Origin of the sequence: Paenibacillus sp. FSL H7-0357, assembly GCF_000758525.1 — a bacterium.
Lineage (GTDB): Bacteria > Bacillota > Bacilli > Paenibacillales > Paenibacillaceae > Paenibacillus_AQ.
The window spans coordinates 5,996,627-6,054,297 of the sequence record NZ_CP009241.1; the positions used below are offsets into that span (position 1 = coordinate 5,996,627).

A 57,671-nucleotide genomic window follows, 5' to 3' on the forward strand; every position below is an offset into this window, starting at 1 on the left:
TTTTCTATTCTCATTTAAGGTAACTGTAAGGTTATCTTCAGCCGGAAGCAAGAAGACCTCTCTATATTAATTACTGAAGAACAATTATAGAAATGGAGTTGAGAGGCTTGATAAATTCGTCCCCTATCGTGCAGACGCATAATCTTTCCAAAACTTATGACGGTGTACACCGGGTACATCAAATTAGTCTGATTGTTGAGAAAGGTGAGATATATGGGTTTCTAGGTCCTAACGGAGCGGGGAAAACCACTACTTTAAAAATGCTGCTGGGTCTTATTAAACCTACGGAAGGAACGATCAAGATTTTCGGTAATGACTTGGAGAACAGCCGGGCATCTATCCTTAACCAAACGGGTTCACTGATTGAATCCCCGTCCTACTATGGACATCTCACCGGGTTAGAGAACATGCGGGTGATGCAGCGTCTGAGGAACGTGCCCAACAAAAATATAGATGAAGTTCTGAAGATCGTACGTCTTGAAAATCAAAAACACAAACAAGCCAGCCAATATTCGCTGGGTATGAAGCAGCGTCTTGGGATTGCCATGGCTCTGCTTGCCTTTCCGAGTCTGCTGATCCTCGATGAACCTACAAATGGACTGGATCCTGCGGGGATCGGTGAAATCCGGGAACTGATTAAATCCCTGCCCGGGCAATATGGAATAACCATTCTACTCTCAAGCCACCTGCTGTCGGAGATCGAGCAGATTGCGAGTTCCGTTGGAATTATCAGTGAAGGCAAGCTTTTGTTCCAGGGAACGATGGAAGATCTTCGAAAGAATAACCAGGCAACGATACACATCCAGACAAATGATAACGCCAAAGCCGCAAAAATACTGCTTGCGCATGAATATATGCCTAGATTTCAGGAAAAGCACCTCATGTTCGAATACTTGGATGACGGAGAGGTGTCCCGGATCAATCGAATTCTGGTCGAAAACAACCTTTCTGTTTCAAGAATTCAGGAACATCAAAAAAGTCTGGAGGATATATTTCTTGATCTTACCGGAAAGGAGCGGAGTCTGTGATAAAGGCCTTAGCTTTGGAGTATTTTAAAATCCGCCGTAAAAAAGTATGGGTGATGCTGACCTTGTTTCTGGCTGCGGAATTGGTGTGGGCTTCGCTGTCTATGAGCATCTCGATCTCCCGCAGTCCGAACAACGCCTCTTGGGAAGCACTGATTTTCACCCTATCTTCTATGAATGGACTTTTTCTGCCCATTATATCAGCAATTATCGTTTCCAGGATTTGTGATATGGAACATAAGGGAAGCACCTGGAAAATGCTTATGACAACCTCTATAGGCCGCAATCATGTCTATGCAGCCAAGTACATGTGTGCCAGCAGCTTGGCTTTGTACGGCATCGTCATCCAGGCGGGATTTATCATCGGCTTCGGATCCCTCAACAACTTCGCGGGGCCGCTGCCGGTGTCTCTGCTTTTGCAATTTATTGCCGGAACGCTGCTCACCAATTTGGCAATCACCTCCATGCAGCAATGGTTGTCACTGGCCGTAAAGAATCAAGCCTTTGCCTTGAGTCTGGGTATGTTGGGCGGTTTTCTCGGTACAACCCTAACCCTGTTTCCTTCTTCCATTCGCCATTTCTTCATCTGGTCCTACTATATGGATTTGAGCCCGGTGATGTATGTTTATAACGCCTCTTCCGGAACGTATTTGAGCGGAACGATGCACCTTGGCTTGCTGCTTGCAGTATTATTCATGGCTCTTATCTTTTATTTAGGCGGCAATTTTCACATTTCAAGGCAAGACATCTAAGGAGGTAACAAGATGCTCAGAAGCGTTACAACTGAATGGTTCAAGCTCCGTCATTCCCGCATCAGCCTTGTGCTGGCCATCCTGCCCGTCATGAGTCTGGTGATCGGATGTTTTAACTTTTATTTTAATCAAGCAGCCTTGCAAAATGGATGGTACAGCTTGTGGACACAGGTCAGTTTATTTTACGGAGAATTTTTCCTGCCGATACTCATTGCGATCTGTTGTGCATTCGTATGCAGGCTAGAACATAACAACCGGAACTGGAATCTGATTCTAACCTCCCCCGTATCTGTTTCTAGCGTATTTATGGCCAAGCTTATTATCGTAAGCTTACTTATCTTCATAGTGCAGACGTTATTCATGGTGATGTACTGGTCAGCTGGTCAGCTGTTTTCCATTTCTGGAGCTTTTCCAACTGAAACAATAGTCTGGGGCTTTCGCGGATGGCTTTCCTCGGTGGCTATTGCCGCCTTGCAATTAGGTTTTTCCATACGCATACGCAGCTTCGCTGCCCCGATCGGAATCAGTCTCTGTGCAGTCTTCCTTGGTCTGGTCATGTATGTAGCGAAAATCGGTATGTTGTTCCCCTACTCCCTGTTGACCATCGGTATGAGTGTGCTGAGCCAGCGGGATTTGACACCTGCAGAGAACCTTTCCTTTTTCTTCATGAATGTTACGTTTATTGCGTTGTTTGCGGCGTGGTCAATTCATCGGCTGAAGCATAAAGATATGGCTTTATCCTGATACAGCAGATACAATTATGAACTTACCGGATACACAGCTCAGGGGAATACCAAGAAATTAAGCTTCACTGCCAGCAAACAGCTTCAGAAGAATGCGAGTTTGAAGCTGTTTGCAGCCTTTCTGCGCGTTGTAACACATTGGGAAGAAATATCGCCAGAAGAGCTTCCTGAGCAAGTAAAGCAGGCTTGCCCTACCCAATAAGCTATTGACGGTGCACCGCTAGCCCTCCTAATATAGTTTTTCCTGTACTCGGTCAATCCCCTTTGTATGTAATTGTAATTTTTGAACATCCATAAGCCCTATTTACCACCTCAATACCAAACCTCATGGAAATCGCCCTTCAACTAGCCTACCGAGCCAATTTAAGGGCGATTGCTATTAATGATACGACTAGTGTTGAATCAGCCTAACTTACCGGTCAAAAATTGTGCCTCCCCTAGTCCAAAACTCCAATCATCATCATTATTTTCAACAATAGATACCATTAAATCGGTTGGTGCGATGCCGCATTCAGCTTCTAACCTGTCAGCCAGTAAGGAATAGAGCTTTTGTTTCTTCTCTTTTGGCCGGGCTTTACTTATTATGGAGAGAACAACCAGATTATTGGTACGGTTAATGCCTAGCCCTGTATCTTCAATAATCATATAATCCGCCGGGTGTTCGTGAACGATTTGGTAACGATCTCGCTCAGGAACGTCGAAAGCTTCAACAACAACTTGATGGGCAACATCCAAAAGTTTTTTCAGGCTTGCTTTATCTCGCCCTTCAATAAGGTCAAAACGAAGTAATGGCATTAACTTCCTCCCTTTAAACAATAGTAATAGTTTTTCCTCATATGTTGTCAACTATTCCAAGAATAGAAAGTCTTTGGACAAGAACACTGGCTTGATCAATGGTTTGTTTTACAATTGAAGCGGCAGGTTGGTCGCCTGCTAACCGAAGACCCTGGCCCGCCCAAAGTGACATATACTCGGGGTTGTTCGAATTTGCAGCGGCCTGACGAATGTCCCGGGTCATCGCGTTTTGAATAGGGTAAGCTGGGATTGTTCCTGGGTACTGATGCATGTTAATCATAAATTTTGTTTGAATGCCTCTTGAAGCTTTTCCGGAATATGCACGTGTAATTTCAGTGGAATCCTCATTTGTCGAGAGGATTTTCTGTTTGTACGTTTCGTGGGCGCCGCTCTCTGGGCATGCTAGAAATGCAGTGCCCATTTGTACTGCAGCGGCTCCTAATGCAAGGCTGGCTGCAAGTCCCCGCTCATCCATGATTCCCGCTGTTGCGATGACCGGGATCGACACATGGTAAACGATCTGCGGAACAATAGTCATAGTGCCTATCAAAGCGTGGAAAGGGTCCTTCATGAAGGTCCCCCTATGCCCGCCTGCTTCGCTCCCCTGAGCCACAATAGCATTTGCACCAGCTGCTTCCAATTGTTTGGCTTCATCAACAGTTGTTGCAGTTCCAATGATGAATATCCCATGCTGTTTCATGGTTTGGATCACGGCTTGTGATGGTATGCCAAAAGTGAAACTAAATACGGGTACACGCTCCTCCAACAGTACCTGTACTTGCTCCTCAAATGATTCTGAAGACTTCAAAATCGATGGATTTTGAGCAGTGTCAAGTTTGATGCGGTATTTATTGAGATAATCTGTCATCCGGTAGATCGCTTCTTCCGACTCCTCTGATTGTTCAGGCACAAACAAGTTTACTCCGAAAGGCTGGTCTGTTCGTTGCTTGATCTTGATCTTGATCTTTAGGATCGTCGCTATGGAGTTGTTCAGGCGTTAGGTATCCGCCTCCCAGGTTGCCTCCCACCGGCGTTTGAAACAGCCGCTACTAATTCGGGCGTCGAAACGCCACCTGCCATCGGCGCTTGATAAATCGGGTATCGAATTTTAAGAGTACGCGTCAAATCAGTCATAATCTCAGACTTTTAATTACATTTCGTTAATAGCATCCAATCTTTTGAACAATTTATCGAACTCTTTTAATTTAGCCTTATCCTCGACTTTGACCCCTGAACAATAGAAAGAAATATTACCGTTGCCTTCATTTAAAAAATTCATTTCTTCCAGTACTTTTTTTAGATTTTTTGCAGTACCATTATTTCCATCAATTATATTAACATCCGATGAAAATAATTTTCTAAATATATCCTTATAGTAAGAAAAGTGAGTACATCCTAAAACAATAGTTTCATACTTACTTAAATCATATATAGACAATTGTTCTTGAAGATAAGGTAGCACTATTTGCTCGTTAAACTCAAAACTTTCTGCAAACTGAACTAATTTCGGAAGAGGTAATAAATCAACAACATGTTCGTTATCTAATTTAGTAATAAGATTTTGAAGTCTTTCTTCCCTTAGAGTAAAAGCAGTAGCAGTTACCAAAATTCGTTTATCTATATTTCTTTTTGTTTTAACAGCTGGTTTTACAGCAGGCTCCATACCAATGATTGGAATACTGTATTTTGCCCTTATTTCTTCGATTGCTGCGCTTGTGGCAGTATTACAAGCCATTACTATCGCTTTTACTTTTTGCTGGCTAATAAATTCTATAGCATTTAAAACATACTTTTTAACGTCATCTTTCGTTTTGTGCCCATATGGAACATTTAATGTATCTGCGTAATACAAATAATCTTCATTAGGTAAAACTTTTAATGTATCATGCAATACAGTAATGCCTCCAATACCAGAATCAAAAAAACCTATTTGCATCTCTATTCCTCCAATAGGAATCAATTTACCAATTCCATTTGTATCTTGGTTCCAATACAAATTGTACAGGATCTAACTAAGCTCTTGATTAGGATGAATACGAGCATAGTTCAAATTTCCTATCGTTTCTTTTTGACTTGAAATGACTGCACCGGATAGCAATATTATAGCAGCAGCACCAAGCACCAAAGCGGCCAGAAGTAATGATAGGCTGTAGCTATGCGCCACTTCTAAAACAATTCCGGCTCCAATTGGACCGAGTATTTGACCTATTCCAAAAAATCCTGTCATCAAAGCAATTGCTTTATTACCACTGAATGGTCTTGACATACGTGCTGCGGCGAGAGCGAGCATGGAAATACCCACAAACGTGCCTCCAAAAAGGATAGACCCTAACGTCACGCCGAATATATTGGGAAGCCATACTGGCAGAATGACCCCAACTGCTTGCAGGATAAGCGCAATAACCAATGGTTTGATGTAACCGACTTTACTCGCCCACCAGGACCAAATCACTGTTGATGGTACCGCTGCTATCCCAACGATAATCCAGCTAAAGTCAGCAAAAGTCGACATATGAGGCATCTGCTTAACCATTGCTACAAGAAACGTCGCGCTTACTATATAACCTAACCCCTCGAGTCCATAAGCAACAAGAAGCCATCCGAAGATAGATGGATTTTCCGCTGATGAACTCAGGGAGTCAACTTTTTGAGTTATAGGTTTCGGCTCTTTATCATGGATAAACGACCAAATAGGTACGATAAGGATGATACCAATGATCATAAGTCCGATCCAAGTTCCCCTCCAAGTGAAAAAGCTAAGAACAGGCGTAAGTAACCCAGCCAAAACAATGCCTACACCAACCCCGCCGTAAAATATACCTACCCATTTTTCACGTTTGTCTGAAAACAGTGCATCCAACACTAAACTTGATGATAGAACGAAAATAAGGCCGCTGCTCATTCCAGCAAAAAAGCGCAAAATCATCCACCATAAAAATGATGAAGTGATTCCCATAAGTCCCGTCAAAATGATGCAGAGTACCAATTGCATCCGAAGATGATAGGCTCTTCGGTGCCCCCAGGTTATGAACCCTGCACCAAAGGCAGCGATAAGGTAACCCAAGTTATTACTCCCTGCCAAATATCCGGATTCCGTAGCGGATAGATTAGCTTGTGATTGCATCAATGGAAGTATGGAAGTATATGAAAAACGTCCGATCCCCATTGCAATGATAAGCATAACTAATCCACCGACCATAGTCTTTGTGGAATTAGACAATTTCGCATTTTTAGCTTCTGAATTCTCCATGCTACTGACCTGTCACCCTTCTAAATTCAAATTATCCCTTTTCAAATTCCATTATTTTTTAAAAAAATTAGCATTAGTTCTCCAATTTCATATGCATGTGTTTCCAATGCAAAGTGCCCAGTATCTAATAAATGAATCTCGGCTTTAGGTAAATCCTTTTTAAAAGCCTCAGCACCAGCCGGAATAAAGGAAACATCATTTTCACCCCACACTGCCAATAAGGGTGGCTGATATTCACGGAGATACTGTTGAAACTCCGGGTACATTTTTACATTATTTTGGTAATCAAAAATTAAATCCAATTGTTTCTCATCATTTCCTGGCCGGGACATATAAGCAATATCAAGAGTATAACCATCTGGGGAAACTTGGTTCTCCGTTGTTCCATCAACATATTGGCTCTTGATCGTGTTGGGCGCAAACGCTGTCCGGTAACTTTCTCTTTTTTCTTGCGTAGGATTTTGCCAATATTCTTCTCGCACCGTCCATTTCTCACCTAATCCTTCACGATAAATGTTGCCATTTTGGCTTATTATTGCTGTCACACGTTCAGGATGGTGCATGGCTATACGAAAGCCAATGGGGGCTCCATAGTCAAAGACGTATAACGCATATCTGGTAAGTTTTAGCTTATCAATGAAAGCTTCAATAATTTCAGTGATATGGTCAAATGTATACGGGAAATCCTCTCTGTCAGGCGATGAGGTATTCCCGAACCCCGGATAATCAGGAGCAATTAAATAGTAGTCTTTTTCTAAAATAGGTATTAGTTCTCTGAACATATGACTTGCGGACGGAAAGCCATGAAGCAATAAAATGACTGGTTTATTCGGATTACCAGCCTCACGATAAAATATGTTTAACCCTTCTATCTCTAATGAATGATAAGTTGTCATTTTGTAACCTCCTGTTTTCTTCATAAGACCCGCCTCTTTCTAAACTAATTGTAACTTTTTAAAGATATCGTGTAAAATGAATCTAAACGATAAGTAATATTAAAAATATCAATAATTAGATGGAGGAATGACGGTGGACATCCGGGACATGCAGATTTTTCTGGCAGTTGCAAACGAAGGAAGCATTACCAAAGCAGCCGAAAAAATGGAATATGTTCAGTCGAGTATAAGTATCCGTATCCAGCAGCTTGAAAAAGAACTGAAAACATCGCTATTTCGTCGTGGGCGGCAAGGAGTCCGGCTCACAACATCTGGAGAGACACTCAAGTCCTATGCTGAGAAAATTGTCTTTCTTACTCAAGAGGCAGAACGGGTCGTGGCAGATAACTCGATCCCAAGAGGGCCACTTCGGATCGGATCGCCCGAAACCACAGCAGCGGTTCGGATACCATCTATTCTTACCGATTACCTTAAAGCTTATCCAGAGGTGGATTTGGCTTTAAAAACTGGAACGACGGAAGAACTTATTCATTTAGTGTTGAAATACGAGTTGGATGGAGCTTTCGTAGCTGCGCCAGTTGATCATGCTGAGCTCGTTATTACTGAGGTGGGGGTTGAGGAGCTTGCGTTCATATCGGGAGGGCAATTCCCCTCAATAGACCAGCCGGAACAATTGCGAAATCTGACTTTACTAGTATTTCGTGTTGGGTGTTCATACCGACGAAAACTTGAGGATTGGTTACATTTACAAGGAATTATTCCTGCTAAAATCATGGAGTTCGGAACATTGGAAGGAATCCTTGGATGTATTCATGCTGGTCTCGGGGTATCCCTTTTACCTCGCTCGGTGATTGAAAGAGCCATGGTTCAATATAACTTGCGATCTCAACAAATCTCGGACGAGTTCTATAAAACCCCGACTCTATTCATACGTCGTAGAGATACTTATGAAACTGCAGCTATGTCCGAATTTATCCGGATTTCAAGACAGAGGTTCAATCTTACTTAACCTGCCAAAAGTAAAAGCAGCCAGCAGAAAGCTGACTGCTTCTTCCGTTTTTAATTCAAAGTGAATATCTCTTCAGTTTAACTTTTTGCTTTAATCAAATTCAATACTCCTATCCCCTTTCCAATTCTGCGAGTTTCTTCGAAATCATCACCTTTTCGGGTAAACCGTGTGCTAACGTCTCCGCATTCTCCATTCACGATTATGGCCGGGGCTTGAGTTAAACGAGCATATTCTTCTCTCAATTCACCTATTTAATCACTTGAAATGAAAAGAATATCTTTTGCCAAAACCGTTGGATGACAAGCTATATTGATTAAGCTCACCAAGAGATAATTTGAAGTATCTCTAAATTGCAAGACATGTCCTTTATTATTGAAAGGAAATGATCTGTCATTTCTATTACAGTAATATCCATTAATCTCACATGTTCCGTAATAAGCTCTTGTTTCCATTTTATTTTTTAAACAAAATTCCGTATTTTTAACTACCGCATCCAGCAATGATTGGAGATAATCCTCAGATGGCGGAATCTCCGGAAAAAACAATATAATTTCATGTATATGCCTTTTCCGTCAATGGTTCCGCATCCTCTCTTGTAACACCGCAGCGGCGGTCAGCTCATTATTAAGACTCAGTAAGTAAACCGGGTTGGGACGGTTGTACAACCGCTCCAACGCGGCGGAAGAACTACATCTCTCAGCACTTTCCTTTGTCTTAAAAAATACAGTATGCGTCATCCGGTGACCAAGGTATGGTCTATTTCAACATGCTGGGGACGATGTAAAAGTCTGAACCCGTAGATTTCGCGTATCAGGCATAAAGTAAAAAAAGCATAAGAAAGCTAAAAAAAAAGCAAGGAAATCGAGTTTCTATTCACGACTCTTCTCCTGCAAATATAATCCCTCAAAATATCGCAAAACATGATGCCGAAAAACAGTTCCGCTTTTATTTTATAATGAATGCGTAGCGCTACAGGAAAAATATGCAAGCGGTTACAATCGGTGATCCGTATCATTATGGGGGGGTGTAAAGTGAACATACCGTTTTTAAAACCTGGCACCATGATCGCATGAAAGCTATCCTTCGTTCTTATTAAAAATTAATTAGAGAAGGAGATTACTATGAAGAAAAAAAGTTTGATTATGTTATCCTTTGCGATAATACTTTCATTATTGCTGTCAGGCATCTCTAATGCAGATGTAACTTCTAATTATGTAAACCCGCTTATGGGCGGTGCTGATCCTACAATTGCCAGGGCTGCAGACGGTTATTACTATTCAGCTTTTTCTGGCGATAATAATATCACATTAAAAAGACATGAAACCATTCTGGGCGTATCCACTGCAAAAAGCAAAATCGTTTGGAAGAAACCGGGTAATTTCGGGTTTGTGTGGGGCCCATATATATATAGACTGGAAGGAAAATGGTATATTTATTTCTCTTCAGGTCCAGAGAAAAGCTTTGGATATGGACATCCAAGTTCCTACGTCCTGGAGAACTCCTCTCCCGATCCTTTTGAAGGAACCTGGGAGCTCAAGGGAGAATCCGCTAATGCAGACAGCGATGGTCAGATTACCACTAAGAAGGGACTTCTGAATACGCAAGGCTATGGTTTGGCATGCGGCGTTGTATCCATTAAAGGGGAAAGCTACTTCACCTATACAAAATACTACTATTTCCCTGACCCTAATGATCCTGCAAAAACCAAATTTGACGAGAGTCCAACGATTGTCAAAATGAAGAACCCGTGGACATTGGAAGGCGAAGAAGGTACAGTGGCAATGCCGCAATATGACTGGGAAAAACATCACGACAGTATAAATGAGGGCGCTGCAGTAGTTGAACGAAACGGCAAAATCTATTTCGCCTATTCCGCAAGCAGCTTTATGAATGATAACTATTCTGTCGGGGTATCCGTAGCTGATGCAACATCTGATGTTATGAAAGCCGAATCCTGGAAGAAACATCCTGAGCCTATCATGAAACGATCGGATGAAAACAGTTCTTATGGACCTGGATCGCCTTTGTTCCTTAAGTCCGAGGACGGTACAGAGGATTGGATCATGTACCATGGCATACCGACCCATGGACAAGGTGGCGGAAACAGAGGAATAAGAGCTCAACGTATAAATTGGAATGATAATGATTTCATAAATCCCGGAATTCCTTCAAATCCCGGCACCATTCTGGGCAGACCCTCAGGAGAGGAAAAAAGCGAAATTTATGAAGCTGAGGATGCAAGGTTGTCAGGAGTTTCAAAAGTAGTTGGGAAAAGTGCTTTTGCTTCGAGCAGCGTATATGAAAAATTCAATAACAGCAGCGACAATGACTATGTAGAGTTTACTGTAAACACGAACGCTACAGGAACCTACTCACTGGATTTCAGATACAATAATAATACGGCGGATACTGTTAACATGAAATTGGGCGTCAACCAAGAGGCTTCCCGAACAATTTCATTTGCATCCAATGCAGGCTTTGATGCAAACTTCGATATTAAATCAGCTTATAACATTAAGCTTAACGCCGGAAGCAACAAGATCCGTCTTTTCGGCAAGAGCACGTTGGCTCTAGATGCCATGATTATAAAAAGAAGCACATTGTACGAAGCAGAAAGTGCCGAATTGTCCGGAAATGCAAAGGTAGATAAAAACCATCCGGGATATAGCGGAACCGGTTTTGTCGGCGGATTATGGATTTCAAATTCTGCGGTCACCTTTAAGGTAAATGCCGCTAATGCAGGCAACTATTCGGTTAAGCTGGGCTACAGCTTAGGATTTAATGATGACAGAACCATGAGTATGTATGTAAATGGCCAAAAAATCAAACAGGTAGATTTCTTTAGTCTAAAAAGCTGGAACAACTGGGCCGATCGTTATGACAACATTTTCCTTAATGAAGGGGAAAATACCATCATGTATAAATATGACCAGGGCGACACCGGTAATGTAAATCTTGATTATATAACCGTTACCGAAGCAACTACCTGGCATTATGGAGCAGAAAATGCAAAAACTACGGGATCAACAGATGCTAAAGTAGTTTACGCAAAAGATGGCAATATGGGAATCGGTTATGTAACCGGGCTATCAAAAGCTAACTCATCGGTGGAGTATTCTATAAATGTTGAGAATGCAGCGTCCTATGATGTAAAGCTGAGATATGCAAAAGAAACTGCAGGTAAAACCTTAGGTCTGTATTTGAATGGCACATATGTTAAAAATATAACCCTCCCGGCTACTGGAGGACTTACTGTCTGGAGAGAAAAGCTTGAGACCTTAAGCCTGAAAGAGGGAAAAAACACCATCACTTATAAATCTGAAACGGATAACTCAGGCATTATAAATATGGACAGTATCCATCTTAACAAACGTACTCCCTGGAGATATCAGGCAGAGGAAGCAACCAGAGAAGGGAGCTTAAAGATTGCTAAGGATCATTTATGGTATGAAGGCAACGGATTTGTAGCTGGCTTTGAGCAAGAAGGAGATTCAATCAAGTTCGAAGTAAACGTACCAAATACAGCTTCATATACTTCAACCTTGAGATATTCTGGCGCGCAGAAGTCAAATATAACAATGACCATGTATGTTAACGAAGAGAAAATAAAACAAGTTTCATTACCTCCGACAGCGAACTGGGATACCTGGACGGATGCAACAGAGTCAGTAAACTTGAAAGCCGGAAAAAATGTAATTAAATTCATACGTAAAGCAGGTGATACCGGAAAATTTAATATCGACAGTCTCACAATTGATAAATTCAGCGGCGGATATATGAGTTCGAATGCTAAGAAAATAATTCCTGAAAAGATGGTTAAAATCCAACCCAAGCACAGCGGAAAAGCATTGGATGTTGACAAAGTTTCAAGTGATCCGAAAGCGGTGATTAACCAATGGGCAAATGGTGATGGCAATAATCAATTGTGGAGATTCTTGGATCTCGGCACAGGATATTACCAAATACAGTCTGTTCAAAGCGGTCATGTAATCGACATTCTTCCGGGTTCAGCCATACAGCAAATCTGTCAAAATATAAAAGCTTCCGGAGACTCCATACCTGATACTCAACAGTGGAAATTGGAGAAAGACGGTGACTACTATAAAATAATTAACAAAAGTAATAGAAAAGTAATCACTGTAGAAGGAGCATCCAATAATGACGGTGCAACTGTAAGGTTAGCTGATGACCAGGCTAAAGATAATCAACGTATGAGAATTGAAATTCGTAACCTCAGCTACAGTGAATTCAGCGCAGTGACCGAGGTTAGCAAGGTTCCGGCAGATGATGCGGAAATCAATCCCGAAAGTGTAAACTACGATCTCCATGCCCCCGGTGATGCAAGCACTATTATCACATGGAATAAAGCAAGCTCTGTAACGGAAGTGGTATACAACGGAAATCCGGTAATACCGGATGGCTACGTCGTCACAGGAAACACCTTGACCATCAAGAGCGGATATCTGGCTGCACTTGGACTTGCAAACAGTAATAAGGCGAAATTCACAATCTCCTTTGATACAGGGAGTCCGGTCAAGTTCACCGTCAACATTGTTGATAGCTCTCCACCGGTCAGTCATAGCATCACAGTCGAAACCGAAGGTCGCGGCACAGCAAGCGCCAATGTAATTTCTGCGGCAAAGAATACAGAGGTTACGCTAACAGCCACACCTGAGGCGGGCTATATCTTCAAGGAATGGAAGGTTATCCGTCCAATAGGGTTAAACATTGCCGGAAATACCTTTACCATGCCCGATGAGGCGGTGACTGTTAAGGCCATATTTGAGGAAAGCCCTGGGGCAAATTAAAGAAAACACCTTGCAGGGGTTAAGCAACCAGTCACCGGAAGACCACCGGTGACTGGTTATTTTTTCGCTTAAATCCGAACGTGAAAACACCTCCAAGGTTATCCCCTATCTTACGACAGGGTTCCATCCTCTTGAAGGTGTTTTTGTTTTGTCTCACTTCGCAGCACTGCGGATCACGTGTCGCCCCCAAGATGATCCAGCCGGTACACTGTCCACGATTGCAGGGAACGAATCACATAGGCTGCGGCATCATCCGGTTCATCATCCCTTGACCGCTCCCGCGGCAAGTCCGGATACAACTTGCTTCTGCAACACGATATAAACTAGGATACTTGGTATGATAACGACCATCGTAGCAGCAAACATGACTCCATAATCACTGGCAAATTGGCTTTTGAAATAATAGAGCGCAAGCGGCAGTGTACGGCTTTGATTGCCCGTCGTCAGAATTATAGCGAATTGAAATTCATTCCAGCAGAGTAGAAACTGCATCACACCCGCCGTGCCGAAGCCCGGCTTCGATATGGGCAAAATAATTTTGAAGAACGTCTTGATGAAGCTGGCACCGTCCAGATAAGCCGATTCCTCCATTTCCTTGGGAATAGTCAGGAAATAGCTTGATAGAATATAGAGCGAGACCGGCAAACCAAAGCCGGCATAAACGATAATAAGTCCAATCAGCTTGTCGTAAAGCCCCAACGTGTTAACCGTCAAATATAGCGGCTGCAGCATGGCAGCACCCGGAATCAGCAGAGAAAGGGAGAATGCTCCCATCAGCAGCTTCTTGCAGCGGAATTGAAAGCGTGCCAGGACATAGGCTGCCATTCCGAGAAGAAGCAAATTTAATAATGTCCCGAAGATACCAACGATCACACTGTTGATGTAAAACCGGGAAATCGGCGCAATTTTGAAGGCCATGGAGTAATTGGAAAAGCGGAAGCTGCTTGGCCAGCCGAGCGAATTGGTCAAAATCTCGGCATTTGTCTTAAATGAAGCCATCAGCACCCACAGAAACGGACCAAGCGACAACAGTACGAGCAGGAGCACAAAACCATACTTGAGCACAACCAAACCTTTTTTCAACATTCTCACCCCAGTCGCTCCATTCAGTTATGGGAGCTGCCTATTCTGAACAGATTTCGGCAAAGCAGGACAAAAAGCAAGCCAAAGCCGATTAGGAAGACGCCCACCGAATTGGAATAACCAAAGTTATTGTCCATGAGTGCGGTCTTGTAAATATAAATGGGCAGATTCATTGTTTCATTGCCGGGTCCGCCACCTGTCGTCATCATAATAATATCCATCTTCTGCAGCATACTTGTTCCGGCTAAAATCACGCAGGTGCCAATAATATTACGCAGCATAGGAATGATGATATACAGATTGATTTTCAACTCGCTGGCCCCGTCGATACGCGCCGATTCAAACAGGCTTTCCGGAATTGCTGCAATCTCGGCCAGAATCAGAATGGTAACGACAGCCGCATAGGGCAACCAGGTCATTGTGACAGAGAAGAAGGCGGTTGCGTAATCCATGAACCAGTTCTGAGCGTAATCCGCATTACCAAACAAGCGGACAATGCTGTTCACTGCACCGAAATCAGGATTGAGCATGCATAAGAACAGCATACCAACGGCTGCGCCTGAGATGATGTTGGGAAACATGTAAACCGTTCGCGCAAACTTCCAATAGAATTCTTTCATACTGAGAATAATCGCGAATACTGTACCGATGGCAACGTGGATCGTGGACTGAAGCAAAACCCAGACAACCGTATTCAGAAAGCTCTTACGAAAATCAGAATCGTCAGTAAACAGTTGGATATAATTGACGAGACCGATAAAAACCGGTTTTCGTCCGGCCGACCATTCTGTAAAGGATGTACCGAACAGAATGACAAGCGATACGGCATAGACAATAATAAACAGTGCAACAGCCGGCAACAAGAAAAGTGTGATGTACCCTCTATTTTTCCTAACCATCCATATGGTCCTCCCCAATCGGACAATTCGTACTCTCAATTGTCAGCTTGCTGTTTATTTACTTTTGGCTGCAAGATCCGTCAGATCCTTGGTAATCTCCTCTGCCGTCGATCGGCCGAATACCAGCTTCGGATAGAGGTTCTTCCAGGCGTCGGTTATGTTGGGGTAGACTATGGAGTCAAACGATGCATAATGAACCTGCGTCTTTTGGGCTACAGCTATGGCTTCAACAAAAATCGGATATTTCTGCTTCAGCGCATCCGAAGGCTGAATCTCATTGGATACCGGCATCACATTGCCATATTCAAGCGCGATGCTCTGTCCCTCCAACCCCGTCTTGAAACGGATGAATTTCTCGGCGGCGTCGCGGGTTTCCGGTGTTTTGGCTCCGATCATATAGCCAACCTCATATGTCGAGATCATGCTGTTGTTCGGAAATGCTGCGACACCCACCTTTTTGTCGAACCCTTCACTGGATTTGGCCGGGTCGCTAAAGTCACCGATCATCCAGGGACCATTGGCAATTATAGCCGCCTTGTTCTGGCAGAAGGTGTTCGCTGCATTGGCGTATCCGGCACCAAGCGCATCCTTGGTCGTATGCTTCTCCAGTATCGTCTTCATCAAGTTGAGCGCTTGAATCATTTCTGGGGTATTAAAGTTGGTGGGGTGCAGTGTGTTCATGAACGAATTGCCATTATCCCCGTTTGTGCCGACGATGGCAGCGAGAATGAGGTTGGTCGTCCAGGCATTCTCCCCGGTCATCAACGCGAGCGGAACAAAGCCTGCTGCCTTGAGCTTTTCATTGTTGCTCATAAATTCATCCCACGTCTGCGCCGGCTTGATCCCTGCCTGCTCAAACATTTCCTTGTTGTAGAAATAACCGATGTTCTGCTTCTGATCGCTGATCGACCAGACCTTTCCATCCCGGGTATTGGCAGCAAGCGCCGCTTCACCGACCGCTGCCTTCCATTCCGGGTCCTTATCCAAATAGTCATTGAAAGGGGTTGCAAGATTACCCTTGATCAAAATGTCATTAATTCCGTTCTTGCCCATGACGACATCCGGAACATCCCCGGAGGCTGCCAGAATCTTCAGTTTGTCCTCATACGCGGAATCACTTGGGATTTCCTCAACCACAACTTCCACTTCATCACCATACTTGGCGTTAAACTGCTTGATCTGTTCCTCCTCCAGCCTGGCTGATGCATGAGTGCCTACCCGGAAGGTAAGATAAGAAATTTTCACCGGCGTCTTGACAGTAGGAGCAGTGCTTGCCTGACCCGAGGCGGATGGTGCAGCAGTTGCGGGCTCCCCGCTGTTTTCTGATGAATTCTGTGATCCGCATGCCGAAATGGACATGGCCAGAATCAGAGTGCTTACTAAGGTACAGCTCGCTTTGTACAATGGCTTTCTCAAATCAAATCCCCCTTTAATAATGATGGCTTGATGCAGGGTCGTAACGCTGCGGCCAATTGCGGTTTGTTACAGCTCTCATTGTAGAACAAAGAAAAATGCGAAAGAATTGGTTTTTCGGTATTATCTTTTATAATATCTTGAGCAAATATGGCAAAGCAGCGGGACAACTGAAAGGGCTTTCAGATTTCTTTAACTCTTTGTTGTTTTCTTTACCACATGGCCGGAAATGGCTGTATTTCGTTCTATTCGGGTATTCGCCACAAAAAAAAGATTATATAATAGCTTTACTATAGTATCATCCATCAAGGAGAGGATAGCATGTCCAATGAACAGATCATGCGACGTCTCAGCCTTCGCCCAATTTATGGAGTTATCTCCCGCATTCCGGTAAGGAATAAAATTGTGATTATAATCTTTCTTCTTATTCTTCTGCCGATGACGTTCGCCGGCTGCTATTTCTATTGGAACATTTCCGGGATTCTGACGAGGAATGCCAATGATAATCTGTCCCTTCTGATCCGCCAGACCAACGACAATATCGAGAAATCTTTTCAGATTATTGATAATACCTCTCTGCATTTCCTCGCCAATAAAACGGTACGAACCTGGTCAATCGAGGATGTGTCTCCGGGAGACGACTACTACAAAATATTTATCAATAAAAGTGAAATGGAAGAAGACCTGAGATACAGCCTTATGTTCAACAACGCTTGGAATATCAGCCTGCTATCAACGGCTTATGTTTTTTTTGATGCGGACAATTATATATCCGTTCTAAAGTCACAGCCCAACCTTGAACAAATTAATAAGAACAATCTCGCTGTCTATCATTCGGTTAATGGCATCGTTCGGGGCAAGGAAATTATCACTCCAAACCTCGAGGACCGTACCATCTATTTCACACGAATTGTATCCAATATCAACCTTCCCCAGCAGCGCCTTGTGCTGATTTTCGGCACGAATGAGGCGGATTTAGCAGAAAAATATTCCGGGCTGCTCGCCTTCCCGGGTGCTATGGCATACATCATTGATAACCGGGGAGCCATCTATTCCAGTGCCGATAAGCAAGAGTTGGGTTCTATCGTTTCTCCCGCTGTCTATGCGTTGAAAGACAATTCCGAAGTAAGTGAAGTCAAGATCAACCAGGAAAGCTACCTGGCCGTTTCCCGCAGTATCGGCACAACCGGGCTTACCTTCATTGCAGGCATCCCTAAGAAGCAAGTACTCTCCAAGTTGTCCGAAAGCATGCGTAATTACATTTGGATTATCGCTCTGATTGCTTTCATATCCCTCGCAGCAGGCGTCCTGTTATCTCTTCGCTTTACCCGAGTCATCCGTGATCTGCTGCGGAGTATCCGTAAGGTAAAGAAAGGTGATTACAACACAAGGATGCCGGCCTACAAAGATATGGAGCTCAATCAGTTGAGTACCACCTTCAACAGAATGACGGAAGAAATCAATTATCTCATCAAGGAAGTTTATGAGAATCACCTGCTGATCAAAGAGTCGGAGATCAAATTTTTGCAAGCCCAGATGAATCCCCATTTCCTGTTCAATACGTTGATTACCATTGGCTACAAAGCAAAATTGTCTAAAGATGAGACCGTTTACAAAATGGTGACGTCGCTTACGGAGCTGCTGCAGGCAGGTATTTATTCCAATAGTCTGGCCAAGGTCCCGATTCGTCAGGAACTGGATTATATCAAATTTTATCTTTATCTGCAGAAAGAAAGGTTTGAGGATAAAATTGAGTATACGATCCATATTGAGGACGAGGCCATACTGGATCTGTTGCTTCCCAAGCTCAGTGTCGAACCCTTGGTGGAAAATGCCGTTGTTCACGGTGTGGAAAAAAAGCTGGACAAAGGAATCATCCACATCCACATTTACCGCAGAAACGATTCGATCTATTTTGAGATTACGGACAATGGCAATGGATTTGAGTATGTCCCCCGGAATTGGAGTAATTTCGAAAGCATGACCATGCGCAAACAAGGCCACAACAATATTGGCCTGATCAATACGCATAAACGGGTCAAGCTGGTCTACGGCGAGCCTTATGGAGTTGATGTCGAGAGCGAATTTGGGGCGGGAGCCAAAGTTACCCTTCACATACCAGTAGATCAGGGGGAACTATCGCATGTATAACGTAATGATCGTTGATGATGAGCCTGTTATCAAAAAAGGGCTGCAGTGTTTTATTGATTGGGAGGCTCTCCAATGTGAGGTAATATGTGAAGCTTCCAATGGGATAGAAGCTGTGGAGCTGCTCAGCCATTATGATATCGATATTATTGTAACCGATATCCGCATGCCGGGGATGGACGGTCTTGCTTTATCGGACCATGTACACCGGAACTTTCCGCAGATCAAGGTCATCCTCCTTACAGCCTTCGCTGACTTCTCCTATGCCCAAACTGCCATTCAGTATGAAGTAGTAGATTTTGTGGTCAAGTCCAATCCCACAGAGAAGATTCCCGGGGCGATTGAAAAAGCAACGCGGCTGCTAGAAAAGGAGAAAGAACAGAAGCAGAAATTGAGACAGCTGGAGAGCAAGATCAACGACAATCTTTCTGAAATCAGTGAGAAATTTCTGAAGGAGGCCGTTGAAGGCTTGATCAGCGATGAAGCGAGTTTGTTCAGCCGCTCAAGAGAGCTTGGTTTACAATTGGAGAACTATTTAGGGGTCCATCTGGAGGTTAAGGATACGCTCAGCTCCCCCCCAACGAATGAATATCACCGGTTCTTGGCTTCCATTCGCCAATTCCTTGTGCTAGCCTTCGAGAAACGGCCCTCTTATATAATGCCAATGAAAAAAAACTCCTTGCTGGCTATTGTCTCCATGGGCGGCGGCAACGCAGCAGTCTCCACACAAGCCTTGCTCACGATTTGCAATGAAGTTCTCGCCATGGCAGAGAACTTTAGACGATTCCATCTCAATATCGGCATCAGTTTGATACACCGGGATGTGCTGACGCTGTCAAAGGCTTACCGTGAGGCAAGAGAAGCGCTGCAAGGCAGCTTTTACAGCGATAATTATGTGGCTGTTTATATGCCTCATACTAACCAGACACTCACTCCCGGAGCTCCTCCCCATCATGCCGCAGAGCAAATTGTTGAATATCTGCAACAAGGACAAAGTGATCTGGCAATTAAACAACTGGATCAGTTACTTGAGAGCTACAGGAGTATCAAAGAGCCGATTGAGAATGTAAAGGTGGCTTGTCTGCTTATCGGTTCATACTGTTTCCGCTTGCTAAGCGCCAGCCACCCCTTCGCACCGGAGTTGGAAGAAAGCCAATCCATGGTTTATAAGCAAATCCAGGAGAGCAAGAGCATTCAGTTGTTGGCAGACACCTTAAAGCGCTTGATTCGAAGCTGCTCGAGGGCAGTGGCATTTAATGACAAGCAGCCCAATTACATTGTTATAGAATGCCAGAAATTTATAAGAGAGCATTACAACCAGAACCTGAATCTGCAGATTATTGCGGACCATATCCATATCAACAGCAGCTACCTCAGCCGCCTTTACAAGAAAGTAACCGGCGAGTCCATCATCGACGCGATCAACAAGTACCGGATTGAAATGGCCAAGAAATTACTCAGGAATCCGGCGAGTAAAGTATTTGAAGTCGCGGAAGCAGTCGGTATTGAGACACCTGCTTATTTCACTCATGTGTTCTCCAAATACACAGGGATGAGTCCCAAGGAATACAAGCTGAATTATTCACAGACAGAATTGGGATAAAAGCCGCCGCTGCTCATTATCATCTTCCTGCTTTCCAGTCAATCACTGGTGCACCCACAGGACTGCGGATGCGCCGGTGATTATTCCGGGTGCCCTGCCCAGCGCATTTGTGAAAGGTAGCTTAATGGAAAGTTAATCACGATTGCGATGGGTCGATCAAAGAATAAGGCAAGCCGGCGGGCGCTGCCACTGGTAGACGCTTTCTACGAACTGCTACTGCGTCTTAAACAACAATAGGATAAGATGACACTTCTGCAAGGATTCTTACTGTAAGGACTACCTGGACTATCTCAATATGATGCAATGGGGTCTGCATTAAGGATGTTCAGGAATGGCTCGGTCATAGTGATTATTTAACAATTGCAAACCTTAAGCCCATCTCAAATTGAGACCAAAAGTTTCTTTTTGCAAAAACGATAAGTCAGACAATCAAAATATATAAAAAAGGCTTATGAAATTGTGTAAACCACAATTTCATAAGCCTTTTAGCTAATACCGGCGAGAGGACTCGAACCTCCACGGTTTCCCACTCGATTTTGAGTCGAGCGCGTCTGCCATTCCGCCACGCCGGCGTATATTTAATTATTAGATTAAAAATGGCGCGCCCTGAGAGATTCGAACTCCCGGCCTTTTGATTCGTAGTCAAACGCTCTATCCAGCTGAGCTAAGGGCGCATATTATGGAGCGGACGACGGGAATCGAACCCGCGACCCTCGCCTTGGCAAGGCGATGCTCTACCGCTGAGCCACGTCCGCACACAGTATGTATGATATTGCTGAGATTCTAACCCGGTGCCATAAATGGCGGAACCGACGGGATTCGAACCCGCGATCTCCTGCGTGACAGGCAGGCATGTTAGGCCAACTACACCACGGTTCCAAATAATTGCGGGGGCAGGATTTGAACCTGCGGCCTTCGGGTTATGAGCCCGACGAGCTACCGGGCTGCTCCACCCCGCGTCAGTAAAAAGTGTTTATTTCTTTGATCTTCCCAGAAGCACAACATTCCGCTATTTAAGGAATCCTCTGGTGGAGGCTGAGGGGATCGAACCCCCGACCCTCTGCTTGTAAGGCAGATGCTCTCCCAGCTGAGCTAAGCCTCCAATGAAAGAAGCAACTTAATGATCTTAACACATTCTTCTGATAAAAGCAATCTTTATCAGCGAAATTCGATAAAAAGTTGATGACCCGTATGGGATTCGAACCCATGTTACCTCCGTGAAAGGGAGGTGTCTTAACCCCTTGACCAACGGGCCACAATAAAGTTATCTTTTGTGACAACAAAAAGTATTATATCAATTATAAGACTATATAGCAATAGTTTATAAGGATTTTATAATTTATTTCTTTCAGTAAGATCTTCAAGCTAGCTAATCTGCAATAATTAGAGCTGAAATTATGCGGGTAACAGGGTGATACCCAGTTGCAACGCTATAGCCTCTACTACCTCTTCAACTGTCAACTGGTCATTATTCAGGTGGCATTGAAATATCTCCTGGCCAAGGCCCTTGAGACATCGCTCAATCTGTTGGGCGGGCCAAGAGTTATTAGAGTCCCCCCGGCTATTCAATCTTCTAAGCAGCGTCTCCTGGGAAGCACATAAGGTGAAATGATGAACCTCCACGCCTTCTTGCCTTAGTCTGCCAACAATCTCCATAAAGTAGCCGGAATCCGTAATGGTCATAGGTACAATAATAGTTCCACTGTACTGAGAGTCTATGTATTTTAGCATGGAATAGTTTATTTCGCGCCAAAGAGGATGATCCTGAAAATCATCTTGGGAAATCTCGTGCGGAATGCTCTCTCGGATGTAATATCCTGCATTCTCCGGATCGAACACAAAAGACTGTGGTATTCTGCGGTTTAGTGCATAAGCCGTTTCCGTCTTTCCCGATCCAAACGCCCCATTAATCCATATGATCATTAATGGTCTCCCCTTGAGTTCTTTCCATTCCTAGTATTGGCAAAGCGTAGCATAAACAAAAGACCACTGCTGATTAAATCAACAGTGGTCTCTGTGCTTGGCGGCGTCCTACTCTCCCAGGACCCTTCGGTCCAAGTACCATCGGCGCTGGAGGGCTTAACGGTCGTGTTCGGGATGGGTACGCGTGGAACCCCTCCGCTATCGCCACCAAACGGGCATTTACAGCGTAAATGCTTCAGGAACCTTAATTCCTGAAAACTGAATCCGAAACAAATCTGCGTCTTACTGTTGGATAAGCCCTCGACCGATTAGTATTGGTCAGCTCCATGCATTGCTGCACTTCCACCTCCAACCTATCTACCTCGTCGTCTTCAAGGGGTCTTACTAATTGGGAAATCTCATCTTGAGGGGGGCTTCACGCTTAGATGCTTTCAGCGCTTATCCCGTCCGTACGTAGCTACTCAGCCATGCTCCTGGCGGAACAACTGATGCACCAGCGGTACGTCCATCCCGGTCCTCTCGTACTAAGGACAGCTCCTCTCAAATTTCCTGCGCCCACGACAGATAGGGACCGAACTGTCTCACGACGTTCTGAACCCAGCTCGCGTACCGCTTTAATGGGCGAACAGCCCAACCCTTGGGACCTACTTCAGCCCCAGGATGCGATGAGCCGACATCGAGGTGCCAAACCTCCCCGTCGATGTGGACTCTTGGGGGAGATAAGCCTGTTATCCCCAGGGTAGCTTTTATCCGTTGAGCGATGGCCCTTCCATGCGGTACCACCGGATCACTAAGTCCGACTTTCGTCCCTGCTCGACTTGTTGGTCTCGCAGTCAAGCTCCCTTATGCCTTTGCACTCTTCGAATGATTTCCAACCATTCTGAGGGAACCTTTGAACGCCTCCGTTACTCTTTAGGAGGCGACCGCCCCAGTCAAACTGCCCGCCTGACACGGTCCCCGTACCCGATTAGGGTACCAGGTTAGAACCTAGATACGATCAGGGTGGTATCCCAACGGCGCCTCCGCAGAAGCTTGCGCTCCTGCCTCTACGGCTCCCACCTATCCTGTACAGATCGTACCCAAATTCAATATCAAGCTGCAGTAAAGCTCCATGGGGTCTTTCCGTCTTGTCGCGGGTAACCTGCATCTTCACAGGTATTAAAATTTCACCGGATCTCTCGTTGAGACAGCGCCCAAGTCGTTACGCCATTCGTGCGGGTCAGAATTTACCTGACAAGGAATTTCGCTACCTTAGGACCGTTATAGTTACGGCCGCCGTTTACTGGGGCTTCGGTTCACAGCTTCGGATTACTCCTAACCGCTCCCCTTAACCTTCCAGCACCGGGCAGGCGTCAGCCCGTATACTTCGCCTTGCGGCTTCGCACAGACCTGTGTTTTTGCTAAACAGTCGCTTGGGCCTTTTCACTGCGGCCCCCTCGGGCTATTCACCCTACCGAGGCACCCCTTCTCCCGAAGTTACGGGGTCATTTTGCCGAGTTCCTTAACGAGAGTTCTTCCGCGCGCCTTAGAATTCTCTTCTCGCCTACCTGTGTCGGTTTGCGGTACGGGCACCTTCTCCTGGCTAGAGGCTTTTCTTGGCAGTGTGAGATCATGACCTTCGCTACTATAATTTTCGCTCCCCATCACAGCCCAGCCTTAACGGTGTGCGGATTTGCCTACACACCAGCCTCACTGCTTAGACGGACATCCATCAGTCCGCGTCACTACCCTCCTGCGTCACCCCATCGCTCATAGCGGATTACGGTGGTACAGTAATTTCAAACTGTTGTCCTTCGACTACGCCTTTCGGCCTCGCCTTAGGTCCCGACTTACCCTGAGCGGACGAGCCTTCCTCAGGAAACCTTGGGCTTTCGGCGGATCAGATTCTCACTGATCTTTTCGTTACTCATACCGGCATTCTCACTTGTATGCTGTCCAGCGCTCCTTACGGTACACCTTCAACCTGCATACAACGCTCCCCTACCCCAGATGCAAAGCATCTAGCCATAGCTTCGGTGGTGTGTTTAGCCCCGTTACATTTTCGGCGCAGAGTCACTCGACCAGTGAGCTATTACGCACTCTTTCAATGGTGGCTGCTTCTAAGCCAACATCCTGGTTGTCTGTGCAACTCCACATCCTTTCCCACTTAACACACACTTGGGGACCTTAGCTGATGGTCTGGGCTGTTTCCCTTTTGACAATGGATCTTAGCACTCACTGTCTGACTCCCGGCAAGAAGTTAATGGCATTCGGAGTTTGACTGAGCTTGGTAACCCTTGCGGGCCCCGCACCCAATCAGTGCTCTACCTCCACCACTCCATTCACCGAGGCTAGCCCTAAAGCTATTTCGGGGAGAACCAGCTATCTCCGAGTTCGATTGGAATTTCTCCGCTACCCCCACCTCATCCCCGCATTTTTCAACATACGTGGGTTCGGGCCTCCAGTGCGTGTTACCGCACCTTCACCCTGGACAGGGGTAGATCACACGGTTTCGGGTCTACGTCCACATACTAAATCGCCCTATTCAGACTCGCTTTCGCTGCGGCTCCGGCTTCTCACCTTAACCTTGCATGTTAAACGTAACTCGCCGGTTCATTCTACAAAAGGCACGCCATCACCCATTAATAGGGCTCTGACTTTTTGTAAGCACACGGTTTCAGGTTCTATTTCACTCCCCTTCCGGGGTGCTTTTCACCTTTCCCTCACGGTACTGTTTCACTATCGGTCGCCAGGTAGTATTTAGCCTTAGCAGATGGTCCTGCTGGATTCATACGGGGTTTCACGTGCCCCGCACTACTCGGGATCCGTCTCGGAGAGAACACAGTTTAGGCTACAGGGCTTTTACCTCTATCGCGGGCCTTTCCAGACCTCTTCGCCTACCATATTCCTTTGTAACTCCATGTGAGACGTCCCACAACCCCAAGGGGCAAGCCCCTTGGTTTAGGCTGTTCCGCGTTCGCTCGCCGCTACTGACGGAATCACTATTGTTTTCTCTTCCTCAGGGTACTTAGATGTTTCAGTTCCCCTGGTCTGCCTCTATCTCCCCTATGTATTCAGAGAGAAGTAACTGCGAATTACCACAGCTGGGTTTCCCCATTCGGACACCCCCGGATCAAAGCTTGCTTACAGCTCCCCGAGGCAGTTTCGTTGTTCGCCACGTCCTTCGTCGGCTCCTGGCGCCTAGGCATCCTCCGTGTGCTCTTATTAGCTTAACCAATGCGTTTTTCCAGAAGGAAAATCGCTAGCATCGCTATAATTAAAACTTGTTCACACAAGTTTCAGCTAAAAGATGTTCTAAAACGCAAATTCGTTTCGGTATCCAGTTTTCAAGGATCAAGGTGTTACTTGAGAGCTTAAACTCTCAAAACTGACCAACGAGTGAGTAACAGGCCTAAACCTGAGTTTTGGAAGCTAAGCTTCCGATTTGAATGTCACCGTTGCAGGTGACGATTCTCCATAGAAAGGAGGTGATCCAGCCGCACCTTCCGATACGGCTACCTTGTTACGACTTCACCCCAATCATCTACCCCACCTTCGGCGGCTGGCTCCCTTGCGGGTTACCCCACCGACTTCGGGTGTTGTAAACTCTCGTGGTGTGACGGGCGGTGTGTACAAGACCCGGGAACGTATTCACCGCGGCATGCTGATCCGCGATTACTAGCAATTCCGACTTCATGCAGGCGAGTTGCAGCCTGCAATCCGAACTGAGACCGGCTTTGCTGGGATTGGCTCCACCTCGCGGCTTCGCTTCCCGTTGTACCGGCCATTGTAGTACGTGTGTAGCCCAGGTCATAAGGGGCATGATGATTTGACGTCATCCCCACCTTCCTCCGGTTTGTCACCGGCAGTCACTCTAGAGTGCCCAGCTCAACCTGCTGGCAACTAAAGTCAAGGGTTGCGCTCGTTGCGGGACTTAACCCAACATCTCACGACACGAGCTGACGACAACCATGCACCACCTGTCTCCTCTGTCCCGAAGGCCGCCACTATCTCTAGTGGATTCAGAGGGATGTCAAGACCTGGTAAGGTTCTTCGCGTTGCTTCGAATTAAACCACATACTCCACTGCTTGTGCGGGTCCCCGTCAATTCCTTTGAGTTTCAGTCTTGCGACCGTACTCCCCAGGCGGAGTGCTTACTGTGTTAACTTCGGCACCAAGGGTATCGAAACCCCTAACACCTAGCACTCATCGTTTACGGCGTGGACTACCAGGGTATCTAATCCTGTTTGCTCCCCACGCTTTCGCGCCTCAGCGTCAGTTACAGCCCAGAAAGTCGCCTTCGCCACTGGTGTTCCTCCACATATCTACGCATTTCACCGCTACACGTGGAATTCCACTTTCCTCTTCTGTACTCAAGCCACCCAGTTTCCAGTGCGACCTCAGGTTGAGCCCAAGGTTTAAACACCAGACTTAAATAGCCGCCTGCGCGCGCTTTACGCCCAATAATTCCGGACAACGCTTGCCCCCTACGTATTACCGCGGCTGCTGGCACGTAGTTAGCCGGGGCTTTCTTCTCAGGTACCGTCACTCCGGTAGCAGTTACTCTACCGGACGTTCTTCCCTGGCAACAGAGCTTTACGATCCGAAAACCTTCATCACTCACGCGGCGTTGCTCCGTCAGGCTTTCGCCCATTGCGGAAGATTCCCTACTGCTGCCTCCCGTAGGAGTCTGGGCCGTGTCTCAGTCCCAGTGTGGCCGTTCACCCTCTCAGGTCGGCTACGCATCGTCGCCTTGGTGGGCCGTTACCCCACCAACTAGCTAATGCGCCGCAGGCCCATCTCCTTGTAGCAGATTGCTCCGCCTTTCATCCTTCGTCCATGTGAACAAAGGAATTATCCGGTATTAGCTACCGTTTCCGGTAGTTATCCCAGTCAAAGAGGTAGGTTGCCTACGTGTTACTCACCCGTCCGCCGCTAAGTTAATCCGGAGCAAGCTCCTTCATAACTCCGCTCGACTTGCATGTATTAGGCACGCCGCCAGCGTTCGTCCTGAGCCAGGATCAAACTCTCCAAATTGGTATTTAGAAAGAGCGATTGCTCAATTTGAAACATCTGACGAGAATTTACATTCTCACGATGAAATTTCTAAAGCGTATAAATACGCTGTGAAACTCATCAGTTTTGGATCTCACTTGCGTGATTTCCATACTCACTCGTTGTTCAGTTTTCAAAGATCAAGCTCGTTGTCAGTGTCGATTATCTCGTCACCAGCAACTCTTATAATATATCATGTTTTCCGATTCAATGCAACACTTATTTTTCATCATGTTAGCAATATCAATCGTTCAACACGTTCCAATCATTCAAGCGTTCCTTCTGCTTGCGACTGGATTTATAATATAACATGTAACCTCTAACAAAAACAACCCACAGGATTTACCATTTTCACTTTAGTACTATTAGTATCGTTAGCTATACTATGCATGACACTCTTCCTAATGATAAATAAGCAAACACCAGAGGGCCTGCATCTTATGATGCAGGCCCTCTGGTGCAATACGCAAATCTCAATCCAAAGCTAATTTAATTTGATATCCATGGATTTTTACTTTTCTTCGAAGTTCCCGTGCGGCCTGATTGCTTCGAACGTTGTTTAGGTGCAGTTTTATTTGATTTGTCACCAGCTAGACCTGAGGTTTTAACTTTAGGAGTACCCGCTTTTCCCGTGCTGGCTTTGTTCTTAACTGCGGTTCCTGCACTGACGGCTTCCGCTGCTTGAGGAACATTCTGCGCAATAATCTCCGGCTCAAGAATTTCTGGCACACGGTTGTGATGAGCATAATTCTCCATCCCCGGATACATCGGATATCCAGGAATCCCATGTATTCCTAACGGTGCAACAGCGGCCTCATTCGGCATTGAGAAGGGTCCAGCTCCGTAAGGAGAAACCGCACCGGGCTGTGGCATATAGGGCGACATGTTATTATATGCAGGCTGTTCATAAGTATAGGGCTGATTCGGCATTCCTCCACCACAGCCGCAGGTCGGCCAAGGAAGGTTCATGGACTGACCGCCGTACTGCGGAACTGCGTACGCAGAATAATCAACAGGAGGATTATTCTCAGCCATAGCCGCATTTACATACTCAGGAGCTGCATTTGGATACCAAGTATTGGAATAGTCAGTTGCGGGATACATGTTACCCGGATAATCATACGGAGAAGCACAGTCCGGCATATAAGCAGTCGGCTGGATAAAACCTGGGGCCGCATTCATACCCATCATTGGCATTGGCTGCTCATAGTACGGATATGCCGGCGGGCAATCGAAATAATATGGATTTTCGTTTAATCCAGGATAACCTGCTGTTTTTTCGCATGGTCCGTCCTTAAGGTCAGGCCAGGTTGCCGGCTGCACCTCAGATTTCTCCTTTTCTTTGGGCATCTCATAGGTTATGGCTTCTTGCGCAGGCACAGAAATTTGTACAAACAGACTTTGTGTTTCATGCACTACTTCCTGAATGGGAGCTACTTCAGGTGCTTTATTCGGAAGAGGTGCGGCAACCTGGATAGGAGCCGGTGCGGGATTCGGAGCCGGGGTTGAGACAGGGGAAACTATCTGAACGGGCTCTTCCTTCGGTCCGGTATAGGTTTTTCCGCCAACCTTTGTTTTATCTACCACCTCAGGCGATACAGCAAGCGGTTGAACCGGAGTAGCATTTGCATTGGCATTTGCATTTGCATTGGCATTTGCATTGGCATTGGATTGCATAGGTTGCATGGATTGAGCCTGGATTGGAGTCGGCTCATTCGCCTTTTTGGGAATATTGACAACTTCACCGGTCATGAGCGCATTAGGATTCTTGAGATGCGGATTGGCGTCAATGATCTCTTTCAAGGTAATTCCCCATGCTTTGGATAATTTCCACAACGTATCGCCTTGTTTAACGGTGTGCTTGTAGTAAAGCTCATTGTTTTCCGGAACAAGCATCGGAGCCGCAGGGATTTTAACTTTATCCCCAATAACAAGCACTTCAGGATTACTGATCTGCGGGTTAGCCTCAATAATCTTTTGGAGCGTTACTCCATACTTTTGTGATAATGCATACAGCGTATCGCCTTTTTTAACAATGTGTATTTTCACGCAGCATTTACCTCCTACAAATTTTGTGAGCCTATGCATCCAGATCAGCACGACACAGTCCTGACCTAGACGGCATATGCCAAAGAGTTGTGAAGCGATGCATTCTTTACAGCTATGCTGCAACCCCCGCTCTAGGCAATTCCGATTTCCCGGCTCTGCTCTCAAGCATCGTAAAATGCGGTACAGCCGCCTCCTTCGTTACTACATCTTATGCAGCCCATGGGCGATTGACATCATGTGAACAAAAAAAATCCTTTCATGACTGGCATGAAAGGATTTGCTTATGTTAAATCAAGAATTTAGTTGAATCACTATTCCCAGACTTTGTAGCCGTCTTTATCCACCGCATTACGGAATTCTTCAAGTAATTGCAGTGTAATCGGTCCGGCATGCCCTGCTCCGATAATCCGTCCATCGATTTCACGGGCTGCAATAACCTCGGCTGCCGTTCCGGTGAAAAAGACTTCGTCGGCAATATAGACATCATGCATGGTAAACGGCTCTTCCTTCAGCGGAAGTCCCAGTTTCTCACAGAGTTCGATAATGGCCAGACGGGTAATTCCTTCGAGTGCACCAAGGTAGCAAGGCGGCGTGTACACCACACCTCTTTTGACGATGAAGATATTATCCCCCGAACCTTCCGTTACGTACCCTTGAGCGTTCATCATAATCGCTTCGTCAGCCTCAGCGAGATTGGACTGAATCTTGACGAGGATGTTATTGAGGTAGTTGAGTGATTTGATCTTCGGATTCAGTGCATCTGGGATATTGCGCCGCTGTGATACGGAAACTGCCCGCAAACCGTTAAGATAAGCCTGCTCCGGATAAATAGCCAGCTGCTCCACAATGATAATCACGCTCGCCTTAGGGCAACGCCGTGGATCCAGCCCCAGATTTCCGGGACCCCGCGAAACAATCAGACGGATATAGCCGTTGCGCATATCGTTCAAGCGAATCGTCTCAGCCATAGCCTCCAGCATTTCATCGTAAGTCAGCGGAATGTCCAGCATAATTGACTTGGCCGAATCATACAGCCTGTCCAGATGCTCTTTGCATTTGAAAATGTTGCCGTTATAAATGCGAATGCCTTCGAAAATGCCGTCTCCATATAAGAATCCATGATCAAAAACGGATACCTTTGCATTTTCCTTTGTTACGTGTTGTCCATCCAGATAGATCCATTGCTCAGCCATGAACTTACTGCACCTCCGCTTTCTCTTCCTCATAGGTGTATGTGGGATAGGAGCCCAGAATCCGCACCTGACAGCCCAATGCTTTGATCTCCTCAATCGCCGCCGGGAGCAGGACCGATTCTATCGGTTCCAGCACATCAATGTAAAAATAATAAGTACCCAGTTTCTTCTTCGTAGGCCGTGATTCAATACGCGATAAATTTAGACGGCGCCATGCAAATGCAGACAGCACCTGATGCAAGGCTCCCGGAAAATCCTCCGGCAGGGTTACAAGAATACTTGTCTTGTCTCCGACACTTTTGCGGGGAAGCTTCAGCTTGTGCGGGCCTACAAGGACAAACCTTGTGTAATTATTATGGTGGTCTGTGATTTTCCGGTCAAGGATCTCCAAGCCATGCGTTGCGGCACCGAGTGCCGTGCCGACTGCTGCCCAACCTTTGCCCGGATTGTTCTTTACAATTTCCACTGCTTCGGAAGTGCTTCCGACCGACTCCAGCTCAGCCCAAGGGGCATGCTCACGGATAAACTGCAGGCATTGCGCCATGGCGACAGAATGGGAAAGGATCTTTACGATCTTAGTATAATCCTTATATCCACTGTCATCCTTGAACTCCTGCGGGTTGCTGATGAGATTCTGTATCGACGGAAATATCCACTCCGCCTGCATTGGAAGATTCACTTCATTAATGAGCCAATCGATATGCAGACTGACCGAACCTTCAATCGTGTTCTCAATGGGAATGACGCTGTAATCAGTGGCACCGCCTGCCGTAGAGAGAAAAACGTCGGAAATCAGCTTATGATGTTCAAGCTTTACTGGCTCAGCACCAAACAAGTGCAGCAGCGCTTCGTGGGAGACGGTACCCTGCGGCAATACCGCTATTGACTTCATGACTGTATTTCTCCTTTTATCATATCCAAAAATGATTGCTTTTGCATCCCGTTTCTTTCAAGCAGCTCAGTGGTAACCCCGGAAGTACATGGAGGCAGCCAGCGAGTGCGGGCCGGGATACCGTGCTGCTGCATCGTTTCTTTCAAAAATTGCTCAAGCTCCTGCTTCCTGCCCTCGCGCCGGTCGACCAGACAAAGAAGTGTAGGGCCCGCGCCACTAAGAGCAATTCCCAGCGCCCCATGCTGCGGGGCTTCGGCGAGCAGCTTCTCCATCCCCGGCACCAGCGGCGCACGGTATGGCTGATGCAGCCGGTCCTGCATGGCCCGGCTGATGAGATCAAGCCTGCCAGAGGCCAGTGCCGCCGTCAGCAACGAGGTGCGGCTGATGTTAAACACCGCATCGCCCACCGTGATTTCGGAGGGAATGACCCCACGCGCTTTGACCGTGGCCAGCTCAAATTCGGGGATCACAACAAGCACTTCCAGATCCTGTGGCGGCTCCAGACGGATATAGTCGGCATGCCCGCCATCCCAGACAGCCGTAATGATTCCCCCGAACAGGGACGCTCCAACATTGTCGGGATGCTTCTCCAGTGCGGTGGCCATATCAAACAGTCTGCCGTTGTCCAGCGGTGAACCAATCATAGCATTAGCTGCTGCCATTCCGCCAATAATCGCTGAAGCGCTGCTGCCAAGCCCCCGTGTCAGCGGAATCTCGGAATACATGGAAATCGACAACTCAGGGATGGTAACCCCAGCTTCCGCAAAAACCATTTGGGCTACCTGGTAGAGCAAGTTATTCTTGTCCTGGGGCACACCCTTCATCTCATCACCATGTAGGTGAAACACGGTTTCCGCAGCTTCCTCCATCTCAATCCAGGCATACAGCGACAAGGCCATACCAAGTGTATCAAAACCCGGTCCAAGATTGGCGGTACTGGCAGGGACTTTAACTCTAGACCTTCCGTAAATACTCATGGCTGATGAAATCTCCTTCGTTATTTTTACGCGGTTCCTGATATCTGGAACTTACTCCGTTGTCAGCCTTCCACACGATAGTGGCTCTTGATCCGGTGGATGACCGCAAGCTGCTCCAAATGCCGCATTACCTTATTCATACTCGCCTTGCTTGCATTGTGCGTCACAATTATGATCTCCGCATCAGGATTATTTGGGTTGGCTTGCTGCACAACGGAATCGAGGCTGACATCGTATTCGGCAAACACCTGGGTGATCTTCGCCAGCACACCCGCTTTATCATCTACATGCAGCAGCAAAAAGTTCTTGAAAAAGATGTCCTCGTCGCTCTTCAGCTTCTTTTGCTTATACGGGACAATCTGCTTGAGACCGTTAACGCCCAGTTTCAGGTTCTTGATAACCGCCACCAGATCGGCAACGATAGAGGTTGCTGTAGGCATCGCACCTGCTCCCGCACCATAAAACATAGTCTCTCCTACCGCTTGCCCGAATACATACACCGCATTATAGACACCGTTGACGGAAGCGATCGGATGGCTGGCCCGGATCATGGTCGGCTGAACACTGATACTGAACGCCTCGTCTTCACATTCCGCGATTCCTAGCAGCTTCATTTCATAACCAAGACGTTTAGCAAACGCGATATCCTCTTTGCTCACTCCCGAGATGCCGCTCACACTGACATCACTGAGTTCAACATTTGTACGGAAGCCAAGCGTGCCGAGGATCGCCATCTTGCGTGCAGCATCGAGACCTTCAACGTCGGAGGTCGGGTCAGACTCAGCATATCCCAGTCCTTGCGCTTCCTTAAGAACATCATTGTAGGACGCGCCTTCCTGGCTCATTTTGCTCAGTATGTAATTGGTTGTTCCATTCACTATCCCCATAATCTTAATAATCTTATCTGATGAAAAGCCTTCGATCAGCGTGCGGATAATCGGAATTCCTCCGGCTACACTTGCCTCATAAAACACATCGCATTGCTTCTCCTGCGCTTTGGCCAGAATCTCCGAGCCGTGCAGCGCCATCAAATCTTTATTGGCGGTTACAATATGTTTGCCGCGTTCCAGCGCTTCAAGGATATATTCCTTCGTTCCGGCAATGCCGCCCATCACTTCGACGATGACATCAATTTCAGGATCACGGATAACCTCCCATGGATCTGAAGTCACTTTGGAGGCATCTACTTCGATTTCACGGGGTTTATCCGTATTCTTCACAGCAATGCGCTCAATGAGAATCGGGGAGCCCACTTGACTGCTCAGATCCTCCTGATTTCCTTCTACGATACGGACCACGCCCGTACCTACTGTTCCCAGCCCCAATAAACCAACTTTAACCGGCTTCATTTGAATCCTCCTAAAAGTTATATGAAGCTATACTTCACAGAATAATGATCGCAATAAAACTGCTTCGTAAACATCTTAACCCTGGCCGATAATAAAAGCGCGCTTCACTCCAGCAATTTCCTTCAGGCCATCAAGCATATCGCCCATTTCTTCATTCAAATGCGAGATCTCCACGGAGATCACAACATTGGCCCGCCCTTGGAGCGGAATACTCTGGTGGATCGTCAGCACGTTGGCTCCGTGAACTGCCACACAGCCGAGTACCTTGGACAGCATACCGGACTCATGCTCCAGATCAATGGAGATCGTGACAATGCGTTCGCGCTCCAGTTGATGGATCAGATGTATGCCGTCCTTATATTTATAAAAAGCGCTGCGGCTAAGTCCAACCCTCTCAACACCCTCGTGCACCGTCTTGGCATCTCCCGCCTCAAGCAGCTGTTTGACCTGCATCGTCTTCAGCACAGCATCAGGCAATATGTCCTCGCGGACCAAATAATAGCGTTCTTTCACGAACGTCCTCACCCCAAAGACTTTTGTGTTTTCTTAGTGGACATTATATAGGATTCAGCCCGAATAACGCAACACATTTTCACACGGGGGCCATGAATACGCTGCAAGAATGAAGCTTCCTACATCCTCTAAGCAGCAAACGGACAGTCTCTCACCACTTTAATGTATGCCAATTAACCTAAACCAAACAGAATATTACAAAAAAAAAAACGCCGCCTCCGTCCTCCTTGTCAGGAAAAACGTAGTCGGCGTTTCTTCTATCTGCTTTATAGCGTGTAACGTGCAGCCTGTACCACTATTAATAGTAGCTGCTGTTCTCTACAAACTCGAATTCGAAATCGGCAATGCGGACAATCGTGCCTTCTACAGCCCCACGCTTACGCAGTTCCGCATCTACACCCATGTGGCGCAGGGTACGGGCCAGCTTCAGGATCGCATCATGCGTACTCAACTGCATACGCTTGATCATCCGCTCAATGCGCGGACTGCTGACGACAAACGCATCGTTGTCGCGGGTGATGGTGAAGGAGTTGTCCTCTTCCGCCTCCAGCTTATAAACCTTGCGTTCAGAGGTTTCTGCCACCTCTTCAACCACCGGAGCAACCGGAATGCTGTCAAGGATATCCGTAGCGCGGTAGAGCAGCTCCTGCACCCCTTGGCGGGTAAGTGAGGAGATCGGCATAATCTCCAGATCCGGACGCAGCTCTGCAACCCGTTCACGGAAAGAACTGAGGTTCTCCTCCGATTCAGGCATATCCATTTTGTTCGCCGCGACAATCTGCGGACGGTCAATCAGACTTGCGTTGTACTGCTTCAGCTCATCATTAATCATGGCCCAATCCTCAAAGGGATCTCGCCCCTCGGAACCGGACATATCCACAACGTGGATAATAATGCGTGTGCGCTCGACATGGCGCAGGAATTCGTGGCCCAGGCCGATGCCTTCGCTGGCCCCTTCAATCAGTCCGGGCAAATCCGCCATGACAAAGCTCCGGCCGTCACCAACATCCACCACACCCAGGTTCGGAGTAATCGTTGTGAAGTGGTAAGCTCCGATCTTCGGTTGAGCTGCGGAGACTACCGACAGCAGCGTCGATTTCCCGACACTCGGGAATCCAACCAAGCCTACATCAGCCATTACCTTCAGTTCCATCACTACATAACGTTCCTGGCCTTCTTCCCCGTTCTCAGCCAGCTCAGGCGCTGTATTGGCAGCAGTGGCAAACCGGGTATTCCCCCGTCCGCCCCGTCCGCCGCGCGCTACAACAACCTGCTGTCCGTGACGGGTCATATCGGCGATCACTTCCTGGGTGTCGTCGTCGATCAATACAGTTCCCGGAGGAATCCGCACGATCATATGCTCGGCATTAGCACCATGCTGACTCTTGTTGCGTCCCTTTACACCACGTTCTGCTTTAAAGTGGCGCTGATAACGAAAATCCATCAGTGTACGCAAACCTTCATCCACCCGGAAAATAACGTCGCCGCCGCGTCCGCCGTCACCGCCGGCAGGCCCGCCTTCCGGCACATACTTTTCACGCCGGAACGCTACCAGTCCATCGCCTCCGTCGCCGCCTTTAACATAAATCTTAGCCTTATCTACGAACATTCATGTTCACCTTCCTTACATCTCCAGCGGTAGACGCAGTTTCACATGAGCTCTGTCCTGCTCCAACTGCTCCGCCTTCATAATTTTTCCTTGGACTATATTATAAATTTGCCCCTGCAGCAGCTCGGGATTGCTATGCTCACCCTCACCTTCGAAAGAGATCAGAATGTCTCCTCCATCCTGTATAAAGCTTAGGCGGAGTCTTTGGGTATCGCCCTGCGGAACAAGTCCGCTGTATTGGTATGCCCTTACCGTCTGCATAATCACCGAAGTAAGCTCGTCGCCTTTCTCCTGACTTAGCTTGTCCTCCAGCTGCAAGCCTTCCTCCACCTGCACTTCCAGCTCCAGATTGCTGCGGAATGTGCGGAAAGACTGCAAATAAAACACCAGCGAAGGGATTCCCAATTTGGCGATACGGCTATCAAGCGCTATACGTTCCTTTATTCTTTCCACACATTGCACGGATTTATCAGGCTTGCCCAACTGGATATATCCGTAAAGCACCTGCAGATCATTCATCCAATCATGACGATGATGATTCAGTGTCCGGTTCGCCGCCTGTTGCAGAGTCTTCTCCTGTATGCGCAGTTCCTCTTCAAAATGACGCCGGTTGTAAATAAAGCTGAAAGCAAGCACCCCAGCTACCCATATTCCAAGCAGCAGGCATGTGAAAAGGGAGGTATGCCAATACACGAGACCTAAAGGAAGCAATACGGATAACATGACTGCCCAGACGAAACTTTTCCAGGATTTCATTCTTTCTCCCCGTCCCTCAGTTCGCAAAATTCATGTCTAATTCAATATTCACATTGATGAAGCATATGCCATTTTCCAGTATAACACAGGCTTTCACGGCAATCATTAGCATTCAGAGAGCAAGTGAATGAAATATCAGTTCCCCCTGCAAAATAACCCCACAAAGTGGGGTCTTGGGTTCGATGCTTACGCAGATACTTTGTGGCGACCCTAAAAAGATGAATCCCATTTTGTCAAGCGGATACCGTCCTCAAAAGGACGGTATCGCTTCAGCGAGAAATAGAAGGATAATTTATAGCGTGAAGCTTATAAATTCTAATATTTCAAAAAAGCCCCCGGCACTCATGCCGGAGGCTTCTACATGCAAATAATGTTCGGAAAGCTTACGCTTCCAGTGCCGCTGCTACCGGAGCGACATCAACCGGGTACACGCTCACTTTTTTGCGATCGCGGCCCCAACGTTCGAACTTCACTACGCCATCCACCAATGCGAAGAGCGTATCATCTTTACCGATGCCTACGTTAGTGCCTGGGTGAATTTTAGTTCCGCGTTGACGAACCAGGATGTTGCCGCCGGTTACTGCTTGACCGTCAGCACGTTTCACGCCAAGACGTTTCGAGTGGGAATCACGTCCGTTTTTTGTGGAACCTACACCTTTTTTCGATGCGAAAAACTGAAGATCCAATTTCAACATGTTGGTCAACCTCCTTCTTTAAATAATAACTTGCTGTATCTTAATATACTTCCCGTATGATTCTGCGATATCACTGAGCATGACAACCATGGATTCCAGCAAAAGCTGGATCTTGGCGGAGTCTTCAGGATCACTCACCGGAACCAGGGTTCCGCTTAAAAATCCGTCATCCATTGAAGTATCCAGAACAACACCAGTCAGCTTCTCAATCGAATTCACCGTTCCAAATGTAACTGTGGAAACACCGGCACAGACGATATCCCAGCCTTTCCTCGCGTATTCCGCATGCCCTTTAACGGCAAAACCGACAATCGTACCTTGAGCTGAAGCCCGTGTAATCCGCACGTTAATCATTAACGCACCTTCTTACGCTTGAATCTTCTCGATAGTTACTTTAGTGTACGGTTGACGATGGCCTTGTTTCTTGTGGTAGTTCTTCTTAGGTTTGTATTTGTAAACTACAACCTTATGACCCTTACCATGTTTCTCGACTTTAGCTGTTACAGACGCGCCGCTTACCAGCGGAGTTCCTGCAGTCAGACCACCTTCGTTAGAAACAGCCAATACACGGTCAAAAGTTACGCTTGCGCCGTCTTCAGCTTCCAGCTTCTCAATGAACAATACATCGCCCTCTTGGACTTTGTACTGCTTACCGCCAGTTTCGATAATTGCATACATTGTACTTGCACCTCCTCATGTCTCAGACTCGCCTAGTCTAGGTGGCAAATCCCCGTAGAAATCTGCGCTTATGTACCCGATCGGAGCGGTTACAGCATGTGCAGGATTAGAACAATCAAACACATACTTGAAGATATTATCATACTTAATCCAGATAGTCAATGGTATAGAGAAGCTGATAAATGAAGCTGTTTGGATTTGCTGATTATTCTTATTCCAGCCAGGCTCCAACTTTCCCCGTCCCTCCACAGCATTGGCAGATCACAGGGGCAAAGCTAGCCGAGTCATGCCGTGCCTTCTTACGGGTCATTTCCAGCAGACCAAGATGTGTCCAGCCCAGAATATGCGTCTTGGTGCGGTCCCGGCTCGCCACACTCTCCAGCCGTTCCGTTACTAGCCTGCGGTGCTCTTCGCGCTCCATATCAATAAAATCAACAATGATGATACCTCCGGTATCGCGTAGACGGATAAGCCTGCCAATTTCCTCTGCGGCCAGCAGATTTGTTCGCGTTACGGTCTCCTCAAGCGTGGTACTCCCGGTGTATTGAGCCGTATTGACATCAATGACGGTCAGCGCTTCTGTCTCGTCCCAAATCAGCGTTGCCCCGCCCTCCAGAATAATCTTCCGGTTGAAGCTTTTATGCAGCTGCTCCTGTACACCATATGCGGTAAAGATGGACTCTTGTCCCCGGTACAATCCAACAGGCTTGTACCCTTCGGGAGCCATATCATCCAGGAATGCCTCCGCTTCCCTCACCGCATGAGCCGAATCAATCATCAGCTCATCAAGCTGCGGATTGAAGGCATCCCTGATAAATCGCTGAACGATGCTCAGATCGCAGTGCAGCAGGGCCGGAGCTACGGCCTCCTCGGCGCGGCGGACAATCATCTCCCACTGCGCACGCAGAAAGGACAGGTCGCCTTCGACGGCATCCGCCGGCTCATCCTCGGAGACTGTCCGCATGATCAGCCCCTCTTCACTGCGCCGCAGCCGCTCACCCATCGCTTTAAGCCGGCTCCGTTCCGATTCCCGGCTGATTTTTTTGGAAACTCCTACGTATTCTGCAAACGGCATGTATACCATCCAGCGTCCCGGCAGTGTATAGTGGGTGGTCACACGTGCTCCTTTGCCGCCCCGCGGCTCTTTGCGGACCTGAACGACAAGCTCCTGGCCGGGCTGCAGCAATGTCTCAATGGAGGGCTTCACCGCTGGTTGCTTATCCAAATGGGGATGCAGCACATCGTCTACATATAAAAAAGCATTCTTCTTCTGTCCAATATCGACAAAAGCAGCCTGCATGCCTGGCAAAACATTCATAACCCGGCCCTTGTAATAACTGCCGACCAAACCTTGCTGCTGGTCGCGTTCGGCCGCATATTCCACCAGCCTCCCGTTCTCCAGAAGAGCCATCCGGGTAACATGCTGTGTGCAGTGAACGATCATTTGTTTCATGGCTTCACCTCTGGGTTTCAATCAATCATTCATCGCCACCGGACGCACGGAAGCCCTGTTCTACTTTCCAAAATAAGTAGAGATCAGGCGCTGCTCCGGAACAACCGCTACTATATTTCTATCATCGTTCATCACATAAATAAAATGATATTGATTACGTTTAAATAGACGCAATATATCATCTAAAGGTTTCGCGGAATCCGCAACAATCGGTCGAGCTTCGCTATTGGAACGCAAATGGCGAGCGTACATTGCCTCTCTGTTCATCAGAAATGCCATGAAGCGGTAGGGCAGATTCCGATGATCCGTCCTATTGGAATAGAGCAGAAACGCCCCGATCATCAGCAGATTCAGCCGGAGGCCGCCGCCTGTCCCAAGCGGCAGCAGCGCGTAGCCAATGACAAGCACACTAGCTCCGATGCTTATTCTGCCGCCCCACAGCAAAGTATAATAATACGGCAGAAACATACTTAGCGCAGCTTGAAGAACCTTGCCCCCGTCCAGGGGAAGAACCGGCAGTAGATTGAAGAGAGCGATAATCGCATTCGCCTGAATAAAATAAGCAAGAAAAGCCGTACTGCCTGCACCTGCCTGCTGGAGCATAACAGCCAGCAGGATCATGATTCCGTTCTGTAGCGGTCCAGCCAGCGCGATACCAATCTCCCGGCCCGCCGTAAGCCGCCCGTGATCCTCAATCACGGCCACTCCGCCGAAGGGGAGCAACTGAACGGATCTGACCGTAACACCGGCCAGTAAAGCTGCGCAGACATGTCCCAATTCGTGGATAAGCACTATAGTAAAGAGCGTAAGCAGCTCCAGAAACTGTCCAGTTAACACGGAAAAGAGCAGAATCAGCACAAAGAGCGGATGCAGCGACAGTTCAATGCCAAATATCCTAATCAAACGATACCACTTCGGCAGGATCAATATAAGTCTTGTCTTTCATAATTGCAAAAAAAAGCAGCCCTGTTTCAGCGTCCTTCGTCTCCTGCATCCAGCCAACGGTGTCACCGCTCTGTATCCAGTCATCCACCGCAAGCTTTGTTCCGCTCAAATGACCGTATTCTGCCGTTACGCTGCCCGTATGGCGTACGGTAACCCGAATGCCGCCCTGTGCCTCATTGTTCACGGATAACACCCGTCCCGTGTCTACACTTTTCACCGTGATACTACCCTTTGAATCCTCCGCAGGCATAATTTCCACACCTTTCAGCGTAGCCGCAAATGGACGGACAATACTACCCTCGAGTGGAGCGCTCAAGGCGTGGGCAGCCGTAACCTTTTGAGCCGGCTGTTCCTCGTCCCCGAAGATCGGGATGAACGAAGGCGCACCGTCAAAGTGCTCCTCATACCATACCTGGGCCGCGGCGAAGTCCATATCCTTATTAAGGGCATCCGAAACAAAATCCTGCGCCTTTAGCGCCCAGGGCTGGTGCAGAAAAAATATGCCCCATACTGCTCCGAATACAAGGAGGCTTGCGACAGTCCGCCGGATAAATCCGGCAGAAAAATGTGATCTGCCGCCGCCTCCCTCGTCCTCCCAGCCCCCGCGGCGTTCCTTCCACATGACCTCGGGATCCGGCTCCGCTGATGGAGCCAGATCATTTTTAGGACCCGCTCCCCATTCCTTAAAGCTTGCTGTCTTCTCCGGCAAAGCAAAAAGCGGCGGCACTGCCACGGTATCCTGCTTGTCCTCGAGCAGGTTGCGGATACGTTCTTTGCGGCGGCCTTTAACGCCTGATTTCTGTTCCATCTCGATCCCTCCGGGGGCTTGTTTTATATCCATTTTATGAAGTATGGAAGGTGCTTTAGAACAAGCCTTAACCAAGCGGAACATGGAATAATGCGATGAGCTTTCTTTTGGCGTCAAAACTTATTGGTATCTGCGGCTATAGCCCATAACCCTCCGGCAACCTATTTATCACAAAAAATCCCGCCGCAGATTTCTCTGCCGGCGGGATATTTTATCTAAGGGATAACTTTATAGGATTGCTTGCAGCAGGTTCAAGCCATGCCGAAAAATTTCTTTAATTTCTTGAAAGCCCCCGGCTTGCGGTCCAGCTGCATCAGAGGCACTGCGTCCCCCAGAATCCGCCGGGCAATATTACGGTAGGCTATCGCTGCAGAAGAGTCGGGATTCATCACCGTTGGCTCCCCGCTGTTCGCCGCTTTAATGACCAGCTCATCATCCGGAACAATTCCGATCAGATCGATGTTCAGTACCTGAAGGATATCCTCAATGTCCAGCATATCCCCCGACTTCACCAAGCCAGGCCGAATACGGTTAACGACCAGCTTTGGCGACTCCACATGGGACTGCTCCAGAAGACCGATAATCCGGTCTGCATCCCGCACTGCCGCATGCTCCGGCGTAGTGACAACAATCGCCTTGTCGGCACCCGCAATGGCGTTGCGGAAGCCATGCTCGATCCCGGCAGGACAATCGATCAGAATATATTCATATTCCTTCTTGAGTTCAAGAATAATATCCTTCACCTGCTCCGGGGTCACGGAGGTCTTGTCTTTGGTCTGGGCCGCAGGCAGCATGTACAACTCATCGAAACGCTTATCCTTGACCAGTGCCTGATTCAACCGGCAGCGCCCTTCTGCCACATCCACCAGATCATAAATGATCCGGTTCTCCAGCCCCATGACTACATCCAAATTGCGCAGCCCAATATCGGTATCAACCAGACATACTTTTTTGCCCTGCAATGCAAGTGCGGTTCCAATATTGGCTGTTGTGGTCGTTTTGCCAACTCCGCCTTTGCCCGAGGTTACGACAATCGCTTCTCCCATGGAGGCTACACCCCTTTAAACACATTTAAACCCTGACGTAATCTGACTATATTATGAATTTTGTCGATTTGCATTGCTCCACTTGATAAATAAGCAAATTCCATGGTGCTCTCCCGGGTCCCCCATTCATCCGGAGGCCGGCTGATAACGTCGGCGATCCTCAGCTGTGTCGGAGACAGCAGAGAAGCAGCAATAATCGCTTCCTGATTGCCGTCTACTCCGGCATGAGCCATGCCTCTGAGCGCACCGAGGATATAAATATCACCCGAGCATGTAATCGTTCCTCCCGGGTTTACATCGCCCAACAACAGCAGATTACCTTGATGATGCAGCACCTGGCCGGAACGAACCATGCCGCTCATCAGAAACAATGCGTCTGTATCCTCAATGCCCGGCGCTTCAAACGCTTCAATGGAACGAATCAGCAAATTGCCCTGACTTTTGAGAATTTCCAGCACAGCTGCCTTGTCATCCTCCGTCACAATTCGGCTGCCCAGCTTAATATCTACATGCACAATCGGTCCAGTCAGAATATTTTGATGGCTGTGCTCCAGCTTATAGCGAAGCTCGCTTAAGAGATCTTCAAAGGGACACTTGTCGTCTAGCAGGAATACCAGGCCGTCCTTGATGCCCTTAATCCTCACATGCTTGGATTTTACTGTCATATGCCTGTCCCCCTATCCTGAATCATTCGTGCCGGGCCGGGCAAATTCCTTCTTTCAGCCGAAAGAAATGCAGGCCGCTTCACGCCGTTTCCTCCTTACGGGTCTCCTTCTTCAGCAGCTCGAGTTGACGCCGCAGCGGAATGTAGAGGAGCAGGGCCATAGCAAAATGAAACAGCATGGTAGGCAGCATATGATGCAGGAGCGCCCAATTATAAGGCTCCTGGTTCAAATTAAACACGCTGTAAATAGCGAACAGTACGCTGTCCTGAAGCAGACTGCCAAGCAGGACAACAGTCATCATCATCGGCAGCGGTGCGCGCGGGATCTGGAAAATAAGACCAATTAAATAGGCGGACAGCCCCATGGCAAAGGAATGAGCACCGAGAATTCTGCCGTAATAAATGACATCATGCAGCATGCCAAAAGACAATCCTAATATAAGTGCAGTATGACGGTGATGGTATACCGTAACGAACAGGATCACGATAAATACAAGATTCGGAATAATCCGCATCTGCCAGGCGTCCGGAAGCAGCCAGGGCAGAATGGCGCCTTCCAAGATAAACAGGAGAAACAATAACAGAATAAGAACCGACCTGCGCATCTTCACTATTCGGCACGCTCCTCCTGAGATACAACAATCAGCTGTTTCCAGTCCTGAAATTCGGCACTGGGCTTGATGATTGCAGTCGAAGTTAATCCGAATTGTCCTTCCTCAACACTCATTACGGTTCCTATTGTTAACCCTTGTGGGTATAATCTCCCGATGCCGGAGGTAACGATGGTATCCTTCTCAGCGATAGGGTCGCCCTGCGGAATCTTGTTCATCTTGAGCATACCGGTTTCCTGATCATAGCTTTCAATCATGCCGAAGGTCTTACCCTCTTTACCGATGGCTGTGGCCGCTATAGGCGGCTGGGAATTAGGATCATTCACATCCATCATAGTCATCAGCTTCACGGTAGAAGTGAAATTGCTCACCTTACTGATGACACCTACGAGCCCATCTACGGAAATTACAGACATATTCGGCTTCATGCCATCACTGGAGCCAAGGTCGATCACAAGCGTGCTGTTGCTGGGTTCCGTGGTCAGGCTAAGAACCTGGGCATTAGTATAGGTATATTTATATAATTCCTTTTGCGCATTAGTAAAATGAAGCTGCTCCTGCAGCTGCTCATTACGCGCCTTAACAAAATTGTAATTCGCTTTATCTATCGTATATTGGGCAGCTAGAATCTTCAGGCGTTTATTTTCCTCGGCCAGATCACGCAGATCCCCGATATCTTGGAACAAGCCCGCTACATATCCAGCGGGCTTGTAGAACAGATTCTGCACGAAACCGGTCGTATCACGGAGGAAATTCTCAGGCCAGGACAAGGATTTTCTTGTCCCCAGGCTGAACCCCATCACCACGATAAACATGACTAGTGTTATCAGCAATATGAATAGACGTTTATTGTTAAACAGCTTAAACATTTTCAACACCCTCTAACAACCGTATTTCTCCCACAACAGGGGTTGACATGCAACAAACCAAGGCAAATTCTAACGCTTGGAGCGCAGGCTCGATCCGCTGCGGCTCTTGAAGAGATGGATATTCTCAAGCGCTTTGCCTGTGCCGATAGCTACGCAGTCCAGCGGGTTATCGGCGACAATCACCGGCATTCCGGTCTCACGTGCCAGCAGCTTGTCCAAATTGCGCAGCAGCGCACCTCCGCCTGTAAGAACAATACCACGATCCATAATATCAGCAGCAAGCTCTGGCGGACATTTCTCCAAGGTCACTTTAACAGCTTCGACAATGGCATTGACCGTATCCGACAAAGCTTCGCAAATTTCATCGGAAGTAATCGTCAGTGTCTTCGGCAGTCCGGTCACCAGATCGCGGCCACGGATTTCCATCGTTTCGGCTTTCTCCAGCGGCAGGGCAGAACCCACGTCCATCTTGAGCTGCTCCGAGGTGCGCTCACCGATCATCAGGTTGTACTGGCGTTTGATGTACTGGATGATTGACTCATCTGCCTCATCACCGGCTACACGAACTGAACGGCTGGTCACGATACCGCCAAGAGAGATGACAGCCACTTCGGTAGTACCGCCGCCGATATCAACGACCATACTGCCTGTCGGCTCCCATACCGGAAGATCCGCACCAATGGCCGCGGCAAACGGCTCTTCGATAATATAAGCTTCGCGGGCCCCCGCCTGCTTGGTAGCATCCTCAACGGCACGCTGCTCAACTGCAGTGATTCCGGACGGAACGCAGACCATTACATTCGGGTGGCGCTGGAACATCGAACGCTGTTTCTGGGCCTGACGGATAAAATATTTGATCATGGTTGCCGTCGTTTCGAAATCGGCAATAACCCCGTCCTTCATCGGACGAATGGCACGAATATTGCCCGGTGTACGGCCGATCATTTTTTTGGCGGATTCGCCTACAGCTTCAATTGTCTTGGTATCGGTATTAATGGCCACCACGGAAGGTTCTCTTACAACAATCCCCTTGCCGCGTACGTAGACGAGCGTATTTGCTGTCCCCAGGTCAATCCCTAAATCTTTCGTAAAACCACCTAACATGCTTGTATTCTCCTTTTCCCAGTGAATCTGGACAATTATATTACATGTACCCTTTTTCTTTCAAACTTACAAATCTGCTGTCTCCGATAATCAGGTGATCCAGTACGTCAATTCCGACAATCTCGCCTGCCTGAAGAAGTCTGGATGTCAGGGAGATATCCTCCGGACTTGGCGTAGGATCGCCGCTCGGATGATTATGTGCGCATATAATGGCTGCGCTGCTGCATTTCATGGCTGCCCGAAACACCTCACGGGGATGCACAATAGAGGCGTTGAGACTGCCCATGGACAATGTCTCCTGCGCTATAACGTGATTCTTCGTATTCAAAAAGAGACAGACAAAATGCTCCTTCTGCAAATAACGCAGCTGCTCGGTCAGAATCTCCGCCGCGTCCTGCGGACTGCGGATGGTAACCGGCTCGGTAAGCCTGGAGTTTGCCATCCGTCTTCCCAGCTCTATGCCAGCTTTCAGTTGCACGGCCTTGGCAGGGCCGATGCCTTTAATATTCGTCAGTTCGTCAATGCTCAGGTCCGCCAGTCCGCGGAGACCACCAGCCCGTCCCAGCAATTGCTGGGCAATATGAATAGCTGATTCCCGGCGTGTGCCTGTACGCAGCAGTATAGCCAGAAGCTCCGCTTGACTTAATGATTCCGCCCCATAATGCATCATGCGCTCTCGTGGTCGTTCTTCATGGGGGAGGTCCCGCAGCATAAATGTTTGCGACTCCATCCCGATCCCTCTTTCCTCCGCTATCCTTGCCGGCCCAGCACCGAAATGCCAACCCGGGACAGCATACGCTCAAGCAGCGACAACGGCAGTCCAACCACATTAAAGTAACAGCCTTCAATCTTCTCCACCAGGGTGGCACCAAGTCCTTGTATCGCATAGGAACCGGCCTTGTCGGCAGGTTCTCCAGTCGCTATGTAGGCGGAGATTTCCTCTTCGCTTAATGCTCTCATAGTTACTGAGGTTACCCGGTGCTCTACCAGAATCTTGCCCTCTGGCAGCCCGATGCAGGCCACTCCGGTGTATACCTGGTGGGTCTTGCCTTGAAGCAGTCCCAGCATAACCCTGCTGTCCTGCTCGTCCACAGGTTTACCAAGCACCTTATCATCCAGCACAACAATCGTGTCGCTGCCGACGATAACGGCATTACGCTTGCCGGCAGCAGGGACCACAGCCTCCGCTTTACGTAAAGCCAGACTGCGCACAATCATCTCCGGTGTGAATTCCGGCGGTGTACTCTCGTCCGTATCACTGGAAATCACCTCGAAAGGCAAACCCAGCAAAGACAACAATTCCCGGCGGCGCGGCGAACCCGAAGCAAGAATAATGAGGCGTGAATTGTCAGATTCCACGTATAAACGCCCCTTCCCAGTCAGCAGTGACCATTACAGCCTCCGGTACAGCCATACGGCAGTAATCATTCCGGCAAGACTGAGCAAGCACAATTTCAAATGAATAGTGATGTCATAGGTTATGATGTCCAAATCGGCTTGCGGGGACCACTTGAGTACCGTCGAGGTTGTAAGAAAAGACAAAGTTTTTACAGGCTCCAGCAGCTTCGCGATCCACGCTCCGGCCAGCCAGCCCAGAATGAGAAATAACAGCAGTGTTCCTACATTTTTCTTCTTCATCTAAGTCTTCCCTCGCCATTTTTTGACACCTTAATTATTATACGGTGAAACTGAGTTCAATACAAACGCAAAATCAGGTGCGGAAATGATTACCATACACGCAGTCACGAGGCAACTGTGTAGTGGAGCTAACTGGGGTTGCGGCTTATTTAACCTTACCTGAGTATAACCCTGCAAGCAACACATAAAATCCCCCATTCAGCAGACGCAGCCGGATGGGGGATTTTGTATTTACGCTTACACCAAAGTTGACATCAGGCCCTTCTGACCGGTCAGGAAGCTCAACATGGACTCCTGCACTTCCCAAAGCAGACCCGGTGCTTTGTTCTTCTCATATTCATTCAGGGCAGCCATTCCCCGGCTCATTGCTTTCTCAAGCCCGGCGCATATGCTCTGCCCTTCAGGGGTCAGACCCGGCTTCAGCGCTTTGAGCGCCTCGGTCCACTCCATATGAAAATTGCTGACTGCCGATTTGTCCAACGTCTGGACTTCCCCGCTTAACAAGGATGCAGACAGGCTGCTCAGCTCATTTAGCAGTTGTCCGCTGGCCGCGAAATAACCCTCCACAGCTTGCGGCGTTCCGGCATAAGCAACCTGCTCTGCAGCCGGCAGCTCCACCCCTCTTACATAAAGCTCAATCCCCTGATTCTTCAGGCCGCTGCTCAGCAGCTTGGCCTGTTCGCGGTCAGGCGATATCCCGGCGTACACCCGGTTGCCGTCTGAAGGATCCAGCCCTGCCGCAAGTCCGGCGGTAAGCAGTTCCTGCTGAGCCTGCGCAGCTCCATCAGGTGTGCTGAACACGCCATATTGCAGCAGATAATAGCTTTGCGCCGCTACCGCCACCTGAATGCGGCCTATTTCACCGCCCGCTGGACCAGCATTCGGTAAGCCGGTGTCTCCGGCTACCGGCTGGTTAGCTGTCCCGGTGTTCTGATTCTGCATAACTGCAGCGCCTGGCTTGGCGTTCTCTCCAACCTGCGGATTCCCTCCGCTGATGAAAGACAATGCAGCGTATCCGAGCAGCAGTCCCGTACCAACGGCTCCAGCTATGGAAAGTGCAAACTTCCACCAGTAGGAGGGACGGCGGGTATGATAAGAGCCGCCATATCCGGCACTTGACAATGAAATGTCACCGAACCGCTCAGCACTATCATTCCACTCCTCAACAGGATATTGCGGAGCTCTCTCCCACACATCGGGGTCAGGATATGGGGATAACAACGGTTGCTTGGACGGCTCAGCTTCCCATCTGGCTCCCTCCCACTCCTGACCGTGAGAATTGTAAGGTTCCAGATCGTCATTCCCGATATCATCCGGCGGTTCTTCCCCGCCAACAGTAAAGCCGGTATCGTAGGGCTCTGTATGATGCAGGGGAACCGGAGTGCGGTGAAGCTCCTTGTTCTCATAGTCTCTTGCCGTCCCCAGTCCCGCACTGGAACGCCGTTCCACCGGTTCAAGCTTGCCCTTGTCCTGATCGATATCAAACCGGAAAGTCATTCTTCCGTTCATCAAGCGTCACACCTCGCTATCGTCTAATCTATATGAGAATATATGATAGAGAAGAGAGGATTATGCTATTTTGATATGATTAGACCAAGCTGAGCACTTTAGCCCTAACATTGTCCGCTTCGTAATGTTTCTGCAGCGTCCGGTAGGCATGGTCCGCAATAATTGCACCCAGTTCCGGTGTCTGGAGCAGCTTCACCACATGGTCGGCTATCCCGCCGGTTGTGCCCGCCAGCAAAATATTCCGCCCCGGCTCACAGATCAATTCTTCCGAGCCCTTCAGGCTAGTAACTACCGGAGTTTTGAGCGCCCATGCCTCCAGAATCTTCGAATGCCCGCCGCAGCCTTCACGCAGTGTTGCAATAACGGCCCTCGCCCGGCGTATGTATTCCCCCTCCTGCTCGGGCTCTTCAACAATCACAACAGAGGGATCACTTTTGGCCAAAGCCAGGATTTCGGGATGTATCTGACCACTGAAAATATAACATCTGCAGTCCGGTACTTTCGCCTTAATGAAAGGGTAAACCTTGCGATAGAATACCAATGCAGCATTTCTGCCCTGGTTCGTATGCATATTCCAGTGAAGGACAATGGAGTTGTCTTTAACGGGCGGTTCAGCATCACAATAGTCGTTCAAATCGATAAATGGAGGAACTACATGTACCTTGCCGGCATCTGCAAAGGATAAAGCCTTAAAGGACAGGGCATCCCACTCGGAGGCTGTCAGCAGCAGAGCGGTTTTATTCATTAATTTGCGTTCTTCCCGGCGGTACAATGCTGCATTCAATTGATGGTAACGTCTGCTTAAGCCCCTTTTGCCGGCAGCTTTTCCTTCCGACTGTCTGCTCTCCAAACGATGGGCATCCGTAATAATCATTGCGTCGGGTAACAGTGAAGAGATCATATCAATGCAGTTTCCAAGCAAGGGATGCGTTATAAATACATGGCTGTATGTATGCAAACGGCTGAGCGCAGTGATCTCCGCACGCAAGTCTTTGTTGGCATCGGCCAAAATAGTGCTGCTGCGCAGCTTGTTCAAGGAACCGAGCAATGAGCTTCGTTGCCCGGGCACCCGTGTTACCCTGTGGACTTTAAGCGCCGGTCCAGCCGTATAGGGGGTCTCCCGGTCGCAGTGACAATACTCCAACAGATCAATATCGAATCTCTCCAGCAATATGCCTAGATAATTCTCCGTTCTTATTTCTCTCTCAAAATCTTCCGGATAATGATGATGTGCGGATAGGAACAGCATTCTCTCTCTCATGACTATAGCTCCTTGGTTCTATGAAAATGATTGTTCTTCTAATAAGATTTAGAAAAAAAAGCAGCAGAGGTAACCGTCCTGCCACTTTTTATGAAACTTTAGTTGTAGATCAATAGTACCGCATTTTCATTCAAAAGATTGTCGATTTATGGGAGAAAAGATTTTTTATTTAATTTAGACCAAACTGAGCAGCTTTTCCCTGACACTTTCAGCCTCATAATTTACCATCAGTGTCTCATGCGCCCGGTCTGCGAGTACCAGGCCCTGTTCATGATCCAGAAGAAGTTTCACCACACTGTCTGCAAAAGTTACGGGATCATCAGCAATCAAAATATTCCGGGAATGCTCGTACAACAGACCTTCAGCTCCCTTTGTGCTAGACACAACAGGTGTCTTCAGCGCCCATGCCTCAAGGATCTTCAGGCGTGTTCCGCTGCCTTCCTGCAAGGGGGCGATGACTACCTGGGCCTTCCGGACATAATCCGCCACGCTGTCCACATAGCCGGTAATCACAATGGAAGGATCTTTTTCACCCAAAGCAGCCACATCAGGATGTACATCCCGTCCTACGATATACCATTTGATTTCGGGTACCCGGGCTTTCACAAGCGGATAAATATCACGGAAAAAGTAGGTCGCTGCATTCACATTTGGGAAATAGTTCATATTACCCGGAAGAATAATCCATTTTTCCTTAGGGGTATTAACAGTTGTGCGGTAATCGCTGATACGGATGAAATTAGGGATAACATGCACTTTATTTGCATTCTTGACAGAGATCGACTTGAACGCTAGACCATCCTGTTCCGAAGTAGTCAGCAGCAGGTTGGTTTTGTCCATCAGCTTCAGCTCATCCCGTTTCGTCCAATGCGCATTCAGTGAATAGAAAAGCTTAGCAAATCCGCTTTTCTTATGCGCCAGCTGGGCTGACAGGTTGCTCTCGAAATTATGGGCATCGGTGACAATGACAGCGTCCGGCAACTCGCCCCGTACAATATCAATACAGCAGCCAAGCAAGCTGTGTGAAATAAACACATGGCTGTAGCGGTTCTGATTACACAGTCTCTTAATTGCATCCTTCATGTCCACATCGACATGGCTCATATAAGAACAGTTGCGCCATGTATAAAGTGAACGCAGCATCGCCTTGCGGTAATTCATGGTTCGTTCCACTTCATGCACAGTAAGTGCGGGTAGGGCCTCTTCTTTATCAACCTGCCTCTGATTCCTGAAGGTCAGGAGATCTACATCATATTTGGTTAGCAGAATATTTAGAATATTTCCGGTTCTGAGTTTGCCTCCACTATCTTGCGGAAACGGATTCTCTGCGGATATGAACAGTAATTTCTCCCTCATGTCTTTGTCTCCTAATCTCCATTTTTTTCTGTATGTTCTATTGCGATGTTATGTGTCTAGCATATATTACCCCAAAGTGTATCTTCTTTTTGTCGTTTTATGGATTTTTGAGAAAAAAATTTCAAAAAAGCCCGGATTTCTGGAATGATAAGAACCCCGCCCCTCCCGTCAGGGCAGAGGCAAGGTTCTCGTTAGCCGGCTTCTGGAGACACAATTCCGGCCCTGCTGCTTCGCTTCGTACAAGGCGTTATCACTCAGCTTATACAGTGTATTCAGCGGAACCATTTCTGCCGAGGTGACAGTAATTACCCCGATGCTTATGGTATAGGGCATCGGCAGCCCTTCGACAACCGTATCAAGTACGGAAAGGCGCAGCCGTTCGGCGATTTCATCACTTGCCGCCTCGTCCGCACGGTGCAGAAATACGGCGAATTCCTCGCCCCCGAACCTGCCGAACAGATCACCATTAGCGAGCTGCCCTTCAATTTTACTTGCAAAATCCCGCAGCACCTTGTCCCCGGTATCATGGCCATAGGTATCATTTATACTCTTGAAATGATCCACGTCCAGCAGCAGGAACGAGAAAGGGGTAGCTTCCTTGGCAGCGGTGTCAAGCAGGGGGCCGGCACGTTGCACAAACGCTCTGCGGTTAAGAATGCCGGTCAGTTCGTCATATGTTGATACCCGCTCCAGCTCTGCATAGATCCGCTCCCGGGAAAGCAGCATAAAACCTGCTGTCCACAGGAACATCAACAGATAGACGGCAATATAAAAAAACGCTTGCAACAACCCCGAAGCTGCAGTGTCTGTTGCCCCGGTTCCCAAGAACGGCTCAACCGCCCGTCCCAGCAGCGACAACATCACGAAGCTGTAGAGCAGGCCCATAATTTTTTGCAGCGGAGTCTCTTTCAGCTTCACGCAGAGGATATACACCGGATAAGCCATAAGACCCGCAACGGACAGGGATGTCCAGACGATGACGATAGGCTGAACCCTTAAGGGAAACAGCATTTCTATCACCAGCAGTCCAGCCCCGGAGCAGCCTGCAAGCGTATAGTAACTTCTCTTTACCCGGTCTGTGCTTGCTCCGAGCAGCTTCAGCAGGGCTAACATCTCTGCGGTTGCTCCCGCCAGGCAGCCCAGCGCAAGGATCAGCCGAAGAAACTTAAAGGGAGTAGAACCCTCCACCAGCAGCAAAATCAGGATCACCAGCTGAAGCAGCTTTGCAACTATAAATAATCTGGAGGTTCCATCCCTCGGGTAACGGGAATGGTAGGCCAATACCAGCAGCACCGTAAAAAGATTGGCGAAAAAAAGGCAAACGAGCAAGGTCTTAAGATCAAAATGGACAGCTATAAATTTCACCTTCCTGCATCTATAACCATAGGCATATGTATTCTCCAATCCTACCTTAGCATCTGCGCTTACCGGGAGATCACTACACAATTTCGGCCTTGCTGCTTCGCCTGGTATAATGCCCGGTCCGAGAGCTTATACAGCATATTAAAGAATGTCCGGGGAGTGGGCAGAACGGTAATCACACCGATGCTGACTGTATACCCGCAAGGCAGATTTAACTTCGGGGCATCCATCACAGCCGTACGCAGCTGTTCCGCTTTGCGGCCGCTGTCCTCTTCGTTCAGCCCATAGAGCAGAACGGCAAACTCTTCCCCGCCCACTCTGCCGAACAGATCGTCGTTTCCAAGGCTGCTCTCAATCGTAAATGCAAAAGCCTGCAAGACCTTATCCCCTTTATCATGACCATAGGTGTCATTGACTTCCTTGAAGTGATCCAGATCCAGCAGCAGAAGGGAGTAATACTCCTGTTTTCTGACCGCAAGAGTCAGCTTCACTTCCGCCTCCAGAAGAAAAGCCCGGCGGCTCAAAATCCCTGTCAACGTGTCGTAGGTGGCCATTTTCTTCAGCTTTTTATAAGAATGCTCATTGGAGAGGAGAATAAAGGCTGCGGTACCTACAATCAGCAAAAAGAACATTCCCAGATAATATAGATATTGCGCGGTATTCGCGGACAAAGCGCCCATGCCGGGTTCCAGAAACAGGGCCGCGAACGCCCGACCCAGCATTGACAGGCCAAACGCATAAAATACGAATCCCAGCATACTCTGAAGCGGTGTTCTCTCCTTGTTAGAGGTCAGAAGATACGCCGGCAAAATCACAAAAAACATCGACCACAGCGATGTAGACGCGACCCGCAAATTCGGATGGTTAAAAAACAGCGCGATCATGCAAAAGCTGATTATACTGCCCACGATCAGCACTAAATAGTACAGCTTCACCCTCCGCCCGAACATGCCCATCATCATCAGCAGCGCTGCAATCTCCATGAAGCCTCCGGCAAGAATGAGCCCATTGCTCAGTGGAATTCCAATAAAGCGCGGGATAACATCCCACAGCAGGATGGAACTCCAATACAGGACCTGCACCCACTTCGCAGCAATAAATACGCATGAAGCAATGTCCTTCGGGAAGTAGAAGCGGTAAAAGGTGACGAGCAAGGCAATAAATAAATTCCCAAAGATAAACAAGTATAACAGCGTTGTAATATCAAGCTGGAAGTTCATGAATACACCACCATATACACGGAAATCAGTACTCTGTTGTCACAAAACTATAGCATTCCAAGACTCTGCCCGCAACATCATTTGCAGGTTTAGGTCTCTATAGCAAAAAGCGTATTTTATCCGGCATAACGGACAAAATACGCTTTGGCTTCATGAGAATCAGTTCTGCATTAACGGCTCACAGAAGTCATTCTATTCTTATTTTTCAAGTTCCCGCAAGTCATCAGCCAGTGCATACCCAACCTTCCAGATATCTCCTGCGCCCATCGTGATCACCAGATCACCGGGAGCGATACGGCCCCGCAGGTCAGCCAGCACGGCTTCTTTGGTAGGCAGATGCCTTGCACCGGCGTTGCTGTTCTGTATAATCAGCTCCACCAGCTTTGCGGAAGTGACACCTTCAATCTGCTTCTCTCCGGCCGGCGAATAGATATCCGTAATGATCACTTCATCAGCTTCGCTGAAGGCACGGCTGAACGCATCCAGCAGAAAGAAGGTACGGGTGTAGCGCTGCGGCTGGAACACGGCAATAATCCGTTTGCCGGTTGCTTTAGCTGCGCTGATCGTTGCCTGGATCTCCGTTGGATGATGGGCGTAATCGTCTATTACAAGAATATCATTGATTTCGCCAAGCACCTGAAACCGGCGCTTCGCTCCATGGAATTTCACGATAGCTGCAGCGATTTCTTCAAATGCAATCCCTGACTTCAGACAAGCAATGACCGCAGCCATTGAATTGTACAGATTGTACTGTCCGGGAATGGAGAGCTCAATGCGCCCCAGCACTTGACCGCCGCTGTTCATTGTATACGCCACCTGCCGGTCGCCGAGCACGATGTCAGTGGCTATATAATCAGCGTTCTGATGAATACCGTAGGTAATTACCGAGCCCTTAACTTCAGGTAAAAGGGCGCTGACATTCTCATCATCCGCACACACAATCGCGGTGCCGTCTTCGCGCAGCTGGTTCATAAACTGCACGTAAGCGGCCTTCAGGCGGCCGAAGTCCCCACCGTAATTCTCCAGATGGTCCGCTTCAATATTCGTTACGATCCCCAGCCAAGGATGATACTGCAGGAACGAGCCGTCGCTTTCATCCGCTTCGGCCACAACAAATTCCCCTTGTCCTGCCTTCGCATTCGTACCGACATTCATAATCTCTCCACCAATAATATAGGTCGGGTCCACTCCGCAATCTTCCATGATCAGCGCGATCATCGAAGAGGTGGTAGTTTTGCCGTGCGCGCCGGCGACAGCTACCCCTTTGCGTTCATTCAGCAGCCTGGCCAGCATCTGCGAGCGGTGTAGAACCGGGATTTTGAGACGTTCCGCCTCTACCCATTCCACATTATCACTTGCGAGTGCCGTAGAATAAACAACCAGATCTGCACCCTTAACCTGTTCCGCAGTATGTCCAATATAGACTTTGGCACCTTTGGCAATCAATTTCTCGGTTAATTCCTGAGCTGCCACATCGGAGCCCGTAACCGTATATCCCATTTCCAGCATCACCCGGGCAATCGCGCTCATTCCGTAGCCGCCGATCCCTATAAAATGCACACGTTCAGTAGTATCCAACAGTTCGTCACCAGCCTTTTTCAGAATCGGGTTGCTGCAAAAGCGTACTTCGTACATCAGAAATCAAATACAGCGTTCCGGACACGACAGCAAGGTCGTCTTCCGCTGTGATCGATTGCAGCAGTTGCAGCGCCTTACCCCAATTACGTTCTACTATGATTTTTAAGTTTTCTTTAGCATATTTCTCACGCAGACGTTCTGCGATGGCCTGCAGATCTTCCGCGTCCATTTTCTTCCGGAAATCCGGTTCGGTCAGGATGAGCGTATCCACTATAGGCAGTATATGCTTGAAGTATGACTCATGATGCTTATTTGCCAGCATCCCCATGAGCAAATTTAATTTACCGTATTTATAAAACTGCGGAAGGCTCTTGGCCAGGCTCTCCGCACCTTCGGGGTTGTGCGCCCCATCCAGTACAATGCGCGGAGAAGCACTTACCTCTTCCAGCCTTCCAGCCCAGAATGTGCTTCGGAAACCCTCCAGCACATCCTCATCCTCCAGCATAAAGGCCATATATTGCCGCAGAACCTCCAGCGCCATCATGGCCCCGGCCGCATTGCTGAGCTGATGCTCGCCTTTCATGGCAATGCCGATCTCAAGGGAGCGGAAGGGACCCTTAAAGTTAAAGCTCTGCACGCCGTCTTTGATTCCGGCTAGCTCATAGCTGAAATCTTCTCCGGCCAGATAGAGGGTAGAGCGGCTGTCTGCCGCTTTGGCCTTAAGCACCGCTATCGCTTCCGGCTGGCTCACACAGCTGACTGCAGGAACACCCGGTTTGATAATTCCGGCCTTCTCACCGGCAATTTCCTCCAGCGTATCTCCCAGCACATCGGTATGATCATGTCCGACATTCGTAATCACGGACACAATAGGTGTCACGATGTTTGTTACATCCAGCCTTCCCCCAAGCCCCGTCTCCCATACGACTACATCCGGATAACAGACCTCCCCGAAGTAGAGAATCGCCAGCGCTGTGGCCACCTCGAACATCGTCGGTGAACCAAGCTCGCTGTCTGCAATTTCCTGTACCAGCGGACGAAGCTTATTCGACAGCTCCAGCAAAGTATCTTCGGGAATATCCGTCCCATTGTACTGGAAACGGTTAGTGAACTTGGTGATATAGGGCGAAGTAAAGGTCCCTACGCTGTAACCGCTCTGGATCAGCACACTGGTCAAAAAAGCGCAGGTCGAGCCCTTTCCGTTCGTCCCCGCCACGTGAATGAATTTCAGCTTGCGGTGCGGATGGTCCAGCTTCTCCATCAGCAGCTCAATCCGCTCCAGACCCGGACGAATGCCGAAAGGAATTAGACTGTTGATCCACTCTACCGCTTCTGTATAGGAACTTAAGGGAGCGGTACCGCCGCCCCCGATGATCTCTTCCATATCCCTTATCCTCTCAGCTCTGCGATGCGGGCGAGCACTTTCTCGCGTTTTGCGGAATAGTCCGCCTGCTTTGCACGTTCCTCTTCGATGACTTTTGCCGGCGCCTTGGCCACGAAGCCCTGATTGCCGAGCTTCTTCTCCACGCGCTCTACTTCGCTGTTCAGACTCTGAACTTCTTTTTCCAGACGGATAATTTCCTGCTCAATATCGATCAGCCCCGACAGCGGCAGAAGAAGCTCTGCGCCCGTAACTACTGCGGACATGACTTTATCCGGTGTCTGCGGATCAAGGCTTGCTTCGAACGAAGATGTGTTGCAGAAGCGTCCGATGTAATTGTCGTTGCGGGTAATGATGCTCAAGGTGTCTTCATTTCCGGCTTTGATGATCAGCTCAACCTTCTTGCTCATCGGCACATTCACCTCGGCGCGGATATTACGAACCGCACGAATGATGTCCATCAGCAGGGTCATTTCTGCCACTGCCTGCGGATTCTCAAGCGCTGCATCATATTTAGGCCATTCCGCCAGGGTGATCGTTTCGCCTTCATGCGGCAGATGCTGCCAAATTTCTTCGGTAATGAACGGCATGAACGGGTGAATCAGGCGCAGCGTACGGTCCAGCACATAGGCCAGCACCGATTGCGTCTTCGCTTTGGCAGCAGCGTCAGCCCCATAAAGCGACAGCTTCGCGAACTCGATGTACCAGTCACACAGATCATCCCAAATGAAGTTATACAAGAGGCGGCCGGTCTCGCCGTACTCGTACGAGTCA

At 48.0% G+C, this 57,671-nt stretch carries 46 protein-coding genes, 7 tRNA genes, 3 rRNA genes, 2 pseudogenes and 1 other annotated feature (1 of these 59 cut by a window edge); of the genes and pseudogenes, 8 read left to right on the top strand and 50 right to left on the bottom strand.

Going from position 1 to position 57,671, the window contains the following annotated elements; translation table 11 throughout:
* The first annotated feature begins 92 nt into the window (after positions 1–92).
* From H70357_RS26495 to H70357_RS37235, 4 genes and pseudogenes are all read left to right on the top strand, one after another.
* A complete protein-coding gene (locus H70357_RS26495; RefSeq protein WP_442950453.1) occupies positions 93–1,028 on the top strand; it encodes an ABC transporter ATP-binding protein in 936 nt (311 codons plus the stop codon).
* Positions 1,025–1,777 carry an ABC transporter permease gene (locus H70357_RS26500; RefSeq protein ID WP_038595630.1) on the top strand — a complete coding sequence of 251 codons (753 nt, stop codon included), beginning with the start codon at positions 1,025–1,027 and terminating at the stop codon, positions 1,775–1,777. Before H70357_RS26495 ends, H70357_RS26500 begins: the two co-directional genes overlap by 4 nt.
* Positions 1,778–1,789: 12 nt before the next feature.
* Positions 1,790–2,521, top strand: a complete 732-nt coding sequence (locus H70357_RS26505; protein ID WP_038595632.1) for an ABC transporter permease — start codon at positions 1,790–1,792, stop codon at positions 2,519–2,521.
* Between the two features lie 15 nt (positions 2,522–2,536).
* A pseudogene (locus H70357_RS37235) lies at positions 2,537–2,722 on the top strand (YxeA family protein); the annotation flags it as partial.
* Positions 2,723–2,922: 200 nt separating this feature from the next.
* Here the strand turns inward: H70357_RS37235 and H70357_RS26510 are convergent.
* From H70357_RS26510 to H70357_RS26530, 5 genes and pseudogenes are all read right to left on the bottom strand, one after another.
* Positions 2,923–3,315: a tautomerase family protein gene (locus H70357_RS26510; RefSeq protein WP_038595635.1), complete on the bottom strand. Its 393-nt coding sequence runs from the start codon at positions 3,313–3,315 to the stop codon at positions 2,923–2,925.
* A gap of 37 nt (positions 3,316–3,352) precedes the next feature.
* Positions 3,353–4,449 (bottom strand): annotated as a pseudogene (locus H70357_RS26515) (NAD(P)H-dependent flavin oxidoreductase).
* Between the two features lie 16 nt (positions 4,450–4,465).
* A complete protein-coding gene (murI, locus tag H70357_RS26520) occupies positions 4,466–5,251 on the bottom strand; it encodes a glutamate racemase (RefSeq protein ID WP_038595637.1) in 786 nt (261 codons plus the stop codon).
* A 72-nt stretch (positions 5,252–5,323) separates the two neighbouring features.
* Positions 5,324–6,565: a YbfB/YjiJ family MFS transporter gene (locus H70357_RS26525; protein ID WP_038595639.1), complete on the bottom strand. Its 1,242-nt coding sequence runs from the start codon at positions 6,563–6,565 to the stop codon at positions 5,324–5,326.
* A 41-nt stretch (positions 6,566–6,606) separates the two neighbouring features.
* Positions 6,607–7,461 (bottom strand): alpha/beta fold hydrolase, encoded by an 855-nt coding sequence (locus H70357_RS26530; RefSeq protein ID WP_038595642.1) that lies wholly within the window; start codon positions 7,459–7,461, stop codon positions 6,607–6,609.
* 127 nt (positions 7,462–7,588) lie between these two features.
* Here H70357_RS26530 and H70357_RS26535 point away from each other — a divergent pair, with 127 nt between their 5' ends.
* Positions 7,589–8,470 (top strand): LysR family transcriptional regulator, encoded by an 882-nt coding sequence (locus H70357_RS26535; RefSeq protein WP_231578319.1) that lies wholly within the window; start codon positions 7,589–7,591, stop codon positions 8,468–8,470.
* 251 nt (positions 8,471–8,721) lie between these two features.
* Here H70357_RS26535 and H70357_RS36085 read toward each other — a convergent pair whose 3' ends face one another.
* Positions 8,722–8,970: a hypothetical protein gene (locus tag H70357_RS36085; protein WP_156130951.1), complete on the bottom strand. Its 249-nt coding sequence runs from the start codon at positions 8,968–8,970 to the stop codon at positions 8,722–8,724.
* Positions 8,971–9,591: 621 nt separating this feature from the next.
* Between H70357_RS36085 and H70357_RS26540 the strand changes: the two genes are divergently transcribed.
* Positions 9,592–13,278, top strand: coding sequence for a CBM35 domain-containing protein (locus tag H70357_RS26540; protein WP_081965941.1), 3,687 nt, complete (start codon positions 9,592–9,594; stop codon positions 13,276–13,278).
* Positions 13,279–13,539: 261 nt separating this feature from the next.
* Here H70357_RS26540 and H70357_RS26545 read toward each other — a convergent pair whose 3' ends face one another.
* The 3 genes from H70357_RS26545 to H70357_RS26555 are packed head-to-tail and all read right to left on the bottom strand — an operon-like array spanning position 13,540 to position 16,676.
* Positions 13,540–14,364 (bottom strand): carbohydrate ABC transporter permease, encoded by an 825-nt coding sequence (locus tag H70357_RS26545; RefSeq protein WP_081965943.1) that lies wholly within the window; start codon positions 14,362–14,364, stop codon positions 13,540–13,542.
* Positions 14,365–14,384: 20 nt separating this feature from the next.
* Positions 14,385–15,260, bottom strand: coding sequence for a carbohydrate ABC transporter permease (locus H70357_RS26550; RefSeq protein ID WP_038595646.1), 876 nt, complete (start codon positions 15,258–15,260; stop codon positions 14,385–14,387).
* A 54-nt stretch (positions 15,261–15,314) separates the two neighbouring features.
* A complete protein-coding gene (locus H70357_RS26555; protein ID WP_197073621.1) occupies positions 15,315–16,676 on the bottom strand; it encodes an ABC transporter substrate-binding protein in 1,362 nt (453 codons plus the stop codon).
* 318 nt (positions 16,677–16,994) lie between these two features.
* On the opposite strand from H70357_RS26555, the gene H70357_RS26560 reads away from it, so the two are divergent.
* Positions 16,995–18,824 (top strand): sensor histidine kinase, encoded by a 1,830-nt coding sequence (locus tag H70357_RS26560; RefSeq protein ID WP_038595649.1) that lies wholly within the window; start codon positions 16,995–16,997, stop codon positions 18,822–18,824.
* Positions 18,817–20,424, top strand: coding sequence for a response regulator (locus H70357_RS26565; protein WP_038595651.1), 1,608 nt, complete (start codon positions 18,817–18,819; stop codon positions 20,422–20,424). The genes H70357_RS26560 and H70357_RS26565 overlap by 8 nt, the downstream gene beginning before the upstream one ends.
* 493 nt (positions 20,425–20,917) lie before the next feature.
* Here the strand turns inward: H70357_RS26565 and H70357_RS26570 are convergent.
* The 41 genes from H70357_RS26570 to H70357_RS26775 all read right to left on the bottom strand — a co-directional run.
* Positions 20,918–20,996 (bottom strand) — tRNA-Leu (locus H70357_RS26570).
* 25 nt (positions 20,997–21,021) lie between these two features.
* Positions 21,022–21,098, bottom strand: a tRNA-Arg gene (locus H70357_RS26575).
* A gap of 6 nt (positions 21,099–21,104) precedes the next feature.
* Positions 21,105–21,179: transfer RNA gene (locus H70357_RS26580), tRNA-Gly, on the bottom strand.
* Positions 21,180–21,225: 46 nt separating this feature from the next.
* Positions 21,226–21,303, bottom strand: a tRNA-Asp gene (locus tag H70357_RS26585).
* Between the two features lie 6 nt (positions 21,304–21,309).
* Positions 21,310–21,383 (bottom strand) — tRNA-Met (locus tag H70357_RS26590).
* A gap of 67 nt (positions 21,384–21,450) precedes the next feature.
* Positions 21,451–21,526, bottom strand: a tRNA-Val gene (locus tag H70357_RS26595).
* Between the two features lie 81 nt (positions 21,527–21,607).
* Positions 21,608–21,679, bottom strand: a tRNA-Glu gene (locus H70357_RS26600).
* A gap of 140 nt (positions 21,680–21,819) precedes the next feature.
* Positions 21,820–22,347: an AAA family ATPase gene (locus tag H70357_RS26605; RefSeq protein ID WP_156130952.1), complete on the bottom strand. Its 528-nt coding sequence runs from the start codon at positions 22,345–22,347 to the stop codon at positions 21,820–21,822.
* 95 nt (positions 22,348–22,442) lie between these two features.
* Positions 22,443–22,559, bottom strand: a 5S ribosomal RNA gene (rrf, locus tag H70357_RS26610).
* A 76-nt stretch (positions 22,560–22,635) separates the two neighbouring features.
* Positions 22,636–25,562: ribosomal RNA gene (locus tag H70357_RS26615) — 23S ribosomal RNA — on the bottom strand.
* 245 nt (positions 25,563–25,807) lie between these two features.
* Positions 25,808–27,363, bottom strand: a 16S ribosomal RNA gene (locus H70357_RS26620).
* The 16S, 23S and 5S rRNA genes sit together here, the layout of an rRNA operon.
* A 507-nt stretch (positions 27,364–27,870) precedes the next feature.
* Positions 27,871–29,481, bottom strand: a complete 1,611-nt coding sequence (locus H70357_RS26625; protein ID WP_081965944.1) for a LysM peptidoglycan-binding domain-containing protein — start codon at positions 29,479–29,481, stop codon at positions 27,871–27,873.
* Positions 29,482–29,741: 260 nt separating this feature from the next.
* Entirely contained in the window at positions 29,742–30,623 is an 882-nt protein-coding gene (ilvE, locus tag H70357_RS26630; RefSeq protein WP_038595656.1) for a branched-chain-amino-acid transaminase, read from the bottom strand.
* Positions 30,624–30,627: 4 nt separating this feature from the next.
* Positions 30,628–31,515 (bottom strand): prephenate dehydratase, encoded by an 888-nt coding sequence (pheA, locus tag H70357_RS26635; RefSeq protein WP_038595659.1) that lies wholly within the window; start codon positions 31,513–31,515, stop codon positions 30,628–30,630.
* Positions 31,512–32,492 (bottom strand): homoserine kinase, encoded by a 981-nt coding sequence (thrB, locus tag H70357_RS26640; RefSeq protein WP_038595661.1) that lies wholly within the window; start codon positions 32,490–32,492, stop codon positions 31,512–31,514. The genes pheA and thrB overlap by 4 nt, the downstream gene beginning before the upstream one ends.
* Before the next feature lie 62 nt (positions 32,493–32,554).
* On the bottom strand, positions 32,555–33,841 hold the full coding sequence (locus tag H70357_RS26645) for a homoserine dehydrogenase (protein ID WP_038595664.1): 1,287 nt from the start codon (positions 33,839–33,841) through the stop codon (positions 32,555–32,557).
* Between the two features lie 75 nt (positions 33,842–33,916).
* Positions 33,917–34,354 carry an ACT domain-containing protein gene (locus H70357_RS26650; protein WP_038595667.1) on the bottom strand — a complete coding sequence of 146 codons (438 nt, stop codon included), beginning with the start codon at positions 34,352–34,354 and terminating at the stop codon, positions 33,917–33,919.
* A 298-nt stretch (positions 34,355–34,652) separates the two neighbouring features.
* Positions 34,653–35,963: a GTPase ObgE gene (obgE, locus tag H70357_RS26655; RefSeq protein WP_038595669.1), complete on the bottom strand. Its 1,311-nt coding sequence runs from the start codon at positions 35,961–35,963 to the stop codon at positions 34,653–34,655.
* Between the two features lie 15 nt (positions 35,964–35,978).
* On the bottom strand, positions 35,979–36,719 hold the full coding sequence (locus H70357_RS26660; protein WP_038595671.1) for a Spo0B domain-containing protein: 741 nt from the start codon (positions 36,717–36,719) through the stop codon (positions 35,979–35,981).
* Between the two features lie 383 nt (positions 36,720–37,102).
* Positions 37,103–37,414 (bottom strand): 50S ribosomal protein L27, encoded by a 312-nt coding sequence (rpmA, locus tag H70357_RS26665; protein ID WP_019908993.1) that lies wholly within the window; start codon positions 37,412–37,414, stop codon positions 37,103–37,105.
* An 18-nt stretch (positions 37,415–37,432) separates the two neighbouring features.
* Positions 37,433–37,768: a ribosomal-processing cysteine protease Prp gene (locus H70357_RS26670; RefSeq protein ID WP_038595672.1), complete on the bottom strand. Its 336-nt coding sequence runs from the start codon at positions 37,766–37,768 to the stop codon at positions 37,433–37,435.
* A gap of 12 nt (positions 37,769–37,780) precedes the next feature.
* The gene (gene rplU, locus H70357_RS26675) at positions 37,781–38,092 is read right to left on the bottom strand and encodes a 50S ribosomal protein L21 (RefSeq protein ID WP_036698983.1); all 312 of its coding nucleotides are present in this window, start codon (positions 38,090–38,092) and stop codon (positions 37,781–37,783) included.
* A 14-nt stretch (positions 38,093–38,106) separates the two neighbouring features.
* Positions 38,107–38,193 (bottom strand) — a sequence feature (ribosomal protein L21 leader region).
* 110 nt (positions 38,194–38,303) lie between these two features.
* The gene (locus H70357_RS26685; RefSeq protein ID WP_038595677.1) at positions 38,304–39,545 is read right to left on the bottom strand and encodes an Rne/Rng family ribonuclease; all 1,242 of its coding nucleotides are present in this window, start codon (positions 39,543–39,545) and stop codon (positions 38,304–38,306) included.
* Between the two features lie 60 nt (positions 39,546–39,605).
* Positions 39,606–40,448 carry a M50 family metallopeptidase gene (locus tag H70357_RS26690; RefSeq protein ID WP_038595680.1) on the bottom strand — a complete coding sequence of 281 codons (843 nt, stop codon included), beginning with the start codon at positions 40,446–40,448 and terminating at the stop codon, positions 39,606–39,608.
* Positions 40,441–41,298 carry a M23 family metallopeptidase gene (locus tag H70357_RS26695; protein ID WP_038595682.1) on the bottom strand — a complete coding sequence of 286 codons (858 nt, stop codon included), beginning with the start codon at positions 41,296–41,298 and terminating at the stop codon, positions 40,441–40,443. The genes H70357_RS26690 and H70357_RS26695 overlap by 8 nt, the downstream gene beginning before the upstream one ends.
* Before the next feature lie 251 nt (positions 41,299–41,549).
* Positions 41,550–42,344, bottom strand: a complete 795-nt coding sequence (gene minD / locus H70357_RS26700; RefSeq protein WP_038595685.1) for a septum site-determining protein MinD — start codon at positions 42,342–42,344, stop codon at positions 41,550–41,552.
* Positions 42,345–42,349: 5 nt separating this feature from the next.
* Positions 42,350–43,009 carry a septum site-determining protein MinC gene (gene minC, locus H70357_RS26705; protein ID WP_038595686.1) on the bottom strand — a complete coding sequence of 220 codons (660 nt, stop codon included), beginning with the start codon at positions 43,007–43,009 and terminating at the stop codon, positions 42,350–42,352.
* A 79-nt stretch (positions 43,010–43,088) separates the two neighbouring features.
* Positions 43,089–43,619, bottom strand: a complete 531-nt coding sequence (gene mreD / locus H70357_RS26710; protein WP_038595689.1) for a rod shape-determining protein MreD — start codon at positions 43,617–43,619, stop codon at positions 43,089–43,091.
* Positions 43,619–44,497 carry a rod shape-determining protein MreC gene (mreC, locus tag H70357_RS26715; RefSeq protein ID WP_038595691.1) on the bottom strand — a complete coding sequence of 293 codons (879 nt, stop codon included), beginning with the start codon at positions 44,495–44,497 and terminating at the stop codon, positions 43,619–43,621. The genes mreD and mreC overlap by 1 nt, the downstream gene beginning before the upstream one ends.
* A gap of 60 nt (positions 44,498–44,557) precedes the next feature.
* The gene (locus H70357_RS26720) at positions 44,558–45,592 is read right to left on the bottom strand and encodes a rod shape-determining protein (RefSeq protein ID WP_038595693.1); all 1,035 of its coding nucleotides are present in this window, start codon (positions 45,590–45,592) and stop codon (positions 44,558–44,560) included.
* Positions 45,593–45,632: 40 nt separating this feature from the next.
* The gene (radC, locus tag H70357_RS26725; protein ID WP_038595695.1) at positions 45,633–46,322 is read right to left on the bottom strand and encodes a RadC family protein; all 690 of its coding nucleotides are present in this window, start codon (positions 46,320–46,322) and stop codon (positions 45,633–45,635) included.
* Positions 46,323–46,342: 20 nt separating this feature from the next.
* A complete protein-coding gene (locus H70357_RS26730) occupies positions 46,343–46,951 on the bottom strand; it encodes a Maf family protein (RefSeq protein WP_038595697.1) in 609 nt (202 codons plus the stop codon).
* Positions 46,952–46,984: 33 nt separating this feature from the next.
* On the bottom strand, positions 46,985–47,230 hold the full coding sequence (locus tag H70357_RS26735; RefSeq protein WP_038595700.1) for a DUF4321 domain-containing protein: 246 nt from the start codon (positions 47,228–47,230) through the stop codon (positions 46,985–46,987).
* Positions 47,231–47,467: 237 nt separating this feature from the next.
* Positions 47,468–48,739, bottom strand: coding sequence for an SPOR domain-containing protein (locus tag H70357_RS26740; RefSeq protein ID WP_052092265.1), 1,272 nt, complete (start codon positions 48,737–48,739; stop codon positions 47,468–47,470).
* A gap of 79 nt (positions 48,740–48,818) precedes the next feature.
* On the bottom strand, positions 48,819–50,000 hold the full coding sequence (locus H70357_RS26745; RefSeq protein ID WP_038595703.1) for a glycosyltransferase: 1,182 nt from the start codon (positions 49,998–50,000) through the stop codon (positions 48,819–48,821).
* A gap of 174 nt (positions 50,001–50,174) precedes the next feature.
* Positions 50,175–51,356 (bottom strand): glycosyltransferase family 4 protein, encoded by a 1,182-nt coding sequence (locus tag H70357_RS26750; protein ID WP_038595705.1) that lies wholly within the window; start codon positions 51,354–51,356, stop codon positions 50,175–50,177.
* Positions 51,357–51,524: 168 nt separating this feature from the next.
* Complete coding sequence (locus H70357_RS26755; protein WP_038595708.1) at positions 51,525–52,721, bottom strand: GGDEF domain-containing protein; 1,197 nt, start codon at positions 52,719–52,721, stop codon at positions 51,525–51,527.
* A 59-nt stretch (positions 52,722–52,780) separates the two neighbouring features.
* A complete protein-coding gene (locus tag H70357_RS26760) occupies positions 52,781–53,938 on the bottom strand; it encodes a GGDEF domain-containing protein (RefSeq protein WP_038595711.1) in 1,158 nt (385 codons plus the stop codon).
* Positions 53,939–54,136: 198 nt separating this feature from the next.
* The gene (gene murC / locus H70357_RS26765; protein ID WP_038595713.1) at positions 54,137–55,516 is read right to left on the bottom strand and encodes a UDP-N-acetylmuramate--L-alanine ligase; all 1,380 of its coding nucleotides are present in this window, start codon (positions 55,514–55,516) and stop codon (positions 54,137–54,139) included.
* A 7-nt stretch (positions 55,517–55,523) separates the two neighbouring features.
* Entirely contained in the window at positions 55,524–56,900 is a 1,377-nt protein-coding gene (locus tag H70357_RS26770) for a bifunctional folylpolyglutamate synthase/dihydrofolate synthase (protein WP_038595716.1), read from the bottom strand.
* Positions 56,901–56,905: 5 nt separating this feature from the next.
* Positions 56,906–57,671 carry the 3' end of a valine--tRNA ligase gene (locus tag H70357_RS26775; RefSeq protein ID WP_038600550.1) on the bottom strand. The gene runs 1,871 nt beyond the window's last position, so 766 of the gene's 2,637 nt are visible here — the last part of the coding sequence; its start codon lies beyond the right edge, outside the window; its stop codon occupies positions 56,906–56,908.

Excerpts from the sequence above, each read along its gene's own strand:
- H70357_RS26660 (WP_038595671.1), bottom strand. The coding sequence starts at position 36,719 with ATGAAATCCTGGAAAAGTTTCGTCTGGGCAGTCATGTTATCCGTATTG.
- thrB (WP_038595661.1), bottom strand. The coding sequence starts at position 32,492 with ATGAGTATTTACGGAAGGTCTAGAGTTAAAGTCCCTGCCAGTACCGCC.
- ilvE (WP_038595656.1), bottom strand. The coding sequence starts at position 30,623 with ATGGCTGAGCAATGGATCTATCTGGATGGACAACACGTAACAAAGGAA.
- H70357_RS26760 (WP_038595711.1), bottom strand. The coding sequence starts at position 53,938 with ATGAACTTCCAGCTTGATATTACAACGCTGTTATACTTGTTTATCTTT.
- H70357_RS26645 (WP_038595664.1), bottom strand. The coding sequence starts at position 33,841 with ATGAAGCCGGTTAAAGTTGGTTTATTGGGGCTGGGAACAGTAGGTACG.
- H70357_RS26510 (WP_038595635.1), bottom strand. The coding sequence starts at position 3,315 with ATGCCATTACTTCGTTTTGACCTTATTGAAGGGCGAGATAAAGCAAGC.
- H70357_RS26525 (WP_038595639.1), bottom strand. The coding sequence starts at position 6,565 with ATGGAGAATTCAGAAGCTAAAAATGCGAAATTGTCTAATTCCACAAAG.
- H70357_RS26540 (WP_081965941.1), top strand. The coding sequence starts at position 9,592 with ATGAAGAAAAAAAGTTTGATTATGTTATCCTTTGCGATAATACTTTCA.
- H70357_RS26495 (WP_442950453.1), top strand. The coding sequence starts at position 93 with ATGGAGTTGAGAGGCTTGATAAATTCGTCCCCTATCGTGCAGACGCAT.
- H70357_RS26740 (WP_052092265.1), bottom strand. The coding sequence starts at position 48,739 with ATGAACGGAAGAATGACTTTCCGGTTTGATATCGATCAGGACAAGGGC.
- H70357_RS26530 (WP_038595642.1), bottom strand. The coding sequence starts at position 7,461 with ATGACAACTTATCATTCATTAGAGATAGAAGGGTTAAACATATTTTAT.
- H70357_RS26535 (WP_231578319.1), top strand. The coding sequence starts at position 7,589 with ATGACGGTGGACATCCGGGACATGCAGATTTTTCTGGCAGTTGCAAAC.
- H70357_RS26560 (WP_038595649.1), top strand. The coding sequence starts at position 16,995 with ATGTCCAATGAACAGATCATGCGACGTCTCAGCCTTCGCCCAATTTAT.
- H70357_RS26750 (WP_038595705.1), bottom strand. The coding sequence starts at position 51,356 with ATGAGGGAGAAATTACTGTTCATATCCGCAGAGAATCCGTTTCCGCAA.
- radC (WP_038595695.1), bottom strand. The coding sequence starts at position 46,322 with ATGGAGTCGCAAACATTTATGCTGCGGGACCTCCCCCATGAAGAACGA.
- H70357_RS26565 (WP_038595651.1), top strand. The coding sequence starts at position 18,817 with ATGTATAACGTAATGATCGTTGATGATGAGCCTGTTATCAAAAAAGGG.
- pheA (WP_038595659.1), bottom strand. The coding sequence starts at position 31,515 with ATGAAGTCAATAGCGGTATTGCCGCAGGGTACCGTCTCCCACGAAGCG.
- H70357_RS26685 (WP_038595677.1), bottom strand. The coding sequence starts at position 39,545 with ATGAAACAAATGATCGTTCACTGCACACAGCATGTTACCCGGATGGCT.
- rpmA (WP_019908993.1), bottom strand. The coding sequence starts at position 37,414 with ATGTTGAAATTGGATCTTCAGTTTTTCGCATCGAAAAAAGGTGTAGGT.
- H70357_RS26735 (WP_038595700.1), bottom strand. The coding sequence starts at position 47,230 with ATGAAGAAGAAAAATGTAGGAACACTGCTGTTATTTCTCATTCTGGGC.
- H70357_RS26545 (WP_081965943.1), bottom strand. The coding sequence starts at position 14,364 with ATGTTGAAAAAAGGTTTGGTTGTGCTCAAGTATGGTTTTGTGCTCCTG.
- H70357_RS26770 (WP_038595716.1), bottom strand. The coding sequence starts at position 56,900 with ATGGAAGAGATCATCGGGGGCGGCGGTACCGCTCCCTTAAGTTCCTAT.
- H70357_RS26550 (WP_038595646.1), bottom strand. The coding sequence starts at position 15,260 with ATGGTTAGGAAAAATAGAGGGTACATCACACTTTTCTTGTTGCCGGCT.
- minD (WP_038595685.1), bottom strand. The coding sequence starts at position 42,344 with ATGGGAGAAGCGATTGTCGTAACCTCGGGCAAAGGCGGAGTTGGCAAA.
- H70357_RS26605 (WP_156130952.1), bottom strand. The coding sequence starts at position 22,347 with ATGATCATATGGATTAATGGGGCGTTTGGATCGGGAAAGACGGAAACG.
- H70357_RS26695 (WP_038595682.1), bottom strand. The coding sequence starts at position 41,298 with ATGGAACAGAAATCAGGCGTTAAAGGCCGCCGCAAAGAACGTATCCGC.
- H70357_RS26720 (WP_038595693.1), bottom strand. The coding sequence starts at position 45,592 with ATGTTAGGTGGTTTTACGAAAGATTTAGGGATTGACCTGGGGACAGCA.
- minC (WP_038595686.1), bottom strand. The coding sequence starts at position 43,009 with ATGACAGTAAAATCCAAGCATGTGAGGATTAAGGGCATCAAGGACGGC.
- H70357_RS26505 (WP_038595632.1), top strand. The coding sequence starts at position 1,790 with ATGCTCAGAAGCGTTACAACTGAATGGTTCAAGCTCCGTCATTCCCGC.
- obgE (WP_038595669.1), bottom strand. The coding sequence starts at position 35,963 with ATGTTCGTAGATAAGGCTAAGATTTATGTTAAAGGCGGCGACGGAGGC.
- rplU (WP_036698983.1), bottom strand. The coding sequence starts at position 38,092 with ATGTATGCAATTATCGAAACTGGCGGTAAGCAGTACAAAGTCCAAGAG.
- H70357_RS26745 (WP_038595703.1), bottom strand. The coding sequence starts at position 50,000 with ATGAGAGAGAGAATGCTGTTCCTATCCGCACATCATCATTATCCGGAA.
- murI (WP_038595637.1), bottom strand. The coding sequence starts at position 5,251 with ATGCAAATAGGTTTTTTTGATTCTGGTATTGGAGGCATTACTGTATTG.
- H70357_RS26670 (WP_038595672.1), bottom strand. The coding sequence starts at position 37,768 with ATGATTAACGTGCGGATTACACGGGCTTCAGCTCAAGGTACGATTGTC.